This is a genomic window from Tunturiibacter lichenicola (genome assembly GCF_051013355.1).
Classification (GTDB): domain Bacteria; phylum Acidobacteriota; class Terriglobia; order Terriglobales; family Acidobacteriaceae; genus Edaphobacter; species Edaphobacter lichenicola_F.
Genome location: NZ_CP132944.1, coordinates 173015 through 230685 on the forward strand (window position 1 = coordinate 173015; position 57671 = coordinate 230685).

General features: G+C 54.0%; 42 protein-coding genes and 1 pseudogene (2 of these 43 running past the window's edge). 26 read left to right on the forward strand and 17 right to left on the reverse strand.

The features are described from left to right. A protein-coding gene (locus tag RBB82_RS00780; protein WP_433973215.1) for a GNAT family N-acetyltransferase crosses the window boundary here: on the forward strand, nucleotides 1-186 show its end. Its footprint begins 303 nt before the window's first position; the window shows 186 of its 489 coding nt (coding positions 304-489); its start codon lies off the left edge, out of view; it ends in the stop codon at nucleotides 184-186. A 36-nt stretch (nucleotides 187-222) separates the two neighbouring features. Beyond that, nucleotides 223-609 (forward strand): VOC family protein, encoded by a 387-nt coding sequence (locus tag RBB82_RS00785; protein WP_433973216.1) that lies wholly within the window; start codon nucleotides 223-225, stop codon nucleotides 607-609. 54 nt (nucleotides 610-663) lie between these two features. Here the strand turns inward: RBB82_RS00785 and RBB82_RS00790 are convergent, their stop codons facing one another. Further along, nucleotides 664-1200 (reverse strand): cytochrome P460 family protein, encoded by a 537-nt coding sequence (locus RBB82_RS00790; protein WP_433973217.1) that lies wholly within the window; start codon nucleotides 1198-1200, stop codon nucleotides 664-666. A 101-nt stretch (nucleotides 1201-1301) separates the two neighbouring features. Then, nucleotides 1302-2012 (reverse strand): hypothetical protein, encoded by a 711-nt coding sequence (locus RBB82_RS00795; RefSeq protein ID WP_433973218.1) that lies wholly within the window; start codon nucleotides 2010-2012, stop codon nucleotides 1302-1304. A 140-nt stretch (nucleotides 2013-2152) separates the two neighbouring features. Here RBB82_RS00795 and RBB82_RS00800 point away from each other — a divergent pair, with 140 nt between their 5' ends. The 3 genes from RBB82_RS00800 (at nucleotide 2153) to RBB82_RS00810 (ending at nucleotide 3581) form a co-directional block, all read left to right on the forward strand. Then, nucleotides 2153-2389, forward strand: a complete 237-nt coding sequence (locus tag RBB82_RS00800) for a hypothetical protein (protein WP_433973219.1) — start codon at nucleotides 2153-2155, stop codon at nucleotides 2387-2389. Between the two features lie 526 nt (nucleotides 2390-2915). After that, a complete protein-coding gene (locus RBB82_RS00805) occupies nucleotides 2916-3059 on the forward strand; it encodes a DUF3309 family protein (protein WP_260739897.1) in 144 nt (47 codons plus the stop codon). Nucleotides 3060-3194: 135 nt separating this feature from the next. Continuing rightward, nucleotides 3195-3581 (forward strand): Fur family transcriptional regulator, encoded by a 387-nt coding sequence (locus RBB82_RS00810; protein WP_433973220.1) that lies wholly within the window; start codon nucleotides 3195-3197, stop codon nucleotides 3579-3581. A gap of 90 nt (nucleotides 3582-3671) precedes the next feature. On the opposite strand, the gene RBB82_RS00815 is transcribed toward RBB82_RS00810, so the two are convergent. Both RBB82_RS00815 and RBB82_RS00820 read right to left on the reverse strand, forming a co-directional pair. Then, a complete protein-coding gene (locus RBB82_RS00815) occupies nucleotides 3672-5183 on the reverse strand; it encodes a helicase HerA-like C-terminal domain-containing protein (protein ID WP_433973221.1) in 1512 nt (503 codons plus the stop codon). 50 nt (nucleotides 5184-5233) lie between these two features. Continuing rightward, nucleotides 5234-5767, reverse strand: coding sequence for a GNAT family N-acetyltransferase (locus RBB82_RS00820; RefSeq protein WP_433973222.1), 534 nt, complete (start codon nucleotides 5765-5767; stop codon nucleotides 5234-5236). Nucleotides 5768-5978: 211 nt separating this feature from the next. Here RBB82_RS00820 and RBB82_RS00825 point away from each other — a divergent pair, with 211 nt between their 5' ends. The 3 genes from RBB82_RS00825 (at nucleotide 5979) to RBB82_RS00835 (ending at nucleotide 8636) form a co-directional block, all read left to right on the forward strand. Further along, complete coding sequence (locus RBB82_RS00825) at nucleotides 5979-6905, forward strand: dienelactone hydrolase family protein (protein WP_433973223.1); 927 nt, start codon at nucleotides 5979-5981, stop codon at nucleotides 6903-6905. A gap of 2 nt (nucleotides 6906-6907) precedes the next feature. Further along, the gene (locus tag RBB82_RS00830; protein WP_433973224.1) at nucleotides 6908-7594 is read left to right on the forward strand and encodes a peroxiredoxin-like family protein; all 687 of its coding nucleotides are present in this window, start codon (nucleotides 6908-6910) and stop codon (nucleotides 7592-7594) included. Between the two features lie 181 nt (nucleotides 7595-7775). Beyond that, complete coding sequence (locus RBB82_RS00835) at nucleotides 7776-8636, forward strand: IclR family transcriptional regulator domain-containing protein (protein WP_433973225.1); 861 nt, start codon at nucleotides 7776-7778, stop codon at nucleotides 8634-8636. A gap of 145 nt (nucleotides 8637-8781) precedes the next feature. Here RBB82_RS00835 and RBB82_RS00840 read toward each other — a convergent pair whose 3' ends face one another. Further along, the gene (locus RBB82_RS00840; protein ID WP_433973226.1) at nucleotides 8782-9705 is read right to left on the reverse strand and encodes a type I phosphomannose isomerase catalytic subunit; all 924 of its coding nucleotides are present in this window, start codon (nucleotides 9703-9705) and stop codon (nucleotides 8782-8784) included. A gap of 154 nt (nucleotides 9706-9859) precedes the next feature. Between RBB82_RS00840 and RBB82_RS00845 the strand changes: the two genes are divergently transcribed. From RBB82_RS00845 to RBB82_RS00865, 5 genes are all read left to right on the forward strand, one after another. After that, the gene (locus RBB82_RS00845) at nucleotides 9860-10849 is read left to right on the forward strand and encodes an acyl-CoA desaturase (protein ID WP_433973227.1); all 990 of its coding nucleotides are present in this window, start codon (nucleotides 9860-9862) and stop codon (nucleotides 10847-10849) included. Between the two features lie 160 nt (nucleotides 10850-11009). After that, the gene (locus RBB82_RS00850; protein ID WP_433973228.1) at nucleotides 11010-11507 is read left to right on the forward strand and encodes a DUF3011 domain-containing protein; all 498 of its coding nucleotides are present in this window, start codon (nucleotides 11010-11012) and stop codon (nucleotides 11505-11507) included. Nucleotides 11508-11861: 354 nt separating this feature from the next. Continuing rightward, nucleotides 11862-12800 (forward strand): sensor histidine kinase, encoded by a 939-nt coding sequence (locus tag RBB82_RS00855; protein ID WP_433973229.1) that lies wholly within the window; start codon nucleotides 11862-11864, stop codon nucleotides 12798-12800. Nucleotides 12801-12987: 187 nt separating this feature from the next. After that, a complete protein-coding gene (locus RBB82_RS00860) occupies nucleotides 12988-13674 on the forward strand; it encodes a MarC family protein (protein WP_433973230.1) in 687 nt (228 codons plus the stop codon). 22 nt (nucleotides 13675-13696) lie between these two features. After that, complete coding sequence (locus tag RBB82_RS00865; RefSeq protein ID WP_433973231.1) at nucleotides 13697-14455, forward strand: response regulator transcription factor; 759 nt, start codon at nucleotides 13697-13699, stop codon at nucleotides 14453-14455. Nucleotides 14456-14551: 96 nt separating this feature from the next. On the opposite strand, the gene RBB82_RS00870 is transcribed toward RBB82_RS00865, so the two are convergent. Further along, nucleotides 14552-14926, reverse strand: coding sequence for a response regulator (locus tag RBB82_RS00870; protein ID WP_433973232.1), 375 nt, complete (start codon nucleotides 14924-14926; stop codon nucleotides 14552-14554). 484 nt (nucleotides 14927-15410) lie between these two features. On the opposite strand from RBB82_RS00870, the gene lptF reads away from it, so the two are divergent. Next, on the forward strand, nucleotides 15411-17801 hold the full coding sequence (gene lptF, locus RBB82_RS00875) for an LPS export ABC transporter permease LptF (RefSeq protein WP_433973233.1): 2391 nt from the start codon (nucleotides 15411-15413) through the stop codon (nucleotides 17799-17801). Between the two features lie 48 nt (nucleotides 17802-17849). Here lptF and RBB82_RS00880 read toward each other — a convergent pair whose 3' ends face one another. Further along, nucleotides 17850-18125: an EamA family transporter gene (locus RBB82_RS00880; RefSeq protein ID WP_433973234.1), complete on the reverse strand. Its 276-nt coding sequence runs from the start codon at nucleotides 18123-18125 to the stop codon at nucleotides 17850-17852. Nucleotides 18126-18225: 100 nt separating this feature from the next. After that, complete coding sequence (locus RBB82_RS00885; protein ID WP_433973235.1) at nucleotides 18226-18642, reverse strand: EamA family transporter; 417 nt, start codon at nucleotides 18640-18642, stop codon at nucleotides 18226-18228. 209 nt (nucleotides 18643-18851) lie between these two features. On the opposite strand from RBB82_RS00885, the gene asnB reads away from it, so the two are divergent. Both asnB and RBB82_RS00895 read left to right on the forward strand, forming a co-directional pair. Next, on the forward strand, nucleotides 18852-20810 hold the full coding sequence (asnB, locus tag RBB82_RS00890; RefSeq protein WP_433973236.1) for an asparagine synthase (glutamine-hydrolyzing): 1959 nt from the start codon (nucleotides 18852-18854) through the stop codon (nucleotides 20808-20810). Nucleotides 20811-20933: 123 nt separating this feature from the next. Further along, a complete protein-coding gene (locus tag RBB82_RS00895; protein ID WP_433973237.1) occupies nucleotides 20934-22151 on the forward strand; it encodes an NAD-dependent epimerase/dehydratase family protein in 1218 nt (405 codons plus the stop codon). Between the two features lie 35 nt (nucleotides 22152-22186). On the opposite strand, the gene RBB82_RS00900 is transcribed toward RBB82_RS00895, so the two are convergent. Continuing rightward, a complete protein-coding gene (locus tag RBB82_RS00900) occupies nucleotides 22187-23341 on the reverse strand; it encodes a glycosyltransferase (RefSeq protein WP_433973238.1) in 1155 nt (384 codons plus the stop codon). A 211-nt stretch (nucleotides 23342-23552) separates the two neighbouring features. On the opposite strand from RBB82_RS00900, the gene RBB82_RS00905 reads away from it, so the two are divergent. Both RBB82_RS00905 and RBB82_RS00910 read left to right on the forward strand, forming a co-directional pair. Then, the gene (locus RBB82_RS00905) at nucleotides 23553-23942 is read left to right on the forward strand and encodes a copper resistance CopC family protein (RefSeq protein ID WP_433973239.1); all 390 of its coding nucleotides are present in this window, start codon (nucleotides 23553-23555) and stop codon (nucleotides 23940-23942) included. Between the two features lie 11 nt (nucleotides 23943-23953). Continuing rightward, on the forward strand, nucleotides 23954-25561 hold the full coding sequence (locus RBB82_RS00910) for a copper resistance D family protein (protein ID WP_433973240.1): 1608 nt from the start codon (nucleotides 23954-23956) through the stop codon (nucleotides 25559-25561). Between the two features lie 100 nt (nucleotides 25562-25661). On the opposite strand, the gene RBB82_RS00915 is transcribed toward RBB82_RS00910, so the two are convergent. The 5 genes from RBB82_RS00915 to RBB82_RS00935 form a co-directional block, all read right to left on the reverse strand. Further along, the gene (locus RBB82_RS00915) at nucleotides 25662-28067 is read right to left on the reverse strand and encodes a glycoside hydrolase family 2 TIM barrel-domain containing protein (RefSeq protein ID WP_433975455.1); all 2406 of its coding nucleotides are present in this window, start codon (nucleotides 28065-28067) and stop codon (nucleotides 25662-25664) included. A gap of 466 nt (nucleotides 28068-28533) precedes the next feature. After that, nucleotides 28534-29742: a hypothetical protein gene (locus RBB82_RS00920; protein ID WP_433973241.1), complete on the reverse strand. Its 1209-nt coding sequence runs from the start codon at nucleotides 29740-29742 to the stop codon at nucleotides 28534-28536. A gap of 2 nt (nucleotides 29743-29744) precedes the next feature. Continuing rightward, nucleotides 29745-30914: a hypothetical protein gene (locus RBB82_RS00925; protein ID WP_433973242.1), complete on the reverse strand. Its 1170-nt coding sequence runs from the start codon at nucleotides 30912-30914 to the stop codon at nucleotides 29745-29747. A gap of 66 nt (nucleotides 30915-30980) precedes the next feature. Then, nucleotides 30981-32396 (reverse strand): tetratricopeptide repeat protein, encoded by a 1416-nt coding sequence (locus RBB82_RS00930; RefSeq protein ID WP_433973243.1) that lies wholly within the window; start codon nucleotides 32394-32396, stop codon nucleotides 30981-30983. 114 nt (nucleotides 32397-32510) lie between these two features. Beyond that, complete coding sequence (locus tag RBB82_RS00935) at nucleotides 32511-36209, reverse strand: carboxypeptidase regulatory-like domain-containing protein (RefSeq protein WP_433973244.1); 3699 nt, start codon at nucleotides 36207-36209, stop codon at nucleotides 32511-32513. Nucleotides 36210-36652: 443 nt separating this feature from the next. Between RBB82_RS00935 and RBB82_RS00940 the strand changes: the two genes are divergently transcribed. After that, a complete protein-coding gene (locus tag RBB82_RS00940; protein WP_433973245.1) occupies nucleotides 36653-40447 on the forward strand; it encodes a tetratricopeptide repeat protein in 3795 nt (1264 codons plus the stop codon). 55 nt (nucleotides 40448-40502) lie between these two features. Further along, nucleotides 40503-42284, forward strand: a complete 1782-nt coding sequence (locus tag RBB82_RS00945) for a CRTAC1 family protein (protein WP_433973246.1) — start codon at nucleotides 40503-40505, stop codon at nucleotides 42282-42284. Between the two features lie 95 nt (nucleotides 42285-42379). Here the strand turns inward: RBB82_RS00945 and RBB82_RS00950 are convergent, their stop codons facing one another. Further along, the gene (locus RBB82_RS00950; RefSeq protein WP_433973247.1) at nucleotides 42380-44119 is read right to left on the reverse strand and encodes a tetratricopeptide repeat protein; all 1740 of its coding nucleotides are present in this window, start codon (nucleotides 44117-44119) and stop codon (nucleotides 42380-42382) included. 612 nt (nucleotides 44120-44731) lie between these two features. On the opposite strand from RBB82_RS00950, the gene RBB82_RS00955 reads away from it, so the two are divergent. The 3 genes and pseudogenes from RBB82_RS00955 to RBB82_RS00965 all read left to right on the forward strand — a co-directional run bounded on the left by RBB82_RS00955 (nucleotide 44732) and on the right by RBB82_RS00965 (nucleotide 48086). Then, nucleotides 44732-45733: a LacI family DNA-binding transcriptional regulator gene (locus RBB82_RS00955; RefSeq protein WP_433973248.1), complete on the forward strand. Its 1002-nt coding sequence runs from the start codon at nucleotides 44732-44734 to the stop codon at nucleotides 45731-45733. A gap of 458 nt (nucleotides 45734-46191) precedes the next feature. Continuing rightward, nucleotides 46192-46863: pseudogene (locus RBB82_RS00960) on the forward strand (glycoside hydrolase family 36 N-terminal domain-containing protein). Beyond that, nucleotides 46815-48086 (forward strand): alpha-galactosidase, encoded by a 1272-nt coding sequence (locus tag RBB82_RS00965; RefSeq protein WP_433973249.1) that lies wholly within the window; start codon nucleotides 46815-46817, stop codon nucleotides 48084-48086. The pseudogene RBB82_RS00960 and the gene RBB82_RS00965 overlap by 49 nt, the downstream one beginning before the upstream one ends. A gap of 17 nt (nucleotides 48087-48103) precedes the next feature. Here RBB82_RS00965 and RBB82_RS00970 read toward each other — a convergent pair whose 3' ends face one another. Then, nucleotides 48104-49675: an alpha-L-fucosidase gene (locus RBB82_RS00970; RefSeq protein ID WP_433973250.1), complete on the reverse strand. Its 1572-nt coding sequence runs from the start codon at nucleotides 49673-49675 to the stop codon at nucleotides 48104-48106. A gap of 450 nt (nucleotides 49676-50125) precedes the next feature. Here RBB82_RS00970 and RBB82_RS00975 point away from each other — a divergent pair, with 450 nt between their 5' ends. The 3 genes from RBB82_RS00975 to metH all read left to right on the forward strand — a co-directional run bounded on the left by RBB82_RS00975 (nucleotide 50126) and on the right by metH (nucleotide 56268). After that, on the forward strand, nucleotides 50126-51898 hold the full coding sequence (locus tag RBB82_RS00975; RefSeq protein ID WP_433973251.1) for a CRTAC1 family protein: 1773 nt from the start codon (nucleotides 50126-50128) through the stop codon (nucleotides 51896-51898). 564 nt (nucleotides 51899-52462) lie between these two features. Continuing rightward, nucleotides 52463-53563, forward strand: a complete 1101-nt coding sequence (locus tag RBB82_RS00980) for a homocysteine S-methyltransferase family protein (RefSeq protein WP_433973252.1) — start codon at nucleotides 52463-52465, stop codon at nucleotides 53561-53563. Between the two features lie 2 nt (nucleotides 53564-53565). Then, nucleotides 53566-56268 (forward strand): methionine synthase, encoded by a 2703-nt coding sequence (gene metH / locus RBB82_RS00985; protein WP_433975456.1) that lies wholly within the window; start codon nucleotides 53566-53568, stop codon nucleotides 56266-56268. Between the two features lie 20 nt (nucleotides 56269-56288). Here the strand turns inward: metH and RBB82_RS00990 are convergent, their stop codons facing one another. Beyond that, nucleotides 56289-57671: the 3' end of a pyridoxal-dependent decarboxylase gene (locus RBB82_RS00990; RefSeq protein ID WP_433973253.1), read on the reverse strand. Its footprint extends 1599 nt past the window's final position; 1383 of the gene's 2982 nt are visible here — the last part of the coding sequence; its start codon lies beyond the right edge, outside the window — the gene reads right to left on this strand; the stop codon is at nucleotides 56289-56291.

Below are 57671 nucleotides of genomic sequence, written 5' to 3' on the forward strand. Positions count from 1 at the left end.
TACGAAGATTTATTTGCTGCCGCGCATAACGCCGGAGTACCCCGGATCGTCTGCGAAGTGAACTCGGAGCCACCCAACCCCGCATCGGACGCGTTCCATCTCGCAATGGGCTTCGAAAAAGTTGGACAAGCCGTTCTCTACAACGGCGCAAAGGCCGTGAACTACTTCGCAAAGAATCTAGGTTGAGCTATACATTTGGCACACTACAGTAAGATTTTGGGCATGCCAAAAGTCAACTACTTTTCTATTCCTGTCGATATTCCCGAGAGGGCAATCGACTTCTATCAGAAAGTCTTTGGATGGCGCTTCGAAACCGGCTGGGAATACGACACTCCGCAGGGCCGCGAGAAGCATTGGAACATAATCACAGGTGACCACTCCTCCGCTGGCATCAACGGCGGACTCACTCGACGCGAATATCCCGGACAACCCATCGGTATCGGAATCGAAGTTCCATCCGTCGATGCATACACCGATCTCATCGAGAAGAACGGCGGAAAGACGCTGGTGCCCAAGGTAGCTATCCCCGGTGTCGCATGGTTCGCCTTTTGTCAGGATTCGGAGGGCAACTCCATCCCAATCTACCAGCCCGATCCAACGGCAAGATAGAGCACGAACCGCTTCCTTCCCTCGCCTAAAATGGCCCCTTGAGACCGGTGTCGTTCAACGCTTCTGGTACGGATGGAAGATGTAGTCCTTCGCCTTCACGGCCACATGGCATTTGGTCCCGCAGTTTACCGGGCTGGGATCCGCCGTGAACTTGTCCGATGCGGCATCGTAGTTGAACACCGCGTATCCCCATCCGCCGTCGTCTTTCGAAAATCTCTTGCTGTCCTTCTCCATAACGAAGGCCTGCTTAAAGATATCCGGCACATCCACGACGAAAGGCGCCTCTGTACTCTTCTTCGGCTTCCACTGAAGCTTAGCGATCTTGGAGCCATCCGGAAAAGGCTTGCCATTGCCCGGATAACCATCCTTGTACGCCTGAATCATGATCGGATTCGCAACGATCACCTTAAGCACTTCGTCCGTCCGGGCGGACGAGACCACGGACCAGTCCTCGTATCCCTTGAAGTCGGAGAATGCGACTCCGCCCGGCGATATCAGCGAGTACTTGTCCTGAGCGTAAAAACCCGTGGCAGTGAATACGGAGAGCACTGCCGTGGCTATCGCAATCGTGAGCTTGCCTTTGCGCTGCATGGCTGATCCCTTCTTAACGAGGATTCCCCTTGGAGCTGGCCCGATGCAGCACAGCGTATCACACGCCCACCACTCTCTGATTTACCGGCAGCGGGTGGACATCACCTCATCTCCTCCACCGTCCCATCCGACCACGTCATCACCGGAACCATAAACGTGGTCACCGGCTCAGGAGCTCCCTGCGTGGCGTAGACCGGCGACCCATCGAGGTTCGCGCCCCACTTTGCCGCCTCCGTGGTCGGAAGGAAGAACATCACATGCGGATGCCAGTGGCCGACACTGTCGTTCAAATAACCTTGCTTCGACATCATGTAGCACATCGCCCCCTCCTCAGGCACCCCAATGACCTTCGTCGCCACCGCCTCTTTCATCCGTGCCTCCACCTGATCCTTCGGCAACCCCGACAGCACCAACTCCGTCCTCTTCAGGTACGCGGGCATCACCGACCGCGCAGCAGCCGCATTGAAGCAGTGTGGCGCGCGCAGCTTCGGATTCCAGAACTGAGGATCGTCGAAGTTGGTAGCCCACGAGCGCTCGACCAGGCACACAAAGCCATTCGTCCCCTTCGCCGCCGTCTCGTACCCACGGCTGCCGAGCACCATCACCTCGGCATCATGGCTCACCGACGCATTCGCCGCACTGCGAGCCAGAGCAACCTCCTCCGCCACGCTCGCCACGCGGTACTGTTCAATGGGTGCCATGGCAGGGTACGGCGTCTTCGCTCCCTGTCCCCAGCCGACACCAGCCGCACCAAGAAGAACCACACCACACACCATGCCAGACACGATCGTTCCAACCATTCGATTCGCCATTGCACCAGCCTCCTTGAAGTTCGCTTCACCTGCTTCGGTCGTTATTCCTTACATGTGAGACCGCTCACACGCAGCAATGTTATGCCGATGTCACAAATCTCTACGTTGCCTCATGGCCGCATGCCATCTAACCGGATGGAATGCGAAGACCCTACGCAAACTCCGATGGCGGCTCAGGAATCAGCAACTACGAGATACTCGGCTCCGCCATCATCATCGAGTTCGTCCACGCAAAGTATCGCTACGTCTACGACAACACGAGACCCGGCCCCGAGCACGTCAAAGCCATGATGACTCTCGCAAAACAAGGCCGAGGCCTGGCGACCTACATCAACCAGCACGTAGGCTCCTCTTACGCCTACAGAATGCCCCTGTAAAGCCACCAAGCAACCATCAAAAGCACAGATAACACCACGATCCGTCCCCATAATCCCACCCTCGTGCTCGCGCAAAACCACAGAAACTCACGTCACAGCGCCGACTCGCCCCATAAACTCGGCTTGACCAACCAAAAAAACCACCGAAAAATCCCCTGTCAACCCCAAAAAGCGACAAAACCCGCTCCAGACGGGCGTTTTCGCGTGGCGTATCACCCCATCTCGTTCCGATATCCTGTTAACAGGCGTTGGAAGAGTCGAATAGCCATTTAATTCCAAAATCGCCAGTAAGTGCTTATCTTGCTATATTTTGCATGCAAGCCATTTGTTATCAATATTTTACGAACATATAGCTTATGTAATCGCTTGATAACAATAAACTTACACGCAAGATACCCCGGAGGGGGAGGGGGTACCCACCTGCATCCCGAAACTTTAAACAAAAATCATTTGTTTACGCGTTGACAACAAAATCTGCATCACACCTTCCATCTGGCGAAACTTCGCCGAACGGAGAAAAACTAAGATGCTTATCATTTTGCTCATTCTGATTCTGGTGTTCGGCTTTGGCGGCTATCGCATGGGACCTGGACTCGGATACTACGGCGGCGGCGGAATCAGCCTCATCCTGCTCATCGTCCTCATCTTGTTGCTTATGAAGGTCATATAGCCGCTGAAGGGCCCGTTCCCGCATAGCGACAAGCGGAGAATGGGCCAAATCAGCACCCTCCTGCACGTCCCTCCAAAGCACCCTAGTTGAGACTATCTTCGCAACACGCTACGATAGGCGTGGACAAGCGCGTACATGACAACCCCGATCAAGACCCGCAACACCCGCCAGAAAGACGCCATTCGCGCCGCATTCCTCGAAGCCAACCGCCCGCTCTCCCCCGACGAAGCCCTCGCACTCGCCCAGAAAGAGGTCGACGCCCTCAGCATCGCCACCGTCTACCGCAACATCGGCAACCTCGTCGACGACAGCTGGCTACAGCCGGTCGACATCCCCGGACACTCCACCCGCTACGAGGTAGCCGGCAAAGTCCACCACCACCACTTCCAGTGCAACAGCTGCGGCACCGTCCACGAACTAGAAGGCTGCGAGATACAAACCAAACCCAAACTCCCTCGCGGATTCAAGTACACCAGCCACGAGTTCTTCGTCTACGGTACCTGCTCCTCCTGTACCAAGTAACCCAAGGCAAAGCGGCTTCGTCTGCGATAAGTCAAAGCGTCCACGCGAGTGGCTCAGTGGCGCAGCCGTAACTCCTGCCCGACTCAATCCCTACCGCTTCGACCCACCCAACAGCGACCCTAACACTCCACGAACCAACTGCCGCCCGACAGTACTCCCCATCGTCCGCGCAGCACTCTTCACCATTGCCTGCACAACGGTATCCCCGCGCCGCGAGTTTCCCTGCCCCAGTACTCCCCCCAGTGCCGTGCCTGCGGCCTCCAACCCTCCCAACCAACCCGATCCCGAATTTGCTGGGTTCCCTGGCGTAGCTGCCCCACCCGAAGCCACGACCTTTCCCTTCAACTTTTCATATGCCGATTCGCGATCCACAACAGTCTCATACACCCCTGCCACCACCGAACTTCTGATGATGGCCGCCCTCTGTTCCAACGTTATAGGTCCAATCTGGCTGTGGGGAGGGCAAATCATCGCCCGCTCCACCATCCCCGGAATCCCCTTCTCATCTAGGAATGAGACAAGCGCTTCCCCCACTCCCAGCTCCGTAATCACAGCTTCCACATTTAACTTCGGATTTGCTCGAAACGTCTGCGCCGCTGCCTTCACAGCCTTTTGATCTCGTGGTGAAAAAGCCCGCAACGCATGTTGCACCCGATTGCCTAACTGACTCAACACGGTATCTGGTACGTCGATCGGATTTTGAGTTACGAAGAAGACTCCGACACCCTTCGACCGAATCAATCGCACCACTTGTTCAATGCGATTCTGCAAAACCGATGGCAGATCGTTGAACAAAAGGTGCGCCTCATCGAAGAAGAAGACAAGCTTCGGCTTTTCCAAATCCCCTACCTCTGGCAGCTTCTCAAACAACTCACTCATCAGCCAAAGCAAGAACGTTGCATATAACTGCGGCGACTGAAGGAGCTGGTCAGCCGCGAGAATATTCACAACTCCGTTGCCTTTAGAATCCGTCTGCAACAGGTCTTCAATATTCAGTGCTGGCTCACCAAAAAACAGGCCTCCACCTTGTTGCTCCAACGAAACCAACCCACGCTGGATCGCGCCGATACTCGCGGCAGAGATATTCCCATATTGCGTCTGATACTCCTTCGAACTTTCTCCAACATGCTGCAGCATCGCTTGCATATCCTTCATGTCGAGCAGCAACAGCCCGCTGTCGTCGGCGATCTTGAACACCAGCGTCAACACACCTGTCTGCGTATCATTCAAATTCAGAACTCTGCTCAACAGCAGCGGCCCCATCTCGCTCACCGTTGCTCTTACAGGATGTCCCTGCTTTCCAAATACATCCCAGAACACCACGGGGCAACCGGCGAAACTCCACTCCTTCAGCCCCAAGGCATTCACGCGAGCATCAAACTTTGGCGAATTTTTCCCGGCCTGAGATATTCCTGATAGATCTCCTTTCACATCCGCCGCAAACACTGGAATTCCGACAGAACTCATCGCTTCCGCCATCACCTGTAACGTGACCGTCTTACCTGTACCAGTCGCTCCTGCGACTAATCCATGCCGATTCGTCATCCCCGGCAGCAAATAAAGCTCATCCGCACCCTTTGCAATCATCGGCATCTCGACCATCGATCACTCCTCCATCTGCGCTAACTGCCTGAAGACTACACGCCGCCCAGTCAACGTCCAAGCCTGCCACGCTTCTCCATCTTCACCACCTGAATCGACTCCCCACCAGCCACAGGCACGTCTATACGATTAACCTCTCGATACCCTTTGAGTGAATAAAGCTCAACACCAGTCAACGTGCTCCCCATCTCGAATCGCTCAAATCCATATGCCATTGCAGCCTCCTCAGCAGCCTGTAAGATCAGGCTCCCAAGTCCCATCCGCGCGAAATCAGGATGGACAAATATTGCCCGGATCTTCGCCGCATCCACCGTTACGTCCAGCCTCTCCGGAGCTATATGTTCTACCTGATGATCCCCACCGTATAACGTCTTCCTAAAACTCCACCCGCCACATCCTGCCAGCCTTCCATCTTCGACAGTGGCCACAAAATATGTTCCGTCAACAATCAGTCGGCTATCTATCGTGAACACTGTAGCCAGTGCTCCTTCCCTCTGTGCAGCCGAGTAATCCTTCGCCTGCAACCTGCGCACCGAGGCTTCAATCAACGCACGAATCGCCGCAACATCATTCGTAGTTGCCAATCGGAGATGAAATGTCCCCATGTGCAAAGTATAAAAGCCTACAGGGTAGCTCGGATCCCTCTTCCATCTCCACTCACATATACAAATTTCCTTGTCTCCTTAGTCGATTTCTCGCTGACTTGATGCGCAGTAGATTTTGCCGTCAAAAATCGATCAGCTCACCTTGTCCGAGCTCTGTTCTGCGTACTACACTCCACCCATGACGCTTACTATGTCTCGTTCCCTCAGTCTCTTTGCGGCTGCCTTACTCCTCCCTCTCGCTACGGCCTCGGCGCATGCACAGGAATGGGCGAAAGCCCGTCTCGACGCCTCCCCCCGACATCACGAATACGTCCCACTGAAACATGGTGACCGCACCGTTCAGGCTTTCGTTGTCTATCCTGAGGTTAAGACCAAAGCCCCCGTCGTTATTCTCATCCACGAGATCTTTGGCCTAAGCGATTGGGCGAAAGAGATGGCCGACGAACTCGCGGCACAAGGCTTCATCGTCGTCGCACCGGATCTCCTCACAGGTTTCGGCCCCAACGGCGGTGGCTCCTCTGAGTTCCAAAGCCAGGACGCCGCCGTTAAAGCTGTTTCCGGTCTTGACCCCGCAGTCGTCAACGCTGACCTCGACGCTGCCGCCGACTACGGCAAGCACCTCCCTGCGGGCAACGGAAAGATCGCCTCTGCCGGCTTCTGTTGGGGAGGCGGAAAATCATTCGCCTTCGCCGCACACCGCAAAGACCTCTCCGCCGCCTTCGTATTCTATGGCCCCGGTCCATCTGACGTCACCACCATCATCGCACCTGTCTATGGCTTTTACGCCGGTAACGACGCTCGGATTGGTGCCACGCTCCCCGCGACCACCGAGGCCATGAAGGCTGCGGGCAAAAAATACGAACCCGTGACTTATGAAGGCGCAGGCCACGGATTCATGCGCGCAGGCGAAGACCCGTCTAATACTGTTCCCGGCAACAAGACGGCCCGCGAACAGAGCTTCACCCGCTTAGTAACTCTAATCAAGGAGATGAAGGCCGCACCCTCAGCCTCCAACGCCACACATAACAAAATAGCAGCCGAAAAGGCGGAGGCTGCCATTCATTGCCATGACGAAAAAGCCACCGGCGATACTATGCAGACAGCTGCAATAATGTAGTTGTGGCTGCCTCGCTTAACATCTCGCTCCAGGACCAACTCGACCGCATCACGCAAAATACCCGCGCTCTCGTCCAGCCCGAACGTCTTGCGGTCTCCGAAAAAGCGACCGAGAATCTGTTCAACACCGGTATAGAAGCCCTCATCCTAAAGGCCGGAGCGCAAGCTCCGGCTTTCACACTCGAGGATGCTCTCACCCGCAAACCCGTCAGCTCCGTTGACCTCCTCGCCCTCGCCCCGCTCGTCGTCAGCTTCTTCCGCGGTCGCTGGGACCCCTACTGTGTCACTGAACTTGAAGCCTGGCGCGACCTCCACTCAGATCTGCGCAAGTCTGGAGCCCTCTTCATAGCCATCTCTCCCCAGACCACTCGCCAGAACGGTTTCACTCTCGAGCAGTATGGCCTTCCCTACCCCCTCCTCTCCGACCCTGGAGCAACTCTCGCTGAGCAATTTGGCATCGCTCACACCATACCGCAAGATCTCCGGCGCTACTATCAATCCATCCTCATCAATATTCCTTTCAACAACGCAGGCCTCAGCTACCATAACGCCACCGAAGCCAGTTGGCGTCTTCCACTGCCGGCTGTCTTCGTCATCGACAGCAGCAACACCATCGTTTTCAGCGAAGCTCACGCCGACTTCCGTGTTCGCCCTGAACCCGTGGACATCTTCTCCGCACTAGAGATTTAGAAAACTCTATTCTCCGTGCGCGTTCTCACGCGTCACACGCCCCAAAAAACTAATTAGGATATTTTCCCGCACCATCAACTGTGCCGACTGATATCTTGCGGTAATTGAAACGTGCGTTTATCGTATAAGTAGTCCGCCTATCGAACACTCTGTTTGACAGTGCAACGGAAAAGGGATCTGCATGAGCTTTATTTCTCCCCAACCCCTCCCCTCTGTTACTCCTCCTGCCGCGACCGTCCCTCCAACAACAAAGCCCACCCCTGCCGCAGCTCTAGACGTCTACACCGGCGACCCCAACTTCATGACCTCCCTGGCTCGCGGCCTCATAGTCATTCAGGCATTTACCCAGCAGTCCCCACAGATGACCATCTCTCAGTTGAGCGTAAGGACGGGTCTCTCCCGCGCCGCCGTCCGCCGGTGCCTCTATACCCTCACAAAACTTGGCTTCGCCGGTGCGGAAGACGGTTCTCGCTACTCTCTACGACCGCGCATGCTCACCCTTTCCCACACTTACACGACGTCAAACACCCTTGCCACGGCCGCGCAACCCATCCTCGAACGCATGTCTGCCGCTCTTCGCGAGTCATTCTCAGTGGCTACGCTTGACGGCGAAGACATCGTTTACATCGCTCGGACACAAGTGAGCCGCGTCATGGCCGTCGATCTGCATATTGGGAGCCGTTTACCCGCGTACTGCACCAGCATGGGGCGAGTGCTTCTCGCCTACCTCCCCACCGAGCAACTGGAGCAGTACCTCGCGAAAGCCGTTCTCACACCCCACACCACTCGTACCATCACCACGATCGAAAAGCTTCGTCTCGCCTTGCGCAACGTCCGTCGCAACGGCTACGCTCTCGTCGACCAAGAGTACGAAGTCGGCCTCCGCTCTCTGGCGGTCCCTGTCTACGCCTCTTCAGGTCGTGTTGTCGCGACGGTAAACCTCAGCGGAAATGCCCCTCGTCTCTCCGTCCTTGAAATGCAAAGCCGCTACCTCAGCTATCTTCGCAACGCTGCCAACGAACTGAGCGTCTTTCTGAACTAAGGTTTGAGACGTCGCCTGCGCACACCCGGCTGTGACGAAGATCTCTACAAGTTCCTTCGTCGGCAGCAAGTTCGTATAGCCAACAACAGTCCCCCGCAGGAGCGCGACACATATCTCGCTCGTGCCTACATCGAAATACGTCTTCTTATACCGGAGCTACACATCGCGCAAACAAAGCGCCGACACTGGTCTCAACGACCACGCTTCCACCTCCAGAGGGCATCACCACAGCCTTCCCGAGACTCAACTCCACGTCTCCATCAATCGTCTTAACTACGCCTCCTCCAGCCAAACCGACAAGACATCCTGGGCCAGAGAAAGAAACATTGATTTCACCCGCAGCAGCCACTTCAAATCGATCGACAGTGAAGTACTTCTGCTCAATTAGCCGCGTAAATCCATCCATCATCCGCGGCGCAACCTTTCCTGCCTGCGTTTTGCTCTTCAGTACCTGCAAGCCCTTCTCCAGATGCAACTCACGCGGGCGACCATAGTCGTACAGCCGATAGGTCACGTCGCTGGTCTGCTGGGTTTCAAGCAACACCACTCCGGGCCCAATCGCGTGCACGGTTCCTGCATCGACAAACAACATATCCCCCACAGCCACCGGCACGTGCTCCATCAGAGACTCCATGGTTCCACTCTCAACTGACGCCGCGACCTCCTTTGCCCCCACACCAGGTTTCAATCCCAGGGCAACAGTCGCGTTCTGCTCCGCCTCCAACACATACCAGCACTCAGTTTTGCCCCGCGTCTCTCCTAGCGCTTTTGCCTGTGCATCATCCGGATGGACTTGAACCGAAAGCTTATCAGCAGGAAACAATATCTTCACAAGTAGCGGAAATTCTCCACCCAACTGCTCCCCGACAGAAGCCAGGGTCTGTCCCGCAAGCGGCCCAGTCTCCACCACGCACTGCGGCCCGGTCAACCAAGCCTCTCCTACCAACTCTGTCGTCCCTGTCTCCGCATACCAAGGTGTCAGATCTTTCTTGCCCCAGACACGCTCACTAAACCACGGCTTCAACCCAAATGGTGCAACGCCAGTCATCATCATCATCCTTTTGTTCATCTTCCATTGCTCTTGCATGTCTTCCTCAAAGCAAAAGCGTTACCTTCATGCTAGCCCAAGTAACACCTTCAGGGAGCATTACAAAAGTCTTACACCACGTCCCTCTTCATCCTGTTAGCGTCAGTATCAGTGGTTCAAGGACAGCGAAAAAGATATGACTCCTCTTAGCACAATTGAAGCAACCCCGGTAAAGGCGCCGAAGCTTGCGGCCGTCGTTCCAGCCGTTGCAGAAGTGACCCAGAAGATCAAGCAGGACCTGCGCATGGGCCGCGAGCATCAGCAGGGCCGCATCAACTGGATTACCACCATCGCTATGGGCCTCTTCCATGTCGGAGCCATTGCCGCTCTATTTTTCTTCTCATGGAAAAATCTGGCCGCCTTCTTCGTCATGTATTTTTTCGCGATCAATATCGGCATCGGTGTGGCATATCATCGCCTTCTCACTCATCGCGGCTATCGCGTTCCCAAGTGGGTAGAATACTTCGTTACCATGTGTGGCTGCCTTGCGCTTGAGGGTGGGCCCATCTTTTGGGTTGCCACCCACCGCGTACACCACCAGAACTCCGACCACGAGGGCGACCCTCACACACCGCACGACGGGACCTGGTGGGCCCACGCAGGCTGGATCCTCTCCGGTCGCGCCCTTCACTCCGAAACTGCTCTCTTGGGCCGCTACGCCCCTGATCTCACCAAAGATCCGGTCCACGTTTGGCTCAGCAAATATCATTGGATTCCGCTCGTCGTTACCGGCGTCCTACAAATTGCCCTCGGAGCAGTTCTAGCGCCTGCCGGTCACCACATCGTCGGTGCCCTGGGTATGCTCCTCTGGGGGACCTTCCTCCGCGTCACCATCGGCCTTCACGCTACCTGGCTCGTCAACTCCGCCACCCATCTCTGGGGCAAACGCCGCTTTGAGACCAAAGATGACTCTCGCAACAACTGGTGGGTAGCCATTCTCACCGGCGGCGAAGGCTGGCACAACAACCACCACGCCCATCCCGTCAGCGCTCGCCACGGTCTAGCGTGGTATGAGTTCGACATCAACTACTACTGCATTTGGGTTCTCAGCAAAATCGGCCTCGCCGAAAAGATCCAGATCGCCAAGTTCGATTCGAAGAACCCCAAACCAGCTGGGGTCATCTAGTCCATTATTCAGCAAAAGATAAAAGGCCGTCATCCCAAAGGTGACGGCCTTTCTTATTTCTGCATCCAATATCGACAAGCATTCGTTACACAGTTATCCTCATTCCGAACGACCACCGATACCAAGGGCCAGTGACAATCTTTATCTTGAAAGAGGCAAGATGGCACGTATAACGAAATTAGTCCTGATGGCCGCCATCCTTATTGCAGCCGCGTTCGCCGCATCTTCATCCGCACCTGCGCAGCAAGGGTACGGCCAGGGCTATGGCCCCCCACCCAAGATCACCTGTTCATCCAACGACGGCAAAAGGAACTATTGCAACATCGGCGGAAGCCGCGATGCTCGTCTCGTTCGCCAGATTAGTGGCTCTCCCTGCATCCAGGGCAGTACCTGGGGCGTAGACCGGGGCGGCCTGTGGGTCGACCGTGGCTGCCGCGCCGAGTTCATTGTCGGCCGTGGAGGTCCACCACCATCCCAAATCGTTACCTGCTCCTCAAACGACGGCAAACGAAACTGGTGTGACATAGGGTCCAGCCGCGACGTCCGCTTAACCCGCCAGATCAGCGGCTCCCCCTGTGTTCAGGGTAGTACGTGGGGCCTCGACCGTCGTGGACTATGGGTTGACCGTGGTTGCCGCGCGGACTTCCGTGTTCGTTGACCAAACCAAATGGGAGTACCCGAATTTGATATGGCTCCAATCCCACTAGCCTAAACGGCTACACTTGAAACCGGCTTTAAAACTGAGCCTTGCTATGGCTTTTGTTACACCCCGACGTCGTAGAGCCCTTTTAGCAAACTGCCGCATCTTTCAACAAGCGTCCACATTCTTGTGGAACGGCAAATCGATTGTTGGCATAGCCTTACCCGCCGAAATCACTGTTCCGACCAGCTTCAATACTTGTGACCATCAAACCTTTTGAAATTTCACTGTCATCGCGCGCCTCAAACCGCATTCATCACAAACAAAGCCGCTACCGATGTATGACACCCGATAGTTATATTCTCATGTAGCATGAACATCACCCGACGCCGCGGAGCCATTGCCACCTTCATCACACTCGGCGTCCTTACCGTCGGCCTCGCTGTCACCCTTAACATCGGCTGGATCATCCTCAACGAGCGCACTTTCGCCTTAGCCATTCTGGGCGTGATCCTCTTCGCGGCACTCATCGCCGGTGTCGTACTCAACACAGTCTTCCTCGTCCGCGAAATTCGCCGCAACGAACGTCAGGACTCCTTCCTTAACGCTGTCACGCACGAGTTAAAAACCCCCATCGCGAGCATCCGTCTCTACCTGGAAACCCTCCAACGCCGCCCCGTCGAAGAGTCTCAGCGCCAGGAGTTTTATAAGATCATGCTCTCCGACTCTGACCGCCTTCTCGCCACCGTCGAACAGGTTCTCAAGGCTGGCCAACTCGGCCAGCGTCATCGTCAGCAAAACCGCACCCTCATTAGCTTGGAATCACTTGTAGCAGATTGCATCGCCATCACTGTCCAACGCCACCACCTGCCGCTCGGCAGCATAACCCTCGAGCCCGTCCCTGGTGGCGTCCGCCTATACAGCCAAGGCATCGCTGAAGACCTCCGCACAGCCGTCATCAACGTCCTTGATAATGCCGTGAAATACTCCCCTGACGGCGTCTGCGTCCGTTGCACCCTTGCCATCTCCAACTACACCATGGTCACTCTGCGGGTTACTGACACCGGGGTTGGTCTCCCCGCAAATCAGTTCAAACGCATCTTTAACCGCTTCTACCGTGTCCCCGGCCGTGCCGTGGCGAAGATCAAAGGCACCGGTCTCGGCCTCTTTTTAGTCCGTAACATCGCCCGTCAGCATGGGGGAGATGCAACCGCCACCAGCCCCGGTCCCGGCCTTGGCACAACCATCACAATCACCCTTCCCCTGGGCAGCTCAACCGGCACTCAATTAGAGCGCGATTCTAGTCACTAGCTCTTCTTTGCCACCAAATTGTCGTCTAAAAGAAATAACCCAAGTCGAGCAGAAATATGGAGCTTCGGTCTTCGAAGGCAACTAATATCAAGCGAGAAACAAATCACTATCTGCGATCCTTTATCTGCGGTCTACGACATACAATCACCTGAAGTTCACACCCAGTTCGTCCTACCTGCGTGACGCTATGTATCTTCTCTGGAAATATTTCGTCTTGGGCTTCAGCGCCCTCGTTCCGCTCATCAACCCACTCGGCTCTGCACTTATTTTTCTTGGTCTTGTAGGAGCCGCACCGATAGACACCTATCGCGCCTTGGCTCGCCGCATCGCTATCAACACAGTCATCTTCTTCGCCGTAATTGAATTGATCGGTTCTGCTCTGCTCGGCTTCTTTGGCATCTCGCTCCCCATCATGCAGGTCTCAGGTGGCGTTGTGATCGCCATGATCGGCTGGTCGCTTCTAAATCAAAAAGATAGCGCACCAAACCCAGAAAAGACAGAACCAGCCGTCGTCCCCGCCGTGACCCAGGCTGAAATCGACAGTCTCCAGGAAAAGGCCTTCTATCCGTTCACCTTTCCAATCACAGCGGGCCCGGGTTGCATCGTCGTCATGCTCACACTTAGCGTCCACGTTACGCGACCGTCTCTAAGCGAAACCGTTCTATCCCACGTAGGTCTTTTCATTTCCACCATTGTGCTCAGCGGACTGATCTATCTCTGCTACGCGTACGCACCGAGCATTGCGCGCTCGATCTCTCCTGCGACCGCTCACGGCATTCTTCGCGTGGTGGCTTTCATTCTTCTCTGCATCGGCGTCCAGATCGCATGGAACGGCCTCAGCGAGCTCTTGAAGCCACTACTTCAAAGATCGTGACCAGCTTTCAACCGGAAACCCCATGACTGAATCCACCTCTCCGCTCATCGTTCTGGTCGAAGATGAGGAACATCTCGCTCAGGGCCTGCTCTACAATCTTCAGGCCGAAGGTTACCGCACCCATCACGAGTGCGACGGCGACGCCGCGCTCGCCTATCTTCTCGCGTCTAAAGAAGCCGAGGGCGAACCCATCGCGGCGATCGTACTCGACGGCATGCTCCCCGGGGCAGATGGCTTTACCATCGTCCGCGCCCTCCGAGAAGCGCACCACTACACCCCGGTTCTCATGCTTACCGCTCGCTCTCGACCGGAGGAAGTCCTGGAGGGTATAGAAGCCGGCGCCGACGACTACCTCGCAAAGCCCTTCGACCTCCACATCCTGCTTGTTCGCTTAAAATCTCTCCTCCGCCGCACCTCCTGGCAGAACGTCGCAACACCTAATACGACCTCACCGCCTGCTCTAGCCGGTCTATCTAACGAATACGCCTTCAACCATCGCACTATCCGCTTCGATACCCTTGAACTTGTCGCCCCTAACCGCACCACCCACCTCACCCTTATGGAGGCCGACCTCCTTCGCTACCTTACTGAGCGAGAAGGCCAAATCGTCTCTCGCAAACAGATCTTAGAGGAGGTCTGGCGCGTCCACGAAGACACGGATACCCGCGCGATCGACAACTTCATCGTCCGCCTCCGCCGCTACATCGAAGATGACCCCTCCGACCCACAGCATCTGGTTACAGTGCGCGGAGTAGGCTACCGGTTCCTCGCCAACCCGTAGGTCATGGCCTTGGCGCGCATTCTCAATCAATCTATTGACAAACAAGTTCACAACTCTATTTTTCAACTGCACGGTGGGAGCTAACACACTTTCCATCTACCGCGCTCCCCTCCATCTGCGGGCCTCCAGCGGTGCCAGTATCCGATGCACTGTACTTAAGAGCTCCGTCAGGCGGAACGGCTTTGCCAAAAAATTCCACCCCTCCTCTTCCAGCTTCGCCTTCTGAACGCTATCCACCAGCCCACCCGAGATCATCAGTACGGACAGCTCACTCGCCAGCGCCTTCAACTCGAGAGCTAACTCAATCCCTGACTTTCCAGGCATATACAAATCCGTTACCAAAAGATCGATCTCCGGCACGCTTCGAAAGATCTGAGCCGCCCTCTGTGCATCCCCCGAGCTAAAAACCCCATATCCCTCATGCTCCAGAAAAGTCCTGGTCAAAGAGCGTATGTCAGAATCGTCATCCACCAACAGAATCTTGCTCGGAGAAAGCTCGAAATGACCCTGTTCGCGGGGAGAAACATTTATTGATATGAGCAAATCATCTTGTTTCAATTCCTTTTCCCACTTCCATCGCTTCTTAGAACCTGCCGTTCTGCTCCCAACTCATAACCGGCCATCTCGACGTGAGTCGCATGATCCGTGAACTCAAATTCACTTCTGCCCTTAGGTGTCTTATTAGTGCCAAACTGTTTATGCGGTTGGCTGATCCATCTGCCGGTGCGGATCCATTTATTCTCATCAGGATTTTGAATGACGTCGGGGCAGACCCGCGCTCCGCAGCATCACCCCTCCTCTACGCCGCCTCGCCAAATTTTCTTCTCCAGAGATGGAGTGCATAACCCCTCCTCGAGTTGCCTAACCCGAGCTCCCGCGTCTAAGTCTTTCTTTCTCAAGCCGCGATCTGCCGGCCACGCGATACACTTGTACAAGCTTCATCAAGCAGCAAAAAATGCGCATCCTCACCCGCTACATCCTCCGTGAAGTAATCTCTCACGCCCTTCTCGGCGGAGCGCTCTTTACATTTGTCATCTTCATGCGTGACCTCGGCCGCATCCTGGAGTTCGTCGTTCGCGACTCAGCATCCATGAGCGACGTTTTGCATATCGTTGCCTTCACACTCCCCCCTGCCCTCACCGTCACCATTCCGATGGCCGTCCTCGTTGGCATTCTCCTTGGCCTCTCCCGCCTCGCTGCTGACAGCGAGATAACCGCCATGCGCGCCAGCGGTATGGGTGCCATCGACTTCGTCCGCATCGTCTCTATCGTCTCCGCCATCGCCCTCGGTCTCGGCCTCTTTAATTCGCTTTATCTCGCACCGCGCGCGGCCGCCGGCCTTATCACCCTCGGCGAATCACTCAAGTCGTCTCAGGCCTCTTTCGAGGTACAGCCCCGAGTCTTTTACGAGGAGTTCAAAGATCGCGTCCTTTACGTCCAAGACGTGAGTCCAGCTGCAGGTGCCGCCCTCTGGCATCACGTCTTCCTCGCTGATCTCACACAGCCTGCAGATCCCCAAATAACGACCGCAGATCAGGCTATCGTCGTTAACGGAACCCCGAACACACCTGACGCCCAAACCATCCGTCTCCACATGCTCGACGGTGGCCAACATCAAACTTCACCTACCGATCCCAATCAATACAACATCTCCACGTTCACCTCGACCGACGTCCCAATCGAGACGGAAGCCCCCGAAGATGCCCATCTGGGCCGAGTCAATACTCCGATCCAAGCGCTGTCGCTCGCCGAGCTATGGCGTCGCGGCAATGCACCCGCCATCGCCAACGGCCGGGAAGTCTCCTTTTACCGCATAGAGTTCAACAAGCGTTTCTCCTACCCCTTCGCCTGTCTCGTTCTCATGCTCGTCGGCGTTCCGCTCGGCATCTCCTCCAAGCGCGGAGGCAAATCCACCGGCTTCGTCCTCACCATCCTCCTCGTCTTCGTCTACTATTTCCTATCTTCTGTCGGAGTAGCCTTTGCTCAGTCCGGCAAGCTCTCGCCCTTTCTCGGAGTCTGGGGAGCCAACCTTCTCTTCGCCGCGGCCGGTGCCCTGTTGCTCTACCAAATGTCTCGCGGAGGCATTGCCCTCAGCATCTTCTCCACTCTCGGCGTTGCGCTCAGCAGCCTTATAGCCCGTCTCACCAGCAGCAAAGACCCCCAATCCGCCAGAACCCGCTCCAACCTTGATGTCGCCACCGTGCTGCGCCGTTTTCGAAACTTCTCACGAATCCAGTTCCCTCTTTTGCTCGACGACTACGTCATGCGCGAGTACGCTACCAACTTCGCAGTCGTCTTAAGTTCCTTTTCCACACTCTTCCTCATCTTTACCTTCTTTGAACTCATCGGTCCCATCTTTAAAAACCGCACGCCCCTCATCGTCGTCGGCGAATACCTCATCACACTCATCCCATACATCCTCTACAACATCACTCCGCTCTGCGCTCTCGTCGCGGTTCTCGTCACATTTGGCACTCTTAACCGCACCTCCGAGCTCACTGCGATGAAGTCTAGCGGGATTAGCCTCTACCGCATCATCACCCCGGTGCTTGTCGTCACCGTCCTCATATCCGCTGGTCTCTTTGTCTTCGACGAGCTTTATCTTCCTGCCGCCAATCGTCGCCAGGAGGCCCTCCTGTCCATCATTAAGGACAAGCCCACACAGACCTTCTCTCGCCCCGATCGCCAATGGATCTCCGGTCAGACGAATAACGCCGGTGAACCCTCCCGCATCTTCTACTATCAGTACTTCAATGCGGAAAAAGACAGCTTCGCCAACCTCACAGTCTTTGAGTTCGACCCAGCAACCTTCTCCCTTCAACGCCGTATCTTCGCCGCCTCCGCTCGCTGGGATCCACAAGTCAACAACTGGGTCTTCGACAATGGGTGGCAGCGAGTCTTTTCTGGCGAAACCATCGCCATGTATCAACCTTTTAGCGTAGCCACTTTCCCCGAGATACGTGAACAGCCCGGCTATTTCAAGAAGGAGTACATCCCCTCCCAAGAGATGAGCTACACCGAACTCTCCCGTTACATCGACGACCTCAAACAGTCCGGCTTCGACACCAAACGCCTCAGCGTTCAGCTCAATAAAAAGATCGCCTACCCTCTCATTACTCTTGTTATGGCAATCCTGGCAATCCCATTCGCTCTATCGATGGGTAAAAAAGGCTCACTTACCGGAATAGCCACCGCTATCGGCCTTGCCATTACCTATTGGGTCATCGCCCTCATCTTCGAATCCCTTGGCAACGTTAACACTCTCCCAGCAGTTCTTGCCGCATGGACCCCAGACATCCTATTCGGCATCACAGGAGCCTACCTCCTGCTCCGTACCCCCACATAATCGCGCACGCTCAAGGGTTAGAGCCTGGCTTTGCGACAAGTCATGCCGTTAGTTCTTGCCTAAAAATACCAGCACAACACCTATGGCAACTAGCGAAACTCCGAACCAGCGTTGACTGCCTACGTGTTCGTGTAGAAAGACAACTCCTCCAAAAGCGCCGGCAACATAACTCAGCGCCGTTACAGGCACAACGAAACTTACGTCGTATATGGATAGGGCTCCTAGAAGGGAAAAGAAAGCTACTGCCATCATTGCGACTCCGAGCCACATCCACGGAACGCGCACGGCTTTCAGAATTGCCTTCGCGATCTCAGCTGGACGCAAGCTCGGAGGTTCTCCAACCACTTTCATTGCACGGGAGACGCACAACTCACCGCAAGTACCAGCGACAACGATTAGGCTAAAGAGAATGAGATGCGGCAATCTAAACCCGCTCCGTCGTTCGAGGATTTGTGCGACCGACCACAAAAACACCTAAGCAAATAACTGCTATACCGGCCCACCGTAAGTGCGACACTTTTTCGCCCAACATCAAATAGCCAAGCAGAGCGACCACGCCATAGGCAAGCGAAGATGCAGGCTGAACAAAACTGTAATCCGCCCACGACAGCACCAGCATATAGGCTACGAAGAATGTAATCAGCGAGGCAATTCCCAACCAGATCGACCCCGAGGTAAAGATTTTCAAACTGGTGTGGAGCAGCTGCGTGGGAGGCCAGATACCGAATTGACCAATATGCCTCATCCCCTTCCCCAAGAATACATTTCCCAGTGGACCAGCGACTATCATCACCGCTATCAAAAAGTAAGTCTTTATATCAAGAGGCTTGTGTGGCGTCATTGGTTTGCTTTGCAGTTACCCGCTTCGAAGTACATGCATTAATTCTATAGCGAACTTTGATCGTATAGCTTCTCTAGTCTGAGAAGTCCTCTATTCGCGATTTTCAAAGTCTACATTGCACGTTCCTTTCGCATAGTTAATGCTCATCCTGAAATCAGCTGAGTAGATATGGTGTTACCATAAACGCCGGTGTCGTTAAATCATTCAGCATGTCGCCTTTTTACAGCGATGTGCATAGAAGAAGGCATAGATACTTGTGCGGCATTGTTGGATTCACAACTAGAGCCTGGCGCCCTGATCAAGAGCGCATACGGAGCGCGACGAATACCCTTATTCATCGCGGCCCGGACCAGCAGGGAGTGTTTCAGTCGAGAACCTGCTCTCTCGGTGCAACCCGTCTCAAGATTGTCGATCTCGCGTCCGGGGATCAGCCCATTTTTTCCGAGGATCGCGACTCCGTAATTGTCTTCAATGGCGAAATCTATAATCACCTTGAGGTCCGCCGGGAGCTCGAATTGCTCGGGCACTTCTTTCAGACCCACTGCGATACGGAGACCTTTCTTCAAGCATTTCTCGAGTGGGACACCGGTTGTTTCGAGCGGCTGCGAGGCATGTTCGCAGTTGCCATCTGGAGTGACTCCAAACAGCGTTTGGTATTGGCTCGAGATCGTATCGGCATTAAGCCTCTTTACATCGCCGAGCGAGGCGATGATGTCTTCTTTGCTTCAGAGCTGAAGGGCATCCTCGTCCACCCTGAAATTGAACGTCGTCTCAGTCTTGATGGGCTGGACTGTTATCTGTCAATGAACTACGTTCCGTGCCCGTGGACTTTGGTAGAAGGAATTGAAAAGCTTCCGCCAGGTCACTGGCTCGAATGGCGGGACGGTCGCACGACCAAGCAAGCATATTGGCGTATTCCGGATATCACTCCCACACCGCAATCGCTCGAAGACGCAAAAGTCGAGCTGGACAGTCTCTTGGACAAATCGGTTCGAGAACATCTTATGTCTGATGTTCCGATGGGAGTGTGGCTCAGCGGCGGGGTAGACTCGTCGACCGTCCTCCACTATGCCGCTCAGGCATCCAGCTCGCAACTCAAAACTTTTTCGATCTCTTTTAGTGGTCACAGTTTCGATGAGTCCCCGTATATCCGCCAAGTCGTCAAACACTATGGGACAGATCATGAACAGTTCAATCTGACACCAGACGAGGATTTGGAGGGAGCCATTGAAGACATTGCCTACTATTCTGATGAACTAAGCGCAGATTCCGGGGCATTGCCGGTCTGGTTTCTTTCCAAACTATGTAAGAAGAGCTGTACGGTAGCCTTCAGTGGAGAAGGAGCAGATGAAATCTTCGGCGGATACCTTACTTATCGTGCGAACCGTATTGCCGCCCCATTTCGAAAATTACCATCTGGTTTAGTTGACCTTTCTCTTAGCGCCCTGCGCTTTTGGCCAGTTTCTAACGAGAAGATCAGCTTTGAGTACAAGCTGAAACGTCTCCTCCAGGGCAGTCTTATGCCGCCGGAGAGAGCTCATGTGTACTGGAATGGAACATTTTCTGAAGCAGAAAAAAATACTCTGTTGCGGGTTCCACTGCCCGGGGCTCTTGACGATCGTCTCGCTCGTCTGAGGGCAAGCCTGCCGGGAGATGGAATCGCACCTTTCCTTGAGTTCGACCAACGTTACTACCTTCCTGACGATATCTTGGTTAAGTCCGACCGGGTGAGCATGGCCCACGCGATCGAGGTCCGGCCTCCGTTTGTCGATCACCGAATCATAGAGTTTGCCGCTAAGTTGCCGATGGACTTCAAAATCCGCGGTGCGCACCAGAAATATCTTCTCAAGGAAGTGATGAGATCTAAATTGCCCGCCACTATCGTTCAGCGCGAGAAGATAGGATTCGATATTCCTACGCACGATTGGTTTCGAGGGCCGCTTCGAGCCATGTTGATGGAGACGCTGGCATCAGCAGAAGCGGAACACTCCGAGCTATTTGACTTCGCAACTATCCGAAGTTACACGCAACTACACTTGAACAAGCGCATAAACGTCGGCTATCACTTGTGGGGATTGGTCATGTTATTTCTATGGATGAAACGATGGAACATTCAGTCAACACCACTACGAACCGTCAGGGGGCACGTGCTCACAGCAGAGTTGTAGGCTTGTTATTTGGCATTTTCCATGCCTAATGGCCGAAGCTCACCGAAGAGGAAGTTTACTGCAACCAAAGCATTCAATCGAACGTCGAAATATGTACACTTATGGCTACTAATCGGAGGAAATATGCGGATTGCTGTTCTCGGTGGTGATGGTTATTGCGGTTGGGCCACTGCCCTATATCTTGTAAGCAAGGGCCACTCCGTTGCCATCATCGACAACTTCGTCCGCCGTCAATGGGACTACGAGCTCGGTGTTCAGACGTTGACGCCGATCCGGCCTCTCTCCGAGCGATTAGCGGCCTGGCATCAATTGACAGGGATAGCGATCGAGCTTTTCGTCGGCGATGTCTCGGATTATGACTTTCTTTCCTCTACGATCAAGACCTTTCAGCCCGAAGCCGTCGTCCATTTTGCGGAGCAAAGATCGGCGCCCTATTCGATGATCGATCGAAAGCACGCAATCTATACCCAGACGAATAATGTGGTAGGTACCCTGAACCTGCTCTTCGCCATCCGTGAGTTGCAGCCGGATTGCCATATCGTCAAGTTGGGCACCATGGGTGAATACGGCACGCCAAATATCGATATCGAAGAAGGGTTTATCACTATCGAGCACAACGGCCGCAAAGATACGCTCCCGTTTCCCAAACAGCCGGGCTCTTTTTATCACCTCTCAAAAGTACATGACAGCCACAATATTATGTTTACCTGCAAGGCTTGGGGTTTGCGGGCCACAGACCTGAATCAGGGGGTTGTGTACGGCACGGTTACTGACGAAGTCATGATGGACGAAGCGCTCATCAATCGGTTTGACTACGACGACGTATTTGGCACAGTTCTCAATCGCTTCTGCGCTCAGGCGGCGATTGGCTACCCGCTTACAGTATATGGGCAGGGTGGGCAGACGCGTGGATTTCTCGATATTCGCGATACCGTCCGTTGTGTCGAACTTGCCTGCTTAAATCCTGCCAAGCCGGGCGAATTCCGAGTTTTCAATCAGTTTACCGAGCAGTTCTCGGTACTGGATTTGGCCGTAACCGTTCAAGCGGTGGCCGGCCAAATGGGCATCAAGGTTGAGATCGATCATCTTCCTGACCCTCGTGTCGAAGCAGAATCGCACTACTATAACGCACGGCACTCCAGACTGACCGATCTAGGACTAAAACCACACGTGCTCTCAGATTCACTCGTTGATTCGCTCATTGGTATTGCCGTGCGCTATCGCGATCGCATCGATCCCGCTCTGTTTGCGCCGCAGATCAACTGGCGAAGTACGCAGAACGAACGGCGTATCGTGAGCGAAACGAGCAAACAATCATATCTCGCAAAAGATACGGTATAGAGGTTACTGAGGCACACTGACCTTTACCAATGCACTTACAGGAGTGGCACAAGTTCGCCATTGCGCATTAGATAGTCACGTCCTCGCCACCGAATACTTTTACGCGTAAAACTCGTCAGCCAGATCAAGGTGGCCATTCCGTCCCACAGAGGAATTAGCGCCAACTTCTTCCAGACGCCTCGCTGTTTGAGTCCCCAGGAACCAATCATCACCGTAAGAAAGGCGCGGACAATAAGGTATCCCCCAAGATAACTCGCGGCAATGCGGGGCGTCGGACGAAGCGCGACTGCAACGATCGCCCAAGGTAGCCCCAGAGTAAAGATAAGACCGAGATGTCCCCATGGACGCATGTGCCGCATCACGGTAATCCAGCGCAGGCGCTTATAAAATAGTTCACTCAAAGACTGGAAGTCTGCGACCGTTGAAATCGTGTAAGGAAGGAGCTTCACTTCATACCCTTGCTCGGCTATCAATCGCCCAACCCATAGATCGTCAGCTGGACGATTCTCGATCGACGCGTAGCCTCCAAAGGCGTGAAGGCGAGTACGAGTCGTTGCAATCGTTGGACCCAGCGCAAACTTCACTCCATCCAATTGCTTAGCCACTAGAATTCCAGGATAAAAGTCTGAAACCATCCCGACATCCTGCAATCGTTGCACCCACGTGGATTCTTCAGTGGGCACATAGAAGCAGGTGACCGCTCCAATCTTGGGGTTTGCCAAGGGCGCGATCACTTTTCGTAAATAATCCGGCTCCACGCGGACATCGCTATCGCTAATTACAAGGTGTTCATGTGAGGCTTCTTCCACAAGTCGTGCCAACTTAGCTACTTTGTCATTGGTCGCAATACGGCCTGAGCCAATCACAATTCGGATCTTACTTTCCGGGAAGTCGCGGACAAGGCGCTCCAATACCGGGAACACGGGATCACTTGTGTCGCCGACGCAGAACAGAATCTCGTAGTCGGGATAATCCTGTCGGCAGAAGCTTGCGAAATTCTCATATGCCTCAGGATCAAGCCCCCGTACAGGCTTTAGATTACTCAGCGGCGGCAAAAAATCGTCGGTCCTGTCGGTTTTCCCTCTTGTTGTCACGAAAAATCGTAGCGAACTAAAAATCGCAATAGCATAGTAGATGAACGGAATTGCAGCAATGCCGAGGAACACGTCTCGTGTTAAAAGGGTAGTCATTAAGCACCAAAAAACAGATTTCAGTTAGTGTAGCGTGAGCCGACATCGAACGGCTTGTTTCAATTTCCATGCCAGATCGCCCAAAAAAGGCGATCTCTGCTTCACGACCTCCGTTTAATATTCACAAAGACGGTGGTATTGTCTTTAGGCAAGGATATCGGGAAGATATAGTGCTCGGGATTCTGATTTATTTGCTGAAGGAGAAGTGAATTTGAACAAGCACAGAATTACTCGGATCTCTAAGTCTTGGTCTATATCGGCTTTCGTTGTTGCCTTCAGCGTTGTGCTGTTTGCTCCTAAGGTGGTGCTGGCGCACGCAGTGTTGGTGAGTTCTCAACCAGCCGTGAACAGTACGGTTTCAGGACCGGAGATCTCCGTCCGACTCAAATATAATTCACGAGTTGATATGGGGCATTCGACCCTGACCTTGCTCGATCCTGACGGAAAAGTGGAGAAAGTCGCAATCGAAAGCGAGCCCGAGCCCGGAGTTCTTGCCGCCAAGTTGACCGGACTCGTCAAAGGACCCTATGTGTTGCGCTGGCAGGTTCTGGCTACGGATGGACACATCACACGCGGCAAAGTTCCCTTCGAAGTAGAGTAGAGACTAATCTCTTGATCTGGTTCCTGCGCGATATTGATCTGCTGAGTGTTCTGGCACGTGCGGCGACGCTAGCCTTCGAAGCGTTGCTGCTGGGAGGCGTTGCCTTTCTGCTGGTCGTGGTGCGCCCCGTGAGAGCGAGCGAGGCAGTCGAAGATTTTTGCCGCCGCGGTATCAGAGCGGCGGCAATTGCATTGGTAGTTGGGGAGCTAGCCATGGTCTCCTCATCCGGCGCCCTTCTCTTGAGTGGCTCTGATTTGACGCTCAGAGATGTGATGACCACCAGCTTCTTTCGCGCTGATTTCTTCGCAATCCTGTTCGCAATTGGACTTTGGATCTGTGCTCGGTTCAAAAGCAATAAGGCGGCAATCGCGTCGGGCCCCCTGAGCTTTCTACTGCTGGCAGCAACGGTCTCCACCAGTCATGCGGCGGCACGCATCGATCAACGCGTTCTGTTGACGCTTCTAACTGCGGCACATCACGTGGGTACAGCTGTTTGGATTGGTGCGATGGCCTACCTCTTGATTTCCCTGGGCCGCACCAAAGACGTGACTGAGGCTCGGCAGTTGACCCAGCGTTACTCCACGATGGCTATGTTTGCCGCCGCCATACTCGTATTGGCGGGAGTTGGCATGGCTTGGTTCTACGTGGGGTCATGGAGCGCGACCTACACCACCGCGTACGGCATCATGCTGGTTGCCAAGATCTATCTTTTTCTGGTGATGATTGCACTCGGCGCCGGAAACTGGTTTCTAGTGCGGCGTCTGGCCAGCGATCCCGCGCCCTTACTGGCCCGACTGCGGCGCGTCGTAGAGGCGGAGATTTGTCTGGGATTTCTTGCGGTCTTGACAGCGGCGTCGCTGACCGCACAGGCACCTGCGGTCGATGTTGCCGCTCAGGATAGGTTGACTGCCCACGAGATCTACGTGCGCTTGCATCCGGAGCCGCCGCGCATGAGTAGTCCGCCGTTGGCTGCGCTGGCTCCTCCGAGCTCCCTCGCAGTGGCCGTGCAGGACAGTCAATTCGTTCCCACTGTTGGAAGCGACGATACCGATAGAGCATGGTCTGAGTACAACCATCACTGGGCAGGGCTGATTGTGCTCATTGCAGGGCTACTGGCGCTGCTCAGCCGGTACCGGACGATGCGCTGGGCACGCTTTTGGCCGCTCAGCTTTGCTGGTTTAGCTGTCTTCATATTGCTGCGCGCTGATCCGGAGAACTGGCCCCTTGGGCCGCGTCCCTTCTGGCAGAGCTTCGCTTCGCCCGACGTACTGCAACATCGTGTTGGGGCACTCCTGATCGTAGTCTTCGCAGCATTCGAATGTGCGGTGCAGGCAGGCAAGTTGAGAGCGCGGTGGGCGTCCTATGTTTTTCCTGCAATGTGTGGTCTCGGCGCAGCGCTGTTGCTGACGCACGAGCACTCGGCTAAGGACGTGAAAGAAGCAATGCTCGCAGAGATGAGTCACACCCCCATTGCTTTGCTCGGTATGACGGCTGGTTGTAGCCGATGGCTGGAATTACGCTTACCTAAGAGCCGCTTGGCCACAATTGCCAGCTATCTCTGGCCTGTGTGCCTGGCGCTGGTTGGTTATATCCTGTTGAACTACAGAGAGTTGCCATAAATACTGGACAGTTTTCCATCCGACAAAGTCAAAGTTCCCATGTCTCGTCAAATGTGGCATTTGCGATTCCAGTGCCTCCTAAACCTACGATCAAAATTTCTTAGAGCGGTTCTGCTGGGGTAGGGGTAAGGCCCAGTTCGATAGTTTGGGAGCCAAGACGTGGATGAGTTGCTGTTAGTCGAACCGTTCCTTCCTGTTCCTTCGCTCGTAACCAAACGGCGCCTGTTCCCCCGATCAACGCGAAGGGATTGTCACCGATCAAGGTTGCAGGACCTTCCAGTTTGAATACGACAGGATCGTTTGCGTAGGTGCGCATGGCCCCAAACTCGTCTGTCACCCGCATCACCACGCGTGTGGTATCAGCGCCGTCGGCCTGGAGCGTTGCGTTGTCAGCAAGCAGGATAAACTTCTGATCAACGCCCAATCCGGATAGGGTTTTAGACGCTACCTGCTTTCCCTGTAGGTAGCCATCGATCCTGAGATCGCCCCAGCCATGTCGGTTACTTCGCTTTACCTGGCTGCGGTCAAGAATGAACGGCGGGTACTTCAGGTAATCAAACTCCCCCCGCTCGGGGTCGAGTTCCGCGATCAGGTCCCATGGGCTCGTTGCCACGCTGTCCGCACGCTCATAGAACTTCAGATGATCGCAGTTCGAACAGACGACGGCTTTAGTGAAGTTGGTCGACTCATCGCTGTTTGCCCAGTGGAAGGCTGGTTCGAGAACAATCTCCTCTGACGGTTCGCACTGCGACTTGTAAAAGCCTCCAGCGGGTTTGAGCTCTCGAAAGATGTCCGTCACACCGTGATAGCAGATGCGATCCCCTGCCCCGAAGTTCGCGTGTGTGTTGTAGTCAAAGGCGCACCAGCCGATCCCGCCCGCGTACTGAGGGTCAGATGCGAGTTGGTTATGGATACGGGCGTGCCGAAGCGTGTGTTCACGCTGGCGCTCGTCGTCATCTGTCGTCTTGGTGGGAAAAGTGTGTCCAACAAACTCGGTATTGAGATACAGGGGATGATTCGGCTTTCTCAACGGGAAGCCGAAGTCGTTGATTGTGAAGACATCCTCTAAAAGCTCCGACTCCTTGAAGTTACGAATGCCGCCCGTCTGGCGCGTCTTGTCGAGCGCATGTGCAAGCGCATTCGTGCGCGTATAGAAGCTGTGATCGTCTGGGGACTCATTGATTCGTACGCCCCATAGGATGATCGACGGATGGTTCCAGTCGCGTCGGACCATGCGCCCTACGTTGTCAATGGCGACAAGCTTCCATGGTTCGGGGCCGATGTGTTGCCAGCCCGGAATCTCCTCGAGCACAAGCAGACCGATCTCGTCGCAGCAATCCAGAAAATGCCGGGACTGTGGGTAATGAGAGGTCCGAACAATGTTGCAGTGGAGGGTATGACGAAGAATCTTTGCGTCCTGACGTTGTACGCGGGCTGGCATGGCCTGACCCACGAAAGGAAAGGTCTGGTGGCGATCGAGGCCGCGTAGCTTGATGATTTTGCCGTTCAGTGAGAAGCCGTGATCTGTGAAGGTTGCTTCGCGGAAACCGATGCGACGGGCGTCCTCATCCATAATCTTGCCGGTGTGCCGTAGACGAACCCGAACAGTATAAAGGTTCGGAGTCGCTATGTCCCAAAGCTTTACACCATCGATCTCCTTGAAAGACAGGGTCTGTTTCGCAGGATCGTCGACAGTCTCGGTGCTTGAGTAGACCGGAGCGCTTGTAGTCGGGTCCGCTGCTGCATTCGGATCAGTGCCCGTCGATACCTTGAAAGTTTTGCTTGTCTTTGCAAGAGTACGTTCTCCCTCGAGCAATTCTGCTTCGAGAACCAGGTCGCCGTGAGGAGGCATGCCGGCGAGAAAGCAGTCCACGTCGAGCGACGGCTTTCCGCTCAAGACGTTATTCGGGTGCGCAAATATATTATCCAGATAGAGGCTTGGAACCACGCGCAACGAGACTTCGCGATAGATTCCACCGAAGGTCATGTAGTCGATTTCGTTGCCGAACGGCGGAATGTCGTTGCGTTCTGTGGAGTCTAATTGCACGACGAGGATATTCTCTCCGTCTTTTTTGAGATGTGGGGTTAATTCAAAGGAAAACGGAGTAAATCCGCCTTTGTACTCGCCAAGTGATGTGCCGTTGATCCACACCGTTGATGCTGTCATAGCGCCTTCGAAGTCTACGAAGATACGTTTACCCGCCGAACCTGGAGGGGTCTTGAAGCGTCGGCGATAGGTCGAGATGAACTCGTAGTCCTTATCGTCGAAGCTATGCCACGGCAGGCTTATGTTCGTGTGTGGGATGACTACTTGCTCGAAGGAAGAGTCGTCGAACTCGGGAGTTTCGGCTCCGGCGACCTTGGATGGGTGATATCTCCAGCTGCGATTGATTGGATAAATCGCTCGCCCGTAGGTTGGGAGTTCTTCGGCGAAGGCGGAGACGCCTGGTAGTGTCGCTGCTGCCAGTAGAGTTCCTGTTGTGCGGAGAAAATCGCGTCGATCCATCAAATTAGCAAAATCAGCCATGCCAAATTCTACTTATAAACAGGTCTAGCTGGTGGTGAAATGCATTCATTTTTTTTGAGGGCTATGGCTTCCTAAAGGCTAAGGAGGAAGCAAAAATCAATGAAGAAACGAGAACAGTTTGGCGGATTTTTTTAGTTGATAGATTTGTGTATTTTGCTGGGGTTTTTGTGAAAAACGGGTGTCAAAACGTGGTGTTTTGATGGTCAATTCGTGGTGGGATGCATGGTGAATGTGGTACTTAAGCGGCCATGTTTCAGGCGCTAAAAAATGTGACACCTATTCTGGATTTATTTTGGTGATCTTCCATTTTGGAATTTCGCGCACAGCAGAGGAATTTGCAGACACCACATTCTGTGAGTGCGGGTGATTCGTGCACTCTAGTTAAACGCCCGAAGCTGTGTTGCAGTTGTTGGAGAGCTAGCTTTTTGTGGTCGATGTTGTCCGGCTACCCGGCCGCTAATGAGAGCAATCCTTGAAGATCAAGGGCAGAGTTTGATTCTGTGCCGCGAGGCAGTGACGGGGAGATCACCAGAGCCTGATTATGGCCTTCAAACCACACCAGGAAGGAAGATTGTTCGGATTGGGGGAGCCGCTGCTGGTTGATCCACTGATAGTAGGCGGCCATGTCCGCATCTATGAGGGAGCCAACGGGATCGAATTCAGGTTTGCTCCCGCTGCTGGACAGCAGCTCGTTCATTGGCCTCTGTCGTTGCCGTGGGGCAAAGCGTACGAGTAAGGTTTGCGCCTGCGCTCGTCGCAACACTTCGCGTGTCGTCCATTGAACGAAGGTCGTGCTGAATATCTGGGTGCCCGATCCTTCCGTCAGGAGCCTGACCTGGAAACGTTCTAAGACCTCGTCACCTGTTTTACCCATTCCGAGATCGGTAGGAGACAGACGCGCCATGTGGGTGCGCAATTCCTCAGGGCCCATGCCAGGCTTTGAAATTTCTGTCTGCATGTTTTTCAGTAGTGCGGCTCGTACGGGCTCCATCTGCTGAAACGAGACGCAGCTCAACTGCGAACTGTGATTGACTGCCTGCCCTCCATCGATGTACCAGTGTGCATAGGGCGCGGGACGCGCCTTCGCCCTGGCTTCTACTCCAGCCAACAAGAGCTCTACTCCGTTTTCCGGCTTGATCTGCTTGAAGTAGGTACCGTGCTTGCGAAGATTGAGAAAGAGCGGCTCGTCATACGAGACAACACCTTGTCCGATGATTGCAACTCCCAGTCTTCGCATGGCTATTGGTTCTGGAGGTGCTGCTTTTTGAAGGCGATTTCCGTAAACTACCGCTGCCTCGCGGAAGGTATCCAGTTGGTGCGTTGTCCACAGATAGGCCGATAGCTGTTCGACAAACTGGGCCGGCTGATTGATCCAATCAAGCTTTTCAAGCTTCGACGAGAGCGAAAGTTGCGAGAAGACCTGGAACCACTCTTTGAGCTGTGCCGGCGTTAGGGAGCTAAGCGTGACAAGCTCATGATCGATTGCAGTGCGTTCTGCAGGAAACTTGAAGTCGTAGTCGATGACCTCTCGCAGCAAGCTAGGCACGAAGCTGAGGGGCAGCTGTTGCAGTGTTGCAAGGTGAGCTACGGCGAGCTTCCCTGCTTTGGGCGGGTACCCAGCAAACTGTTCGGCTTTGAGATCGCTTGGCAACATAACTACAACAACTCGTGAATCGGGGCGCCTTGTGACAGCTTCGGCGAGAAGCCCATGAGCGCGCCTAGAGTGGGTACAAGATCGATTGATTGTAAAGGCCGATCATAGACCATTCCCGGCCGGACACCTGCACCGAGGGTCATCATCCAGGTGGTGCGTGACGCTGCGTCACCGGTGCGATGATGCTGAAATCCATTCCCGCCGGCGTCCTCGTCCGCGTCACGTCCAAAGTCCGGAAGAATGAACATCGTTGTATTGCCTGCATATTCAGGTTCGGCCTGAACGACCTTCCATAACTCTGCGCAGAGACGGTCCGTGCGTCGAATAGCGTCAACATAGAGTGAGTATGCACCGGAGTGAGCGACGTCGATATCGTGCATGGTGATCCAGAGCAGACTGGGCGACTCCTGCTGCATCAGACGTTTTGCGACGTAGATAGAGAGCTCGTCGGGGCTTGAGACGGTTCGTGCATGCGCCATGAAGTCGTCGACTGAGAGCTTTAGTATTCTTTCCATCTGCTGTAGTTCGAATTCACCGCCTCCAATTTGCGGCGCGTAGAGCGGGGTCTCGTAGTTGTCATGCAGCAGGTGGTTGTAGTCCGTCGATCCGGATGTTGCCGCGCTGAGTAGATGCTTTGGCAAGATGACTTTGGCGCCAAGACCCGGGCCATAGGAGCGATAGTCGCTTTCACCAATCCGGTTGAAGCCGTTGCTGGGCGCTACCACCCACGCGCTGGAGGATGGACGATTCAGGTCCTTGCGAAAGTACTCGAACACGGTTGGGTGCTCGGGTGGAACTGCCGAGAAGTTGTTGAGTGTTTCGTAGACGCCGGTCGCCAGACTCGCGGTCGCTACGTAGTGACCGAGTATTCCCTGATTCATTACTTGCGTGAAGAAGCTGGACTGTGGGGCAAGCTCCTGGAGCATGTGCGGAATATTCTGCTGTCCATCGGGCGCGAAGGTCTCCTGATCGCGAGCGCCTCCGCCAAACGTGATGACGATGATCTTTCTTTTTTTTGCTGCTGCCTCACCATACACAAATGGGCTGGCGCTGGTGAGGGTACTTCCAAGTGCGAGCCCAGCCGTAGTACGCAGAAATTCGCGTCGGGTGAGGCCCAGGTGACGGGCCACTTCGTGTCGTGCTGGAAACGCCTTGCTCAATGAAGCCTTCAACTGAGATCCACCTTATGACCTTTCGGTCTCGATCGTTCGCCTACCTCTTGCTTGCAGATGCGCACCTCAAGGCTTAGTGACAGATGCGGGTTTTGCCGAATATACAAACTGCTGCACCTCGGCCCTTTCCTTGTCGACTGCGGCCATGTGTTGCGCCTGAAGTTGTTGATAGACGGCGAACTCTTTTTGTGCCTGATCCTTCTGCCCTGCTCGAACATAGTATTGGCCGAGGCGATAGTGTGCATCTGGAAGATTGGGATTCAGCTCTAATGCTCGCTGATACTCGGGCAACGATTTTGCTGACTCGTGCTGATCTGCGTAGAGGATGCCTAACTGTAAGTGTGCGTCGGCGAGTGTTCCATCCAACGCAATCGACTTTTGCAGCAGGGCCTCGACTGCGTGGAAATCTACACTGGTTTCATCCAAACGTTTTCCCTTCCATAGACTCACGGCGTAATAATACTGGGCTAGTGCGTTGTTTGGCTGTAGCTCTGAGTAGCGGCGGAACCTTTGGATTACATTGTCGGCCTGATTTGGAGAGCTAAGGTAGGACTTGGATAGAAATAGATAACAGCGGGCATCGGTTGGGTCGAGATCTGCTGCTGTCAGCAAGGACTTGATCGACTCCTCGTACCTGCCTCGTGAGTATAGGGCCATACCAAGGCCGATCAACAGTCGCGGCGAAGTTGGGTAGCGCTTTGACGCTTGCTGAAATACGTCGATGGCTGGCTCGTATGTTCTATGGAGGAGTAGCTCGCTTCCCCAGGTGAAGAGATTGTCTTCACTCGGGTCCATTTGAGCGGCGATTTCGAATTCGTTCGCAGCATCCACGAACTTGCCGTCCTTCTCGTCGATTTGACCAAGCAGGTTATGCAGTTCCCCGGTGTTCTTCTGCTGCAACATAGTCTGGATAAGCTGTTGTGCTTCGCTGCGTTTACCGGTGAGGAAGTATGCAAGAGCTAGATCGTAACCGTTGTTGTACGAGGAAGGATTGATTCGCTGCGCCTGTTCGAGTAGAGGGAGCGCGTCGGACATTCTGTTGGTTTGAAGATAAAAATCGGCTAGGTTATGGTTCGCGTCGAAGTCTCGCGGTTCGAGAGCGAGGGCTTTGCGGAATTGGGCCTCAGCTAGTTCGAGCTTTCCAGAGCCTGCGAGAGCTGTTGCTAGGTTCGTTCTCGCCGCTGCAGAGTCTGGCTTTATTTGTGTGGCTATCTCGAGTTGCTCGATAGATTTTTCGTTGCGTGATTGTTCAGCATAAGTTAGTCCGAGGAGTTCATGGACTTCAAAGCTCTTGGGGACTTGGGGTAAGAGGCTCTCGAGTTGCTTGGCAGCCTCTACAAAGTTTCCCGCATGGTATTGAGCTACTGCAGACTGAAACTGTTGATCTAGCTTCTGGCTTGGATTCTCCTGGGCCGATATTGCCGCACAAACTAGAAGCGAGCTGCTAAAAACTATCAGCCGCAACCGGGGCCTATTGCTCACAGTTCACCTCTGTCATCGTGCATAAGCCAAATGCTACGCACGAGTAACCCTTGGAAAAACAAATCCGGGGAGACGCCTTTGCAGGCGCCTCTTCCGGAGTTGTTCAACTTAGGATTAATAGTACAGCTTGAGAGCAAATTGAATCTGTCGCGGATCGTATGGTGCGTCGCGAGTGGATCCGATTTCGCCAAAGGTGCCGCTGGTGAAGTTACCCGAGTTGCTGACCGCCGTCACTCCGTTGCCGCCGAAGTTAGGTGAGTTGAAGTTCGGGTGATTGAGGATGTTGAAGAATTCAGCTCTGAACTGGAGCGAGAAACGCTCGCTGAGTTGCATGGCCTTGAACGCTGAGAAGTCGAACCGATGGAAGCCTGGGCCGGTTGTAGTTCCTTCTCCATCACCCAACAGTGCAGCGCCGGTTAGAGGTGTGCATCCGGTTGGCGTGCCAATGATCGGGCCACCTGGTCCTAGCAAGCAGGGCTGCTGGAAGGCTGCCGGGTTGCCGAACCAATTGAGTTTCCCGTTCGAGTCTGTATGGAGTCCGAGCTTCTGACTTTGTCCGGGGACCTTCAGATCGAAGCAATTCGTTCCGGAGGTGGTTCCGGTTGGGCAACTGAGGGTGATCGGCTGGCCGCCCTGGAGGGTTACGATCCAGTTCACTGCCCAGCCACCGATAACTGCATTTTCCAGCTTGCCGGCGCTGGCCATGAACTTCTTATCCTTGCCAAATGGCAGCTGATATCCGCCGCTTATGTGGACTACATTTCGGATATCGAAGTCGGCGGGACCGTAATCAAATCTCGGACCAAGGCCCGGAACGTACGGAGCACGGAATCCACCGAGACTGCCTCCGTTCAGAAGGTCCAAGGCATCTGAAAGCGTCTTCGAATACGTGTAGGTGACAAGGTAATTTAGACCGCTAGAAAATTGCTGTTCCAGTTTGGTTTGCAAGCCACTGTAGTTGCTGATTCCCACAGTCTGCTGATAACTCGCGCCTTGTGAAAAGTCAGGGAACGGCACGAAGGGAGTTGTGCTGGTGTTGGCCGGCACAAATGTAGAGACGTCGTTGTTGCCGATACCAACCTGCAGGTTGTTACCTTCCGTGAAGACATACGCAACCTGCGCGGACATGGAAGAGGTGATTGCGTACTGGAGGGTGAAGTTAGCTGCCAGAGTAGTCGGTGTGATGTATTTGAACTGAAGGCCCTGGAGACTGAGACCTGCAGCGTTGACCGCGAGAGGAGTGAAGGAACTGCAAGTGAGACCGGTACCGATTGGCGCGCTTCCGCCTGGGCTTGTGGCGCAGGTGCCGTAAGGGTTGGGACCGGCACCGAAGGGTGCGGAGTCGCTGCCGTTTGTCTTGTAGTCGAAGTTGTAGACGAAGGGATAGTTCTCGCCGATGTTGGGTCCGTATCCCTGGTTTTCAAACGAGTTGTAGAAGAGCCCGACACCACCACGCATTACAAACTTCGGAGTGATTTGATAAGCGAAGCCTGCGCGCGGGGCGAAGTTGCTCTTTTGAGTTTGAGTGAGTGCTTTAGCGTACCTGTTGGTTTCCTCCAGTGTGATTCCGTCTTTAGCTAAGAGGTCAATGAAGCCGTTGCCGTTGAGAGAAGGATTGTTGGCTGTCGAAGACAAGGACCTGTCGGCCTTCCCTGACGCCGGGATTAGATATGTTGGCACTCCATTGGGAGGACCGCTCTGTACAAAGTTGGCCTGAGCGCCGTTCGATTCGGAGATTGGGCTGAAGTAGTCCCAACGCAGACCAAGATTGAGGGTCAACTTCGAGCTGACCTTCCAGTCGTCCTGGAAGTACGCAGCAAAGTACTTTCTGGTGTCGTAGGTTTTACTGATATTTGAGGCTTTTACCTCACTTGCGCCTCCCACAAAATTGACTGCGGTGGGGGAACTCCCTGCTGTTGGCGTCACAAGGAATTGCGCAATACCGGTCTGGTCTCCTGATTGGCCCGGAACACCTTCATAGTTGCCATTGAAGTCGAATTCACCTCGAGAGTAGGCAGGCTGCAGGGTGTTGAAGTGCACATTCTGGAACTCGATTCCCGTCTTGAAGCTGTGCTTTCCATAGATCTTTGTGAAGTCGTCCGTAATCTGGAGGGTCTGGCTGACTTCATCGGAAGGCAGGAAGTCATTGCTACCCAGCTCCTGCAGACCCCCGATGACGATCGCCGGAAGGCCGCCGTTCTCAGGCGACTGAGGGATTCCCTGAATTCCGTACTTCGCCGGAATACCCTGCGTGGTTCCTTCCGGGCCAAAGCGAGTGGTGTGCAGGTGGTTGAAGCCGACACGAGCCACGTTGACAACGTCAGGAGTGAAGACGTGAGTCCAAGCGGCAACAGCCTGATCGGACTTCGCTGTCTGGAGGCCCTGCTGGAAGCTACCTCCGTCTGCAACGCCGCCGAAGGGTCCAGGAATGAATTGCGGATCGTCCACATAGCTGAAGCGGACGAAGAACTGTTCTTTCTGCGTGGGATTGAAGTCGCCGCGCACGTCAAAGGCGTTGCGATGCTCGAACAGATTTGGACTTGTTACGAAGTTTGACGTAATACCCGAAGCGGTCGGCAGAGGATATAGATTGAGCAGACCGATTGCGTTCGCATCCAGGCGGGAGGCGGGGATCTGGTTCAGGTTGCAACCAGCAAGCGTGTAGGTCAGCGTGCCTGCTCCGCACGAGCCGAAGGGATCGCGAACGTAGCCAGATTTTGCCGCCACAAAACCGGAGACAGGATCCAATGCACCGGCGGTGACTGCACGAGTTGTTGCGGGATCCATGATCGTGCCAAATGGTATCGACCGGCCCACATTGTCTGTACGCGGTGCGCCGGACTGTCCTGTAATCACTTCAGAGAGATTTGTATAGCCGCTGTTTCTTTCCTGGTTCGTCGGAACGGCGATACCAGACTGAGTGTTGCCCTGGACGCGTCGAAAACCTTCGTAGTCGCCAAAGAAGAAGAGCTTGTTCTTGATGATTGGGCCGCCGATGGTGGCTCCGAACTGGTTGAAGCGCAACTCTCCTTTTTTGACTTCGAAGTAGTCTTTCGCGTCGAGGACGTCATTGCGGAAGAACTCCCAGACCGCGCCATGGAGGCTGTTTGTGCCTGACTTAATCGTGGCGTTTAGAACGGCGCCAGCGGAACGTCCGAGTTCAGCGCTGAAGTCTGCTGTCTGTACTTTGAACTCCTGGATCGCGTCCAATGGAGGGAGAATAACGAAGTTCGTACCATTCAAAAAGTCGACTGCGTTGGAGTTGTTGTCGATACCGTCCAGCAGGTAGTTGTTCTGTGCGGGGCGAAGGCCATTCGCTGTAAAAGCGCCAGAGGCTGCGTTTCCGCGTGTGTCTGCCTGCGATGAGTTCACACCTGCGCCAAGCTGGGCGAGGAATGTAAAGTTACGCCCATTCAATGGAAGACTGTTCACGGTGCGCTCAGTCATGACCTGACCGACTGACGATTCGTCAGTTTCCAACTGCGGCGGTGCAGTCGTGACGTCCACTGTGGTCGTGGTTTCACCTAACTTGAGCTCCACGTTAACCTGCAGGTTTTGTCCCACGGACACCGTCAGGTTTTTCTGGCTCGTTGTCGAGAAGCCGGGTGCTGTCACAGTCACGGAGTAGTGGCCGATCCTGACGGGGGAGAAGATGTATACGCCCGAGCCGTTGGTCACGGTCTCCAAGGTCAACCCCTGATCTGTATTCAACAGGGTCACATGCGCATTAGGAATAATCGCATTCGCTGCATCAGTGACAGTGCCGTTGATAGATCCTTCGTCCACCTGACCAAATACAGCCTGAGTCTGCATAAGCAGAAGGCACAAGCATGCAACGGTTATGTATACAAAATGTCGAAACAAACTCTTTGCGTTGCGATCAGTAGCCATCCGAATAACCTCAGTTTTTTTTCGTTCCATGGTCTTCGCGCGTCGTCAAACTTAATGCGCTAATTGGGAGCCCGAGTAATGCTTTTCTGAAGCTTCACCGCGAAGTAACCGGTTACATCACTGACGGGAGGAATCTAGAACAAACAAATAACTTTTGTCAATCAAAAGGTTGAAATTATCGTCCGCATGTGGATGGACATAATTTGGTTCACCGGCTATCAATTCGTTTGGCACGATTTTGGGCTCGGTGCAGCCATGGTGCTACCATGGCCGAAACACGGAACCCCTTTGAAATGACGTACTCCCAGACTAAAAGACCTTTTTTTACCCGCCGGAAACTGCTCAAAAGCCTGGGTTTGTCGTCCATGTTCTTTCGCCCGGCACCTTTCTATGCCTCCTCCTTTTTGTTTGGCGCGCCAGAGATCTTACGAGCTCCTGGTTCGGATTATTCCTTCGCCGACATCCGGCTGACACCGCATTACCCTGCAAAATCTCCTCTTGAAGATGTCCTCCGCCTGGTGACGCCTGGTTCGGATGAGTACATCACTGAGAGATACGCCTTTGAAATCGAACTACAGCTCAACGGGTGGAAGCGGGCTCTGGAGGGATCCACGCACGATCTTTCCGCCCTGTCTCGATCGCTGGATGCTTCCTTTCAAGCCTCGTCGCTGGTTCCCGTCGAGACGAAGACGCTGCGCTCTGGAAACGGCATCGAAACCTCAAGGAGACGGTTTGCCACAGAGGTCGTTGCTGGGCGCGAGCGATTTCTCCACGCGATCCAAGATTGGCTGCGACCGGTTTCGCGCGTCGAAACCGCGGAGTTCGAAGTTACAAGTATCGCTGAGATCGCGAGCGCGCCGCTCACGGTCCGTCTGGATATTCGGTATGACCTTGTCGGTCTTCGGAGCGATCAGCGCCGTGAGGAGCGGGTTGGATCGTGGCGCATGGAGTGGTCGCATGATGAATCCCAGCCTGTTGCCGATGCCTGGAGAGTTCGCCGATGGGAGGCCGGTGAAGAGATTCTGAGCGTCACGAACGGGGGCGCATTTGTAGACGTCACGTCTCGCGCCCTTGGTGGAGTGGAGTCGTATACGAGCCAGATGCTTCGCGGGTCTGACTATTGGCGCACGGTTCTAGATGGTGCGTGTGGGATTGATGTCTACGGCAACAACGGCATCGCCGCGGGTGACTTCGACAACGATGGGTTCGATGATCTTTACGTTTGCCAGCCAGCAGGCCTTCCCAACCGGCTGTATCGAAATCGGGGTGACGGAACGTTTGAAGACGTAACGGAACGATCGGGCGTCGGAGTGCTGGACAATACCGCATGCGCACTGTTTGCCGACTTTCGGAACACCGGGCGTCAGGATCTTCTGGTGGTCTGTGGGAGCGGCCCTCTGCTCTTTCTCAATGAAGGGGACGGAACGTTTGCTCTCAAGCGCGACGCGTTCAAGTTTGCGGGTGCTCCACAGGGATCGTTCACACATGCGGCTGTGGCCGACTACGATCGCGACGGCCGTCTCGATATTTACTTCTGCCTTTACAGCTACTATCTCGGGCTCGACCAGTACCACTACCCAGTTCCCTACTTCGACGCGCGCAATGGCCCAGCCAATCGCCTTCTGCACAACGAGGGGGACGGGTCTTTCGTTGAGAAGACCGAAGCGGCGGGATTGAACGTGGATAACAATCGTTACAGCTTCGCTTGCGCATGGGGCGAATCTGGTTCCAGCGGCGCGCCCGACCTCTATGTGGCCAATGACTTCGGGCGGAATAATTTGTATCGCAACAACGGCGATGGGACGTTCAGCACGGTCTCAGGCCCGGCGCACGTTGAAGATGTTGGTGCGGGGATGAGCGCGTGCTGGTCCGATTTTAACGACGATGGGAAGCAGGATATTTATGCCGCCGATATGTGGTCGGCGGCAGGCCAAAGGGTCTCAACGCAAAAGCAGTTTCAGGAGCGAGCACCGGAAGAGATACGAGCGCTCTATCGTCGTCATGCACGGGGAAATGCGCTCTATCGAAACGAGGGGAATGGGGAGTTTCAAAACGTCAGCCAGGAGGCTGGGGTTGAGATGGGGCGCTGGGCCTGGTGTTCAGATTTTTGGGACTTCGATCACGACGGTTACCCCGACCTCTATGTCGCTAACGGGTATATCACCGGACCGGAACGAAAGCAGGAAAAGAACGACCTTGGCAGCTTCTTCTGGCGACAAGTGGTGGCGAAGTCGCCTAATGACTCGACTCCCTCTTTGGCTTACGAGAGGGGATGGAATGCTCTGAATGAATTAATTCGGTCGGATGCATCGTGGAGTGGCCATGAGAGGAATGTAGCTTTCGCGAATAACCGGGATGGAACGTTCTCAGAGGTTTCGGGTGCGGTTGAGCTGGATTTTCCTGAGGACAGCCGTTCTTTTGTTCTTGCTGATCTCGATCATGACGGCCGACTGGAGCTCATTCTCAAAAATCGCAATGCACCGCAGTTGCGGATTCTTCATAACGGGATGAAGGACCTCGGCGACTCGATTGCATTTCGCTTGCGCGGGACTAAGAGCAATCGCGATGCAATCGGAGCAGCGATTACGGTCGAAGCAGGAACGCTGAGGCAGACACAGTATCTGCAAGCGGGCTCGGGGTTTCTGGCTCAGCATTCGAAAGAGGTGTTCTTCGGAGTTGGAAAGCCGGAGGTGGCGATTCAGTGCACGATTCGTTGGCCTAACGGTCTGTCTCAGAGATTCGAACATTTACCGGTCAACCATCGGATTGAATTTGAGGAGGGTGCGAACACCTTTACCGCGAAACCGTTCGCTCTGACAAACTCTTCTTACGCGCAGGCGGCACCGCCGCCCGTGTTAGAACCGCTGCCAACACAGGTAGAGACTTGGCTCATTGAGCCATTGCTGGCACCGGGATTTTCCTTGCCAGATCTTTCCGGTGAGATGCGAGAACTCCGATCGCTGCGCGGTAGCTTTGTGCTGCTCAACTTCTGGACGACAACGGCACCTCTCTGCCGCGACCAGCTGAGACTGCTTCATCGTCACGAGTCCACGCTTGCGGTGGGGCAACTCAAAATTCTGGCGGTCAGCGTCGACCCGAACGATAACGACAGAGCTCGCTCCTTTGCTGCAACGGAGCGATTTTCCTTCCCCGTTGTCTTTGCAACGGAAGATGTAGCGGGAATCTACAACATCATCTACCGTTACTTATTCGATCGCAGAAGGGATCTCGCAATTCCGACCTCATTTCTGCTGGATCGAGAAGGGATGATCGTTAAGGTTTATCAGGGACCGATTAGCCCTGAGCGCCTGCTTGATGATGTAAGAGCTGTCCCAACTACGGCGGGCGGTCGCATGCAAAAGGCGATGCCTTTGGGCGGAGTACTGTACCAGGGAGGGTTTCAGCGGAATGACTTTACCTATGGGGTAGCGCTCTATCAACACGGCTACCTCGAACAGGCCGCTGAATCATTTCAACAGGTCATCGCCGCTAAGCCGAATGATCCCGAAGGCTACTACAACCTGGGAACGCTCAACTTGCGGAAGAATGATTTCAAACAGGCGCGGCAGTACCTTCAACAGACCCTGAAGCTGCGTCCGGACTATCCGGAGGCCTGGAACAATCTTGGGATGATGGCTGCGCAGGAAGGCCATCCGGACGAAGCCATCCAAAGTTTTCAACAGTCGTTGCTTCTGAGACCGACCTATGCCATCGCGCTATTGAACCTGGGAAATGTCTACCGACGTCAGGGCGCTTTTGAAAAAGCGCTCGACTGCCTGAACCGTGCGCTTGCGATTGAACCCGACAATCCCGAGGTCAACTACAGCCTCGGCATGTTCTATGCTCAGCAGAGCCAGATGCAGAGTGCATCGGACTACCTGCAAAGGGCAATCGAACTGCGTCCGGATTATCCTGAAGCGCTGAACAATCTTGGCGTTCTCTTTGTGCGTGAGCAGAATTATGCGAAGGCGAAAGAACAGTTCGAGAGTTGTATCCGTCTTGTCCCAACCTTCGATCAGTCTTATCTTAATCTTGCTCGACTGTACGTGTTGCAGGACGACAAGGGGAGAGCGATAGAAGTTTTGCAACAACTGCTGAAGATGCAACCGCAAAATGCTGGGGCAATTCAGGCCATGGAGATGCTAAACAAAGCACCTTAATAGCCACGTCAAATGATGAGGTCCAAGGCATGGCGTGCCTTTATAATCGCAGCCTATGAATCTTCCTCGCCGGCGTTTTCTCGGCTCCTCTCTTTTTGTGCTTGGTAGTACGTTGGTTGAGGCTTTAGCGACTCCACTCTGGCAGTGGAACGATCCGACACTTGTAGAAGCCGCAACATCTAATTCCGTGTCACCTCAGGTTCAATTTGTAGACGTCGCGCAGAAGGCCGGACTCAACATTCCCAACGTGTGGGGCGGCGTCGACCACAAGCGATCCATCATCGAGGCCAAAGGAAGCGGACTCGCTTTTTTTGATTACGACCATGATGGATGGTTGGATATCTATCTCACCAATGGAAATCGGCTCGATACAAATTGGCCGGCTGGTAAGGTGCCGACATCTCATCTGTACAAAAACAATCGAGATGGCACTTTTACTGACGTCACGGAGAAGTCAGGATTGGGAGTGACCGGCTGGCAGACCGGCGTTTGCGTTGGCGACTACGACAATGACGGATGGGATGATCTGTTTTGCACGTTTTGGGGTCATAACATTCTCTTTCACAACAATGGGAATGGAACTTTTACGGATGTCACGCGCAAAGCAGGTTTACGTCAGGAGCAGATTCGCTGGGGCGCAGGCTGTACTTTTCTCGATTACGACAGAGATGGCCACCTTGATCTGTTTGTGTGTAATTACCTTAAGCTCGATCCCGAGAAGATCCCCGCGGCGGCTGATACGCACTTTTGCCAGTGGAAGGGCGTGCCCATCATGTGCGGCCCGCGCGGCCTTCCTGGCGATACAAACATTCTGTATCACAACAATGGTGACGGTACTTTCACTGACGTTTCAGAGAAGTCGGGCATTCTGAAACCTGGCCCGCGATACTCCATTACGTCAGTCTCTTATGACTTTGATAACGATGGGTGGCCCGATATTTATTTGGCGGTGGACTCTCAACCGAGCATCCTCTTTCAGAACAACCATGACGGGACGTTCACCGATGTTGCTGTCATGGCTGGTTGTGCCTATAGCGATGGAGGCCACGAGCAGGCCGGGATGGGAGTTGCCGTCGCGGACTACGACTGCAACGGCTGGTTTGACATATTCAAGACTAATTTTGCGGATGACACCTGCAACTTGTATCACAACAACGGTGACGGTACTTTTAGCGATGTCACGTTTGCCGCAGGCGTCGGAGTCAATAATCGTTACGTCGCGTGGGGATGTGGGTTTATCGACTATGACAATGATGGGTGGCAGGACATTCTTCAAGTGAATGGGCATGTGTACCCGGAGATTGATAATTACCACTTCGATCAAACTTTCAAGAACCCGCGCCTGGTCTACAAAAATCTCGGCAATGGACACTTCAAAGATGTCTCGTCGGAGATGGGACCCGGCATAACTGAACATTTCTCCAGCCGAGGCGCGGCCTTCGGAGACTATGACAACGACGGCGACATGGATGCGCTGATTTTAAATATGAATGATGTGCCATCGCTCCTTCGCAATGATGGAGGGAACAAACAGAACTGGATTAAGATCAAGCTCGTGGGGACCAAGTGCAATCGCACGGCTATTGGAGCAAGGGTGCGGATTATCACGGGCAAACATATCCAAATGGACGAAGTTAATAGCGGCTCAAGCGTCATGTCGCAAAATGACCTACGACTTCACTTCGGATTGGGAAAGGTTGATACCGTTGACGTGATCGAAGTAAGGTGGCCGACTACGCAGAAGATCGAAAAATTTACTCTGGTCAAAGCAAACCAGATACTCACCATTCGCGAAGGCGATGGCATCGTCAGCACTGTAAAACCGGCCTCACCGTAAAGTTTTGTCGATTTCTGGAATCGTAGCAAGTCTAAGCACGTTCTATAGAACGAACCAGCTTAAGACAAATTTGAGTACCAACGTTTGTTATGCCTTCATTGCGCCGGAGGGTGAACCGGCTGCCCTTGCAGAACAACCAGGAACTGCTTTATCTCGCGCCTCTGACTTTCAATAGCGTCCGCTTGCTTCTTTTCAATCTCGTCATGAAGAAGGAACTCACTTTTCGCTTTTGCTGACTGTCCCGTTCTGTCGTAGGCCACGCCGAGACGATAGTGAGCTTCGCCCAGCTGAGGGTCCGCTTTGATCGCTCTCGTATAGAAACCAATCGCTCTCTCATAATCTTGCTTTGAAGAATAAAGAATTCCGAGTTGGAGATAGGCGTCTACGCAATTGGGATCAATCGCCACGGCCTTGGTGAGCAGAGTTTCTACCTGTTGCAAGGACTGCTGATCAGGCGGCTGTTCCTGTCGTTTCCAAATAGTCATCGCATAAAGATAGTTCGCGACAGGATTTCCAGGTTGTTCTTGCACGAATCGCGCCAGTTTCTGTTCTATGCACGGTAGCCGCGTAGGTGCGGCGATCTCTATCTTCCCCATAAAGACATACGGTTCGGAGGCTGCTGGATTAAGATCAGAAGCTTCACAGAGTCGAAGAGCCGCCTCTTCGTAGAGCGCACCCGCAAACAGAGAAGCGCCGAGCGCAGTTAGCATTCGGGATGACTCTGGATACGCCTTTGCTCCATCTTTGAAGACCTCTACAGCCTGCCAGACTGCCCGGTGCAGTAATAGCTCTGAGCCCCATTCAAAGTAATTTTGCTCGCTCGGATCCAGACGAACTGCCCGCTCATCTTCCCTGACCGCAGCCAATGGATTGCCGAGCTTTTCGTCCAGTTCGCCCGCAAGGCGATGCAGGTCTGCAGAGTCGTTGTGCACTAATAGTTTCTGGACATGTTTGCTAGCCTGTGAGAAGTCACCCACCTCCCTATAAGCCAGCGCCAGATCGTATGCATTGCTATTCTCCGTCGGATCGATTTGATATGCAGTCAACAACAACGGGATAGAGTCCCGGTATCTGCCCGCGTGGAAATAGAATTCGCCAAGCTGATGATTCGCTTTGAAGCTCGCCGGAGCGCTTGCACGAGCGGCACTCAGTTGGCTCTCGGATTCTTGCCCTTCAACTTTAATGTCAGGTCGAGCAGCCCCGTTGGATCTGGAACTTTCAGATTTAAGTGTAAGAGTTTCACGCGCGAGATCTTCACTGGTTCTCAAAGCGGAATCCGATCCATGCCCTCCTACAGCTGTCCAGTCAACAACTCCCGCGATGGTGAAATTCGGCTGATCGGAAAACTGCATTGTCTGGGATGAAGACGGTGAAGATGGACTCGATTTTGGCTGCGCGTCTCCGGGGGATTCGAGAGTCAGATCGATAGTCTTTCGATCGCCCTTGATCTCTAATAGAACGGCGGTATTACGACTTCTTTGTCCTGACTTTTCGGCGCTGACTAGGTATTGCCCTGTTGGGAGAGCGGAAAACGTAAACGCTCCTGCAGCGTTGGTCTTAGTCTCCAAGGTCTCGGAAATATTCTTTTGTTCCAGCCTCACCGACGCGTCGGCTACCGAGCTACCCGCTCGATCGTGGACACTGCCTTGTATAGTGACTCCGTCTGGGTGCTGCTCGTGCGGTTGCTGAGCAGATGACATCGAAGCCAACATGGCGGTAAGGGCCACGACGGCTGCAAGAGCGACTGGGGAAAACCAAGATCTACCTTTTTTAAAGAGCCAGCGCGATCCGTGACGAGCATTCATGCTGGAATTGACTTCACTTACGTGGCGCATTTTACTCAGTTGCCTCTTATTTACTTGTCTTCCGCCGCGCATTCGTTAAGAGACCGCCTTGATCTTCTTGAATGACGATCTTCCCGTCGACCGCGGCCATGTGTGGGAGCATGATAGTCTCGTCCGCGTACCGCCCATTCAGATTAGCGTCAGGCGTGTGAAAGTGTCGATTTAAGAGACAAACCATACGTATACAGAAAAGCAACATCATAACCTAAACAAAAAGTTAGGCTTCCTGGCAGGTTTAGCACTGGGAATCTCTTAAGCTTTCAGTGATCTGCGTGCCTTTCTCGCCCTTTGAATGCAATCGGTTACAGTGAAAGCAAGATGCCGACCGAAAGTAGGCGCATGGCTGCGATATCCGAGGTAGAGTCAGATAGTTTTCTTGTATCTGTCACAACAGAGAAGCTCGACTCGAATGCTGAGTGATAACTTTTGATGTGCGCCAACACAGATGTACTACTCGCGCGGAATGAATTCTGCCGAATGAATTTTTAATGATGGGCTATAGTGACTGTGATCTCATGAGCTGCATGCGATGCACGCACTGTCAGTACAATTTGCATTCGCGACGAACCGAATACAGAAAGGTGATGGATAGCCACCCGATACGTGAACATTCGAGAAGTAGCAAAAAAAGCTGGGGTCTCCACAGCCACTGTATCCCGAGTCGTAAACGGAACCGTTCCTGTCAGCGCCCAAATTGAGCGCCAGGTTCGCAGCGCGATAAAATCCCTGGGCTACTATCCCAATACGCATGCGCGTACTCTAGGCTCCGGTAGAAGCCATATGTACGGCCTCATTATCTCGGATATTGCTAACCCATTCTTCCCAGATATTGCGAAGTGCTTCGAGCGAATTGCGGTCGAGCACGGTCAAGAACTTCTGATTGCGAATACCGACTACCAGCCAAAACGGATGCAGGTATGCGTCCGGCGGATGCTTGAGCGCAAAGTCGATGGCGTCGCCATCATGACATCGGAGATGGATCTCAAACTTATCCAATTACTGAACAGGCGTGGCGTCCCCATAGTCTTCCTCGACACCGGCCGAGTGGGACCGAATATCAGCAACATCTTTATTGACTACGTCAGTGGTATTGAACAAGCTATGGAACACTTAGTTTCCCTGGGGCACACAAGGATTGCTTTCGTGAGCGGTCCCCCGACGCTCGCGTCTGCAAAAATCCGGAGTGAGGCCTTCGTACTATCTCTGAAAAAGAAGGGGCTTAGGTACAGTGCCGACCACATACAAGTCGGCAACCATCGAATTGACGGGGGGCAGAGCGCCATGACACGGCTGCTGAAGTTGCGCATACCCCCAACGGCCGTGATGGCTTCAAATGACCTAACGGCGATCGGGATGATGCGCGCGATTCACGCCGCAGGTCTCCGTGTGCCAGAAGATATCTCGGTGATGGGCTTTGACGATATTGAAATAAGCACTTTTCTACAACCGCCATTAAGCACAATTCGTGTCCCACGCGCGGAGATTGCAGTAAGTGCTTTTACTGCTCTCTACGCGGCCAGCCATAAGCACGCAAACAATGGAACGGAGTATCGAATCTCAACTGAACTCGTTGTGCGACAGACGACCGGCTTAGTCAAAGGGTGATGGTTTCGATATGGTGCATCGGCAATCAAAAATTGCGGTGAAAGATGACACCATGAAATCGGTTACATCATTTCTCGATTCTTAGATGCAATGAAGCTTGTCTCTGAATTTGTCTATGAGAAGGGGATGCGAATGAAGATTCAGTCGACCGTATTGAAGGGTCTGGTGCTCCTGGGGTTTGTTATCACATTCTGGCGCCGAAGCTCAGACTTCTACGTCGATCCACTTTGATGCGCAGACTAAGACCTTTCGCATTGATGCCGCCGGGATAACTATGCGTTCGGCGTGAACGCGCAGGATCAAATGCAGTCTATCTGGGGCGTTCAGATCGGCAAAGAGGACCTGACCCTCCAACCGACGGCAAAGGCGGCCGTCGCATCCTTTGATGGTTCGGCGACAACAACACCATTCGAGTACGTAGGTTGGGGGGCGGTCTGTTTGTCGAACCGGAGCGGAAGGTGAGTTTCCCCGATGGCAATCGCGATACTGTGCTCCACTCCGTGTCACACACCATCAAGGCAAACGAGCTTACCGTTACACTTCGAGATACCTCACGGGAGTTGTTCGTCGACATGCACTATCGCGTGGACGAGACGACAGGTATTATCGCGCGCTCCTCATCGATCATCAACCGAACTCAGGAGCCGCTAGTCATCGAGCAGGTAGCCGCTGCTACTTGGAATCTCTCGCCGGGAACAGACTACTTTCTTCGCTACCTGACTGGCCGATGGGCAGGCGAAGACACCATTCAACATTAGAGGATTGTTGCAGGTGAAACAGTGCTTGAGAGTCGGCGCGGGTCGACCGAACATCAGAACAACCCATGGTTCGCAGTCGAACGTGGTGACCAAGCCGATGAAGATTTTGGCGAAGTTTGGTTCGGAGCGCTTGCGTGGAGTGGGTCGTGGCGCATCACCGTCGAACAGGATCAAGTGCGAAACATCCGCATCAATGGTGGATTCAATTCGTTCGATTTTGCTTACAGCTTGAAGCCTGGCGAAAAACTTGAATCCCCTGTTTTCTATGGAGGTTTCTCGAGAGAGGGGATCGGGGAGCGTCGCGGCTGCTACATCATTTCGAGTTGTCCCGCGTTTTGCCGCAGGCGCCGAACCCCAAGTTCCGTCCTGTGATTTATAACTCGTGGGAGGCCACTGAATTTGCTGTCAATGAGGCTGGCCAAGAGGCATTGGCGGAGAAGGCAGCACGCATCGGTGTGGGGCGGTTCGTCATGGACGACGGCTGGTTTGGACAGAGAAAAGATGATCACGCCGGATTGGGCGATTGGTATGTCAATCAACAGAAGCTCCCGAATGGCCTGAAGCCAATGATTGATAAAGTGCATTCTCCGGGAATGGACTTTGGCCTGTGGGTCGAGCCGGAGATGGTCAATCCAGATAGCGATCTATATCGTAAGCATCCAGATTGGGTGTTCAATTTTACTGGGCGTCCTCGCAGCGAGGCACGCAATCAACTCGTCTTAAACCTTGCGCGTCCGGATGTCAGAGACTACGTCTACAAATTTCTCGACCGACTACTGAGTGAGAATGACATCGCGTTTTTGAAGTGGGATTACAACCGAAATTGGTCAGAGCCGGGTTGGCCCGCAGTTGGCGTTACTTCCGATGAGCAAAAGAAAATTTATGTCGCGTATATCGAGAATCTCTATGGCATTCTCAGTGAGGTGCGGGCGAAGCATCCCAAGGTAGAGATCGAATCATGCTCAGGTGGCGGTGGGCGTGTCGATCTCGGTATTCTTTCGCTGACAGATGAGGTATGGCCATCGGATAATACAGACCCATTTGACCGATTGCGAATTCAGGATGGATTTAGTTATGCCTATACACCAGGTGTAATGATGGCCTGGGTTACGGACTCTCCTAACTGGGTAAATAACCGGACAACTTCGCTGAACTACCGCTTTTTGTCTTCGATGCAAGGATCGCTCGGTGTCGGCGCAAACCTGGACACCTGGAGCGCCTCAGACTTCGAGACAGCGAAAGGTCTTATAGCTGCATACAAACAGGTTCGCGAGACAGTGCAGCACGGTTCGCTCTATCGTTTGATTCCGCCGCAGGAGGGGAGCGAATACTCAGCCACTGAATCTGTTTCGATCAATAAGCAACAGGCAGTTTTGTTTGCATTTCTGCACTCCAGTCAGATGGGCTACCCCTTCCCGCGGATCAACCTTCGGGGGCTTAATCCAATGACGCAATATCGAGTAACTCCGATTTCGGGATCACTCGCAAAAGACACGCCTGTCGTTGCGTCTGGAAGTTACTGGATGGGACACGGAGTGGAGGTAGACCTCCGAGGTGATATGCAGGCCGCGGCCTTTAAGTTTGAAGCTCAATAGTCCGCACCCAACAACGGTTAGTGCTTATCATCCTCAAAGCTAATCCGATACACAAAGGCATACTTACCGGGTGCTTCTGCCGGTACATGGATATGTAATCCGTTAGCCTGCTGGACAAAGGTCAGTTCAGCAGAAGTCCCGAGGAGATTTACCGCACTTACCTTGCGAGCACCAACGACGTTGCCGCTTAAGGTATGAATGATTGCTTCGCCTTCCGTCGGCCACGCCATTTCGATGGCATATAGGGTCTTCCCTTTTGTGGTGAAACGGAAGTCATACGCTGTGTACGGCTTGGTTTGCGTATCGTGGAACGCTCCCGCTTCTACCTTGGTCGGCCCTTCGCCGAAGTTTGTCCAAGGGCGCGTACCGTAGATCGCATCGCCATTCACTTTTAGCCATCCACCAACCTCAAGGAGTACCTGTTGAACGGCCTGGGGGATAGTGCCATCAGATTTCGGCCCGACGTTCAGCAGCAAATTGCCGTTCTTGCTGACTATGTCGGCCAATTGCTGCACGATAAATTCGGGGGTCTTGAACGTGTCGTTCTCGATGTAGCCCCACGACTTATTACTTACCGACGTATCTGTCTGCCATGCTTCGGGAAGAATGGATGCCGACTGCCCACGCTCAATATCCAGCACCGTAGACGTCTTCTGCATATCAACCAGTTTCGAGTTGATGATGCCAATCCTTCCGCGCTTTGACGATTCGTTGTAGTAATACGCAGCAAACTCGGCCAGGTACGGTCGCACCGAAGGCTGGCCAATCCACCAGTCGAAGTAGATCAGGTCAGGGTGATACTTCTGCACAATCTCCGCATTTCGCGCGAGCCAATCCTTTGCGTAGGCTGGCGACACATAGGTCCAGTCCTCTGCCAATGACGCTCCATCATCGCCCAGTCTCGAGTGAGCTGGTCCGTAGAACGCAGCATACTGTGGATCGTTCACATCAGAGTTCTCCTTGCGGCCTCCGTCGAGGAACCAGTCATGTTCAATGCGGTGAGAGGACGCGCCAAGGTGCAGGCCTTCAGCGCGAACCGCAAGCGCTATCTCCCCCGCCAGGTCGCGGCGCGGACCCATCTTCTTCGCAGTCCAATCTGAGAGATCACTGTCATACATTGCGAATCCATCGTGATGTTCGAATACGGGAACGACGTACCGTGCACCGGATTCCTTGAAGAGCTTTGCCCAGGCCTGCGGATCGAAGTGTTCGGCCTTGAACATCGGCAGGAAATCCTTGTAGCCGAATTTAGTCAGTGGGCCGTATGTCGCTACGTGATGCTTATTGACTGCTGACCCCTCCTGATACATCTCGCGCGGATACCACTCGTTTCCAAACGCAGGCACGGAGTAGAGGCCCCAGTGAATGAAGATGCCGAACTTTGCGTCGCGATACCAGTCCGGAGCGCGATAGTTGGCCAATGATTGCCAGTCGGGCTGAAAAGGTCCCTCTGTCGACTCCCGCTCCACTGTGGAGAGCAGGACGTCGCGCTGCTTATCGTACTTCGAACTTGCCTTCTGCCACGCTTCATCGATCTGCGTTGCGCTTTGCTTGGCGGTGACCGCGTCTTGCGATGGCACCTGCGCCATAAGGTGCGAGGAAAGGAACCAGCCAATAACAATGCTAAGCGCAAGACGATGTGATATTAGTTCTCTACTGCGTGACCTGCTTGACTGATTTTCTTGAGTGCTAAGCATTGTTTGGTCTCTTTCTTAGAGGACTTCTAAGGTTTGGAAAGCTCATTTGCGATGCATAACGAAGATCTAAAACTGGAACGTCTCCGGCAGGCCAATGGCCTCGATAATTACGTCAAGACGACGGCCATCGGTAAGCTCAACGACTCTGGGATGTCTCGAGACAAGTGCTGCATTCGGATGCTCCCCTTCATAACCGCACTACTGCCCCATACTAGGCGACAAATCGACAAAATGATGTATCGTTTTTTGGCTTAAGTAAATATACAAATGACTATTGGGAAAAGTGAATACCAGTGTTCAACGGCACCTGCGTCTTTGGACCGTTAGCTGATAAGGGGATCAATGCGGAACACAATCTCGCCCGGTTCGCTCGCTCGCGTTTTTGCGAGTAGCCTCTTGTTTTTTTGTTTCTCAGCTTCGCCCCTTGCCGTCTTTGCTCAAGTGCAATCCACAGCTAACTCAAGGTCGAATGATTCTTCAACGCATGCAAAAACTGCCTCTACGCCTGGACGTTTTATCGACATTACGAGTAAGAGCCATGTTGCTTTCACCGCACAAGCCTCACATACACCGAAGAAGTATCTCCTCGAGACAATGGGGTCTGGAGTCGCTCTTTTCGATTACGACAACGACGGGCTTCTCGACATCTTTTTCGTTAACGGAGCACCACTAGCCGACCCCACGTCGAAAGAAACTATTCCGCAGAAGGCCGGCCCTAAATATTGGAATCGTCTTTTTCATCAAAAGAAGGATGGAACGTTCGAAGATGTTACCGGAAAATCCGGCCTGCAAGGGATTGGCTATGGCATGGGCGTCGCAGCGGGCGATTTTGATAACGACGGATATGAAGATCTCTATGTGACGGCATACGGAGGAAATCGCCTCTATCACAACAATGGCAATGGAACCTTCACGGACGTGACCGACAAATCCGGTACTGCTGGTAGTGGGTGGTCCACATCTGCAGCCTGGGTCGATCTGGATAACGACGGGCTTCTCGATCTTGTCGTTTTACGCTATTTGAAATGGGATTTCGATGATGTTTGGTGCGGAGAACATAGGGATGGTTATAGGGCATATTGTCATCCCGACATCTTCCCTGCTATCTCTCCTCTCGTCTACCACAACGACGGAAATGGGCATTTCACTGATGTAACAGCTAAGGCTGGATTCGATAAGCCCGGTAAGGGGCTTGGAGTTGCGATCGCCGATTACGACCGCGACGGGAAGGTCGACATCGTGATGGCGAATGATTCGATGCTCGAGTTTCTGTACCACAACAAAGGTGATGGCACTTTCGAAGAGGTCGGCCTGACTGCAGAGATTGCAGTTGATGGCGATGGGAAGACCTACGCCGGCATGGGCGTTGATTTTCAGGATTATGACAACGATGGGCTGCCTGATCTTGTCATCACGAATCTTGCGAATCAGAAGTATGCTCTCTATCGCAACAGTGGAGATTCAAGCTTCACCTATGACAGTTATATGAGCGGTATTGGCGGCATGACGTTGCTGCACTCCGGCTGGGGAATTCGATTTCTTGATTATGACAACGACGGGCGCAAGGACCTGCTTATAGCTCAGGGCCATGATTTGGACACCATTGAATTGAACTTTCCTCAGCTTCGGTACAAAGAGCCGATGCTGCTCGCGCACAATACTGGCAAGGGATTTGTTGATGTTTCTGCGGATTCGGGGGACGTATTCCATCACGCGTGGGTTGGGCGCGGGATGGCTATTGGAGATATCGATAATGATGGGCGCGTCGATGCTGTCGTTACTACGAACGACGGATCTGCGTATATCTTGCACAATGAATTGGTGACCGGAAATCACTGGATTACTCTTTCGCTTGTTGGACATCGCAGCAATCGCGATGGAATAGGCGCTCTGATTCGGGTCAATACTTCTGCGGGTGCGCAGTATGTTACGGTGACGACCGCAGGGAGTTATCTCTCTTCCAGCGACAAACGCGCGCACTTCGGTCTTGGGACGGATAGTGTTGTGAAATCCATTGAGATTCATTGGCCTAGCGGCATTGTTCAGAAGTTGAATGATGTCCGCTCCGATCAGATCCTTACTGTCGATGAGACTGCAGTTTCGGCTAAACCTTGAGGTTTGCCGGGCACCGGTTTGTTTGGATTCGTGATTTTTCGGCAGCTTGACCTGACTTGAAAGAAGAGTTTGTTGCGGTATTTTTTGCGGTGTGCGTTTGTGTGTTTTTGCTGGGGTTTTGAGGAAAGTGAGTGTTTATACGTGGTGTTTTGATGGTCAATTTGTGGTGATATGCGTGGTGAATGTGGTGCTTAAGCGGCCATGTTTTGCGGCGTGAAAAATGTGACACGGATTTCAGGTTTATTTTCGGGACTTCCCGTTTGGGATTGGCTTGTTCAGCCATGACCTGTTGACGGTGGTCCGAAACCCCTTGGTGGACGGGCGGTCAGATGGTTCAACTTCGCCTTTGGTAAGGCGGTAAGTGCGGACTCGTGGGAGCGTGTCGCGGCGATGTCCCGGATTTAGCGGGTTGGAGTTTGAATCTCCTCGCGCTTGACCGAATCACTATAATGAAGGAAGCGCCCTACCGTACCGAATGTGTCCTATGCGTTGAGGTCAGGAGACCAGGACGCAGGTTGAACCACTATTGTCAGAAAACGCCAAGTGCAAGCAAATCAGGGAGTTATGACGAAATTCGACAGACATCCGCTTGAAAAGATCCTCGATAACCGAATTGCCATCATCGATGGGGCGATGGGCACGACGATCCGCACCTACGGCATGTCCGAGGCAGACATCCGTGGTGAGCGCTTCAAGGACTCAGCGAAGGACCTGCTGAACAACGGCGACATCTTTTCTCTTACTCAGCCGAAGATGATCATGGACATCCATCGCCGGTTCCTTGAGGCTGGAGCGGACATCATCGAGACGAATACCTTCGGGGCCACGAGCATCACACAGAGTGAGTTTTTTGTGGAGGATCCGCGGGAGCATGGCGGACGGAAAGATCCCGAGTTCTACCAGAAGATCATCGACGATAAGTTTCTCGGAGACCTGGCGTGGGAGATCAATGAGCAGTCGGCGCGGCAGTGCCGCGAGTGGGCTGATCGCGTCGGGAATGAAACATCGCGTCAGCGATTTGTAGCTGGGGCTATTGGGCCCCTGACTGTGTCGCTCTCGAACTCGCCTGATGCGGATGATGCAGGTTTCCGCGTGGTCACGTTCGATCAGGTAAAGACTGCCTACGCGCAGCAGGTGCGGGCCCTGATCGCTGGTGGTTCCGATCTTTTGCTGGTTGAGACGATCTTTGATTCGTTGAATGCCAAGGCTGCGCTCGTCGCGATTCGTGAGGTGTTCGATCAGGATGGTACGAAGTTGCCGGTGATGATCTCGGCGGCTGTGGGACGCGGTGGCGAGACGCTGATCTCCGCACAGACCACGGAGGCGTTCTGGAATGCTGTGCATCATGTGAAGCCGCTGTCGGTAGGGCTCAACTGCTCTCTCGGACCTGATCTGATGTATCCATTTCTGGAGGAGCTCTCGGAGAAGGCGGACACGGCGATCTCGTGCTATCCAAATGCAGGTTTGCCGAATCCGCTCTCAGAGACAGGATTCGATCTGGGACCGGATGACATGGCCCGCTATCTAAGCGAATTTGCAAAGGGCGGCCTGATCAATATTGCGGGCGGCTGCTGCGGAAATACACCTGAGCACATCGCCGCGATTGCAAAAGCGCTCGAAGGCAAGGAGCCGCGAAAGCTCGGCCAGATTGAGGTTGCTGCGTGAGCGTGACCATCGAGGCAAAGCCTCTTCGTCTGTCCGGATCTCAGCCATTCACCCAGCAGTCCGGCGTGTACATCATGATCGGTGAGCGAACCAACGTTGCCGGTTCGCCTAAATTTGCGAAGCTCGTTAAAGAGGGCAAGTACGAAGAGGCAGTAAGCATTGCCCGGCAGCAGGTGGAGAACGGCGCAAACGTCCTCGACATCTGCATGGACGAGGGCATGATCGACGGTGCCGTGGCTATGACGCGCTATCTGCAGTTGCTGGCGAGCGAGCCTGAGGTCGCCAAGGTTCCCTTCATGGTGGACTCCTCGAAGTGGGAGGTCATCGAGGCGGGACTGAAGTGCCTGCAGGGTAAAGGCATCGTCAATTCTATCTCGCTGAAGGAAGGCGAAGAGAAGTTTCGCCAGAACGCTGCGACGGTGCTGAAGTATGGCGCGGCGGTGGTGGTGATGGCCTTTGATGAGCAGGGGCAGGCTGCGACGTATGACGAGAAGATTCGTATTTGCGAGCGCGCTTATCGAATTCTGGTCGACGAGGTAGGTTTTCCGCCGGAAGACATTATCTTCGACCCAAACATTCTTACCGTTGCGACCGGCATGGAAGAGCACAACAACTATGCGGTCGATTACATCAACGCGACCCGCTGGATCAAGGCCAATCTGCCGCACGCCAAGGTCAGCGGCGGTGTCTCGAACATCTCGTTCAGCTTTCGCGGCAATAACAAGGTTCGCGAAGCCATGCACTCGGCATTTCTCTATCATGCGATTGCAGCAGGCATGGACATGGGCATCGTGAATGCCGGAATGCTTGAGGTGTATGAAGAGATCGAGCCTGAGCTGAAGGTACTGATCGAGGATGTGCTGCTAAATCGCCGTCCAGATGCGACGGAGCGCCTGGTGGATTTTGGTGAAGCGCTGAAGCATGTTGGCACGGTCGTCAGTGAGAAGAAGGCAGAGGAGTGGCGTCACGGCTCGGTCGAGGAACGTCTCTCACACGCGCTGGTCAAGGGCATCGACGCGTACATTGAGATCGATACTGAGGAAGCACGCGTTAAACTAGGCCGTCCTTTGCTGGTGATTGAAGGCCCGTTGATGGATGGCATGGGTGTGGTGGGCGATCTGTTTGGATCCGGCAAGATGTTCTTGCCACAGGTTGTTAAGTCTGCCCGCGTGATGAAGAAAGCGGTGGCGCACCTTACGCCGTTCATGGAAGCGGAGAAGGCCGCGCTGGAGGCATCTGGCCAGATAGTTAAGGCGCAGGGAAAGATTCTGCTTGCGACGGTTAAGGGAGACGTCCACGATATCGGCAAGAACATCGTCGGTGTTGTGCTGGCCTGCAATAACTACGAGGTCATCGATATGGGCGTGATGGTCTCCTCTGAGAAGATCCTCGAACGTGCCAAGGCAGAGAAGGTGGACCTGATCGGTCTTAGCGGGTTGATCACGCCATCTCTCGATGAGATGGTGCATGTGGCTCGGGAGATGGAGCGTCAGGGCTTCAAGTTGCCGCTGCTCATCGGTGGGGCGACCACGAGCCGGAGACACACGGCCGTCAAGATTGCACCGCACTACAGCGAGCCGGTGGTCCACATTCTGGATGCCAGCCGCGCGGTGCCTGTGACGACCAGCCTTCTGAGCGATGAAGGTAAGCCGGCGTTCGTCGTACAGCATCGTGCCGAATACGAGGCGCTTCGCAAGGCTCACGCCGCTCCGCGTCTGCAGGTCGTGTCGCTTGCGACTGCTCGCGCAAGGCGAACTCCGATCGAGTGGCGTGCCGACGATCTGCCAGCACCTGCATTTACCGGCGTGCAGGTGCTGGATAAGTTTCCTCTGGCGACACTTCGCGAATATATTGATTGGTCGCCACTCTTTCACGCCTGGGGGTTGAAGGGCGTCTATCCGCGCATCTTTGAGCACCCCGAGCAAGGCGAACAAGCGCGACAACTCTTCGCCGATGCCAATACCCTGCTGGATCGCATTATCGAGAAGAATCTGATTACTGCACGTGGCGTGTATGGGTTCTTTCCTGCCAGCGCGGTGGGCGACGATGTTGAGCTTTACACGGATGAGACGCGCGGTAAAGTGCTCGAGCGATTCCATTTTCTCCGACAGCAATCGAACAAGGAAGGTAGCGAGCCGTGCCGGTCGCTCTCTGACTTTATTGCACCGAAGGAGACGGCGCTGCACGACCACATCGGCGGATTTGCTGTAACGAGCGGGATCGGCTTGAAGGATTTGTGCGATCAGTTCAGAGCAGAGAACGATGACTACAACGCGATTATGGCGGAGGCCGTTGCAGATCGCCTGGCGGAGGCTTTCGCTGAATGTCTGCACAAGCGGGTGCGTGATGAGTGGGGATACGGTCTCGAGGAAGGCTTGAGCAATACGGATTTTATTGAAGAGAAATATCGTGGGATCAGGCCGGCTGCAGGCTATCCGGCGTGCCCGGATCACACGGAGAAGGGTCCGCTGTGGCGGCTGCTCGATGTGCAGGCGAACACCGGAATGATGATTACGGAGTCGTTCGCAATGTGGCCCGGTTCGAGTGTGAGTGGGCTTTACTTTGCTCATCCGGAGTCGCGCTACTTCAGCCTCGGGAAGATTGACCGCGATCAGGTTGCCGATTATCACGAGCGCAAGGGGATGAGCGTGGCTGAAGTTGAGCGTTGGCTCGGGCCTAACCTGAACTACGATCCTTCGGAGTAGCGTGCACGTGAAGGCGGCCTCTATTTAGAACTTGGCGGACCTTTTATCGCTCTGTCTCTTAACATTGTCCAAACGGCACGATAGATCTTCTCCACCGCAGATCGACGATAGTCCCAGCGCTGATCTTTATCGGGGACAATGACCGCCATGGTTGCGTTCGCTTCGAATAACTGAACCTCGCCCCGTTCGGTCAGACCGAAGTCGATTCCGCCATAGTCCAACCCTAGCGTCCGTTGAATCTGCTGAAGCGCAGCTACGGCGCGCTGGCCTAAGACGCCGTCCATGTCTGCGAGAAACGCGGCATCCTCGGCGCGATGCTCTGGACAATCCGCCATATCGGCGCTGTAGTAGTGGATCTTCCAGTTTCCTGAGATCGCAACATGCAGCGGATAGAGCTTGCCATCAACCATCATGACGCGATATTTGCGGGAGTTGCCATCGGCTCCGCGGGCATCAAGATACTGGATGACGAAGAGGTCATCTCCTGGAAGTTCGTTGACTGCAGCGGCCAGGTCTTCGAGGACTTCGACGCGGAGAAAATGTTCACCCCCATGAAAGCCTGGCGATCGAAGCAGGAGCGGAAAACTGAAGCCGTGGAGAGCCAACGTCGCAGCGGCATCGGAGGCAAGAAGCTGCTCACGCGACAGGGTGAGCGTCCGTGCGGTGATCAGGTTTGGGATATGAGAGAGACGCTGCATGATCTCGCACCGACCTGTAGCGAGCACTGCCGCTGGTGGATTGATCACCGGAGCTTCTGTGTGCGCAAGAACTGAGAGTGCTCCGGTGAGCGCCGCAGAAGCACCGTCGGCCTCGCCGATCGCATTGACGACGAGGTGGTGTGGAGGCAGGACCGTATTGGGATCGTAGAACTCCGTGGTGACGAGAATTCGTTGGAAGGCACGGTCGCTGAGATAGTCGTCGGTGCGGATGTTACCGCCAGTCGTGGAGACGAGCTCGAGTACGATGATTGGCGATTTCGTGCCACGATAGGGCGTTACCACAACACAACGATCCTGAAAGGCCTTGCTGCGATGCCATGTGGCGCGCTCAGGATCACCGAGATGCCCAAGGACGAAGGACAACCCCGCGTGTGCGGGACGATAGTTGGGATCGACTCGCAGCGCGTGCTCGAACTGGTCTCGCGCTGCCTCATGTTCGCCACCTTTGATCATGAGATTGCCCAGATTCGCGCGGCAAGGAGGGTGGTCAGGATGATATTCGATTGCCAGTTCATAGAGACGCCGCGCCTCAGAAGTCTCTCTGGAAGCAAGTAAGAGGTTTCCCAGACACTTCAGTGCGTCTAGATGTGAAGGTTCGCGAGCCAGCAGGTCAAGGTAAACGCCGCGGGCCTCCTGGAGCCGACCGGTTTGCTCAAGGAAACAGGCTCGTTGAAACAGAAGAGT

Excerpts from the sequence above, each read along its gene's own strand:
- asnB (WP_433973236.1), top strand. The coding sequence starts at position 18,852 with ATGTCGCCTTTTTACAGCGATGTGCATAGAAGAAGGCATAGATACTTG.
- RBB82_RS00850 (WP_433973228.1), top strand. The coding sequence starts at position 11,010 with ATGGCACGTATAACGAAATTAGTCCTGATGGCCGCCATCCTTATTGCA.
- RBB82_RS00915 (WP_433975455.1), bottom strand. The coding sequence starts at position 28,067 with ATGGATCGACGCGATTTTCTCCGCACAACAGGAACTCTACTGGCAGCA.
- RBB82_RS00900 (WP_433973238.1), bottom strand. The coding sequence starts at position 23,341 with ATGACTACCCTTTTAACACGAGACGTGTTCCTCGGCATTGCTGCAATT.
- RBB82_RS00945 (WP_433973246.1), top strand. The coding sequence starts at position 40,503 with ATGAATCTTCCTCGCCGGCGTTTTCTCGGCTCCTCTCTTTTTGTGCTT.
- RBB82_RS00940 (WP_433973245.1), top strand. The coding sequence starts at position 36,653 with ATGTTCTTTCGCCCGGCACCTTTCTATGCCTCCTCCTTTTTGTTTGGC.
- RBB82_RS00795 (WP_433973218.1), bottom strand. The coding sequence starts at position 2,012 with ATGGCGAATCGAATGGTTGGAACGATCGTGTCTGGCATGGTGTGTGGT.
- RBB82_RS00855 (WP_433973229.1), top strand. The coding sequence starts at position 11,862 with ATGAACATCACCCGACGCCGCGGAGCCATTGCCACCTTCATCACACTC.
- RBB82_RS00860 (WP_433973230.1), top strand. The coding sequence starts at position 12,988 with ATGTATCTTCTCTGGAAATATTTCGTCTTGGGCTTCAGCGCCCTCGTT.
- RBB82_RS00920 (WP_433973241.1), bottom strand. The coding sequence starts at position 29,742 with ATGTTGCCAAGCGATCTCAAAGCCGAACAGTTTGCTGGGTACCCGCCC.
- lptF (WP_433973233.1), top strand. The coding sequence starts at position 15,411 with ATGCGCATCCTCACCCGCTACATCCTCCGTGAAGTAATCTCTCACGCC.
- RBB82_RS00805 (WP_260739897.1), top strand. The coding sequence starts at position 2,916 with ATGCTTATCATTTTGCTCATTCTGATTCTGGTGTTCGGCTTTGGCGGC.
- RBB82_RS00835 (WP_433973225.1), top strand. The coding sequence starts at position 7,776 with ATGAGCTTTATTTCTCCCCAACCCCTCCCCTCTGTTACTCCTCCTGCC.
- RBB82_RS00950 (WP_433973247.1), bottom strand. The coding sequence starts at position 44,119 with ATGCGCCACGTAAGTGAAGTCAATTCCAGCATGAATGCTCGTCACGGA.
- RBB82_RS00845 (WP_433973227.1), top strand. The coding sequence starts at position 9,860 with ATGACTCCTCTTAGCACAATTGAAGCAACCCCGGTAAAGGCGCCGAAG.
- RBB82_RS00825 (WP_433973223.1), top strand. The coding sequence starts at position 5,979 with ATGTCTCGTTCCCTCAGTCTCTTTGCGGCTGCCTTACTCCTCCCTCTC.
- RBB82_RS00980 (WP_433973252.1), top strand. The coding sequence starts at position 52,463 with ATGACGAAATTCGACAGACATCCGCTTGAAAAGATCCTCGATAACCGA.
- RBB82_RS00840 (WP_433973226.1), bottom strand. The coding sequence starts at position 9,705 with ATGAACAAAAGGATGATGATGATGACTGGCGTTGCACCATTTGGGTTG.
- RBB82_RS00815 (WP_433973221.1), bottom strand. The coding sequence starts at position 5,183 with ATGGTCGAGATGCCGATGATTGCAAAGGGTGCGGATGAGCTTTATTTG.
- RBB82_RS00790 (WP_433973217.1), bottom strand. The coding sequence starts at position 1,200 with ATGCAGCGCAAAGGCAAGCTCACGATTGCGATAGCCACGGCAGTGCTC.
- RBB82_RS00885 (WP_433973235.1), bottom strand. The coding sequence starts at position 18,642 with ATGACGCCACACAAGCCTCTTGATATAAAGACTTACTTTTTGATAGCG.
- RBB82_RS00970 (WP_433973250.1), bottom strand. The coding sequence starts at position 49,675 with ATGGCGCAGGTGCCATCGCAAGACGCGGTCACCGCCAAGCAAAGCGCA.
- RBB82_RS00810 (WP_433973220.1), top strand. The coding sequence starts at position 3,195 with ATGACAACCCCGATCAAGACCCGCAACACCCGCCAGAAAGACGCCATT.
- RBB82_RS00785 (WP_433973216.1), top strand. The coding sequence starts at position 223 with ATGCCAAAAGTCAACTACTTTTCTATTCCTGTCGATATTCCCGAGAGG.
- RBB82_RS00935 (WP_433973244.1), bottom strand. The coding sequence starts at position 36,209 with ATGCAGACTCAGGCTGTATTTGGTCAGGTGGACGAAGGATCTATCAAC.
- RBB82_RS00895 (WP_433973237.1), top strand. The coding sequence starts at position 20,934 with ATGCGGATTGCTGTTCTCGGTGGTGATGGTTATTGCGGTTGGGCCACT.
- RBB82_RS00975 (WP_433973251.1), top strand. The coding sequence starts at position 50,126 with ATGCGGAACACAATCTCGCCCGGTTCGCTCGCTCGCGTTTTTGCGAGT.
- RBB82_RS00800 (WP_433973219.1), top strand. The coding sequence starts at position 2,153 with ATGCGAAGACCCTACGCAAACTCCGATGGCGGCTCAGGAATCAGCAAC.
- RBB82_RS00865 (WP_433973231.1), top strand. The coding sequence starts at position 13,697 with ATGACTGAATCCACCTCTCCGCTCATCGTTCTGGTCGAAGATGAGGAA.